The organism is Cupriavidus sp. HE11 (assembly GCF_056097175.1).
In genome coordinates this window covers 2,385,656-2,442,189 of the sequence record NZ_CP184464.1, presented here as the reverse complement: position 1 = coordinate 2,442,189, position 56,534 = coordinate 2,385,656, and the positions used below count along the sequence as shown (strand labels likewise).

Sequence of the window (56,534 nt, the reverse complement as noted above, 5' to 3'; positions counted from 1 at the left end):
CCGCGCCCCCGGATGCCACCCATGCACGAACCGCTTGCCGCCACCGCCGCCTCCGGCCACACCGGGCGCGTCTATCGCTACTACGATCTCGTGATGGTGGCCTTCGTCACGGTGCTGCTGTGCTCGAACCTGATCGGAGCCGCCAAGGCGGCGCAGATGACGCTGCCCGTGATCGGGCCGGTCACGTTCGGCGCGGGCGTGCTGTTCTTCCCGGTCTCGTACATTTTTGGCGACGTGCTCACCGAGGTCTACGGCTACGGCCGTGACCGCCGCGTGGTGTGGGCCGGCTTTGCCGCCCTGGCGTTTGCCACGTTCATGGCCTTCGTGGTGCTGCGCATGCCCGTGGCGCCGTTCATGATCGACTACCAGAAGAGCCTGGAAGATGTGTTCGGCAATACCTGGCGCATTGCGCTGGGGTCCCTGATCGCGTTCTGCTGTGGCAGTTTCGCCAATAGCTACACCCTCGCCAAGATGAAGCTGTGGACTGGCGGCCGCTGGCTCTGGACGCGTACGATCGGCTCGACCCTGGCAGGCGAGCTTGTCGATTCATCGCTGTTCTACGTGATTGCGTTCTACGGCATCTGGCCGCTGGAAAAAGTCATCCAGGTGGCCATCGCGCAGTACATCCTCAAGACCGGCTGGGAGGTCGTGATGACCCCCGTGACCTACAAGGTGGTGGGATTCCTGAAGCGGGCGGAAAACGAGGACTGGTACGACCGGAACACCAACTTCACGCCGTTCCGGCTGCGCGTGTAAGCGCCCGGGGCCTGGCCGCGCGTTACGGCACGCGGCGGTCCACCTCGTCGAGCGTCAGCGCTTCCAGGTGGCTGACATCGGCCCATTGCAGCAGGGTCAGGTTGGCGCTGTCGCAACGCAGCCGGTTGACGCTGGCGTTGAGCAGTTCATGCGAGCGCGGCGCCTCCAGCGTCATGCCCGTGGCCTCGCGATAGAGGCAGTCCAGCACGCCGCCGTGGGCCACCAGCGCGATCCGTTCGCCGGGGTGACGGCGCGACAGCGACAGTGCCACCTCCACCGCCCGCTCGTGGAATTCGCGCAGCGATTCCCCCGCAGGCGGCGCGTAGTCGGGCACGCGCGCCTGCCAGCGCGCAAAGTCGTCCGGCCGCTTTTCCGCCACTTCCGCATAGGTCATGCCTTCCAGCTCGCCATAGCAACGTTCGCGCAGCCGCGGCTCGGCACGCACCGTCAAACCCAGCGCCTGCGACAGCGGCGTGGCCGTCTCGAAGGCACGACCCAGGTCGCTGGAGTACACCGCATCGATCGGCTCGCCGGTCAGGGCTTCGGCCAGCGCGCGCGCCTGGGCCCTGCCCGTGTCATTGAGCGGAATGTCGATCTGGCCCTGGAGCCGCCGTTCGCGGTTCCAGGCCGTCTCGCCATGGCGGATCACGATCAGGTGGGTGAAGGCCAGCGACTGCGGGCCGTTACTTTGCAACATGCCGGTTCCTTGGGGGGCGACGGATTTTGGCGAAGCCTGGCGTGGCGCTCGCCGGCTTACTTCACGAGCTTCGGGTTCAGCGTATAGGTGCCGGTATAGCTGGCCTGTGCCAGCACATGGCCCTCGATGGCGCGGCGCACATCGGCACCGGTGAACTTGCCCTCGACCGGCACGCGGTCGACGTCGAGCGCGTAGACGGTGAACACGTAGCGGTGCACGATGGCGTCGTTCCACGGCGGGCATGGGCCGTCGTAGCCGAAGTAGTCGCCCTTCATGTCCGGGTCGTTGGCAAACCAGCCCGTGTAGTCGTTCAGGCCATGGCGCAGGCCGCCGGCCGTGGCGGTACCCACCAGCGCCTCGGGGCCCGGCTTGCCGCGTGCGATCACGCCATCGCTATGCGTGCCGGCCGAGATCGTATTCAGGCCCGGCGGGATATCCACCAGAACCCAGTGGAAGAAATCCACGCGCGGCAGCGACGCCGGTACCTCGCGGCCTTCCTGGTTCACGTCGTCGCCCTTGCTGGGCACGTCGGGATCATGGACGATCAGCGCAAACGACCGGGTGCCAGCCGGGAAGTCTTCCCAGTGCAGGTCGGGGTTGCGGTTCGACGATAGCGCCACGTGGCTGGCGGCATCGGGCACGCAGAAGGCAAACTCGCCGGGAATCGGCGCGTTGTCGGCAAAAGCCTTGCTCCAGAGTTTCATGAAGATCTCCTTCGATATGTCAGGCAGTTCCGGCCGGCGGCACGCGCAGCCAGAACGTCACGGGACCATCGTTGGTCAGGCTGACCTGCATCATGGCGCCGAACTCGCCGGTCTGGACCGCCGGATGCGCGGCGCGCGCGCGGGTCACGAAATGATCATAGAGGCGGCGACCGTCCTCGGGCGCCGCCGCTGGGGTGAAGCTGGGGCGCGTGCCACTGTTGGTATCGGCAGCCAGGGTGAACTGGGACACCACCAGCAGGCCGCCCGCCGTGCCCTGGCCGTCGATGTTCTGCACGGGCAGGTTCATCTTGCCCTCGGCATCGGAAAACACCCGGTACGACAACAGCTTGGCCAGCAAGCGCTCGGCTTGTGCCTCGGTGTCGCCGCGCTCGGCGCAGACCAGCGCCAGCAGGCCCGCGCCGATCTCGCCGGTAGTGCGGCCGTCCACGGTCACGCGCGCCTGCGATACACGCTGGATCAGGGCGATCATCGCCGCTTCAGATCAGCGTCACGCGCGCAAAGCGGCGCTTGCCCACCTGCACGACGTAAGTGCCGGCTGCCACCTTGACCGCCTTGTCGCCGACGGTCTCGCCATCGATCTTCACGCCACCCTGCTCGATATTGCGGTTGGCCTCCGACGTCGACGGCACCAGGTTGGCCTGCTTGAGCAGCTGGCCGATGCCCAGCGGCGCGCCTTCCAGCGTCACGGCGGGGATGTCGTCGGGAATGCCGCCCTTGGCGCGGTGGTTGAAAGCTTCGAGCGCGGCCTCGGCGGCCGCCTGGCTGTGGAAGCGCGCGACAATTTCCTGCGCCAGCACCACCTTGCAGTCGCGCGGATTACGGCCCGCGGCGATTTCTTCCTTCATCAGATCGATCTCGCTCATCGGGCGGAACGACAGCAGCGTGAAGTACTGCCACATCAGGTCGTCCGAGATGCTCATCAGCTTGCCGAACATATCGTTCGGGGCCTCGGTCACGCCGATGTAGTTGTTCTTGGACTTCGACATCTTCTCGACGCCGTCCAGCCCCACCAGCAGCGGCATGGTCAGGATGCACTGCGACTCCTGGCCATACTCCTTCTGCAGTTCGCGTCCCACCAGCAGGTTGAACTTCTGGTCGGTGCCGCCCAGCTCGAGATCGGACTTCAGCGCCACCGAATCGTAGCCCTGCATGAGTGGATAAAGGAACTCATGGACCGAAATCGGAATCCCAGACCGGAACCGTTTGGTGAAGTCGTCGCGCTCCATCATGCGGGCCACCGTGTATTTGGCTGCCAGCTGGATCATGCCGCGCGCGCCGAGCGGATCGCACCACTCGCTGTTGTAGCGGATTTCGGTCTTCGCCGGATCGAGCACCAGGCTCGCCTGCTTGTAGTAGGTCTGGGCGTTGGCCTCGATCTGCTCGCGGGTGAGCGGCGGGCGGGTCGAGTTGCGGCCGGACGGATCGCCGATCGTCGACGTGAAATCGCCGATCAGGAAGATCACCTGGTGGCCCAGGTCCTGGAGCTGACGCAGCTTGTTCAGCACCACGGTGTGCCCGAGATGGATGTCGGGCGCCGTGGGATCCAGGCCCAGCTTGATGCGCAGCGGCACACCGGTCGCTTCGCTGCGCGCGAGCTTCTGGAGCCACTCGGATTCAACCAGCAGCTCGTCGCAGCCGCGCTTGGTGATCTCCAGGGCGCGCATCACCGACGGCGTAAGTGGATAATTGGGCGCAGCGGCCGAGGACACTTCACTCATGACGTAAGTCTTTGAAATCTATAAGGAAACTGCGACGGACGACCGGAGCCGTTCTGGTATAATCCGCGCTTCGTGCCTGACGGGTCTTCCGTCGGCAAACCGCCACTCCAGGCGGCAATCAGACAATGCCCGCACCGCACCTCGGGGGAGGAAGGCAGACGAGAGATATCGTCGCGGCGGCGGCCTTGGCAATACCGAAAGCTTGAATTCTACGTGATGTGGTCTAGTCTCCGCGAAGTTTTCGCGCGCGAGCTGGTGGTCCTTGTTGACCCTACGAATCCCCAGCATACGCGCCGCCGCAAGCAGTTGACCGTTGCCGTCGGCACGGTCTTTACGCTTGGCATGGCGGCTGCGATGGGCGTTGCCCCCCGCAACGCCTACGATGATCCGCTCGCCCCGCGCGTGCTGCAGCCGCTGCGCATGCCCGACGTGCGCGAACAGCTCGAACAGTTGACCGAGGTCGACGGGAACAGCGTCTACGTGCGCCAGGAACGCATGCAGCGCGGCGACACTATCGCCACGCTGCTGCGCCGTCTTGGCGTGGAAGATCCCGACGCGCAGTCCTTCATCCTGAAGAATCCCACCGCCCGCGGCCTGTTCAACCTGAACCCCGGGCAGACCGTGCAGGCCGAGATCGACGACAGCAACCTGCTGGTGTCGCTGCAGGCCAACCTTGGCGGCGACGCCGGCGCGTCGCGCGAACTGGTGGTCGAGCGCGTGGCGCCGGCCAAGGAAGGTGGCGACTATTCGTACAAGGCCCGCATCGCCACGGTAGACAACGACCTGCACTACGAAATGGCGTCGGGCGCCATCGACGCCAACGGCTTCTTCAAGTCGATGGACGCCGCCAACGTGCCCGACGAAGTGGTCAGCCAGATGATCTCGATCTTCTCGGGCGTGATCGATTTCCATCACGACATTGCACGCGGCGACCGCTTCCGCATCGTCTACGAAGCCGGCTTCCGCGACGGCGCATTCGTGCGCAACGGCCGCGTGGTGGCGATCGAGCTGATCAACCGCAACACGCTGTACCAGGCGCTCTGGTACTCGCCGGACGATGGTGAGCCGGGTGCCTACTACACGTTCGACGGCCGCAGCATGAAGCGCCCGTTCCTGCGTTCGCCGGTGGAATTCTCGCGCGTGTCGTCGGGTTTCGGCGGCCGCGATCATCCGCTGCACCACAAGTGGGCGCAGCACAAGGGCGTGGACTTCGCCGCGCCGCAGGGCACCAAGGTGCTGGCGTCGGGCGAAGGCACGGTCGACTTCGTCGGCCAGCAGAACGGCTATGGCAACATCATCGTGCTGCAGCACGCGGGCGGGTATTCGACGTACTACGCCCACCTGTCCGGCTTTGCGGGCATCCGCGAGGGGCAGCATGTGAGCCAGGGCCAGGTGATCGGCTATGTGGGCTCCACGGGCTGGGCCACCGGGCCGCACCTGCACTACGAATTCCGTTATAACGACGTGCCGCAGAACCCGCTGACCACGACGCTGATGGAAGCGCCGACGCTTACCGGCAAATCGCGCGCGGAATTCCTGACCTACACGAGCGCCATGCTGAGCCGCATCAACTTGCTGCGCACCTACAACGTTCTGACCGCCAGCAACTGATCCATGTCCAAGTCTCCGGTGCCCAGCGACTGCTATATCGGCCTGATGTCGGGCACCAGCATGGACGGCGCCGACGGCGTGCTGGTGGATTTTTCCGGCGCGCATCCCGCGGTGCTGGCCGCCGCGCATGCGCCATTCCCGCCAGCATTGCGCGAGGCGTTCGGCGCGCTGCAGCAGCCCGGTGAAGACGAGATCCATCGCGAAGCCATGGCCGCCAACGGGCTGGCGCGCGTCTATGCCGAGTGCGTGGCCGAGCTGTTGCACCTGGCCGATGTCGGGACCGGGCATGTCACCGCCATTGGCGCGCACGGACAGACCATCCGCCATCGTCCCGGGCAGTATGACGGGACCGGCTATACGCGCCAGACCCAGCATCCGGCCCTGCTGGCCGAGCTGACCGATATCGATGTGGTGGCCGACTTCCGCAGCCGCGATATCGCTGCGGGCGGCCAGGGCGCGCCGCTGGTGCCGGCGGTGCATGCGGCGCTGTTTGGTGCACGCGACGAAACGCGCGTGGTCTGCAATATCGGCGGTATCTCCAATATCAGCATCCTGCCGGCCGCTCATTCGGGCCGACCGGTGACCGGGTTCGACTGCGGCCCCGGCAATGCGCTGCTGGACCACTGGGTACAGCACCATCACGGCCAGCCATTCGACGATCGCGGCGCCTGGGGTGCCAGCGGCAGCATCGACACCGACCTGCTGGCGCGCCTGCTGGCCGAGCCCTACTTCCGCGCCCCGCCGCCCAAGAGCACAGGACGCGACCTGTTCCATCCGGAGTGGCTGCAGGCCGTGCTGGACAGCCTGCCCCGGCAGATTGCGGCGGCGGACGTGCAGGCGACTCTGGCCACGCTGACCGCCACGGCCATTGCCCAGGACGTCCGGACGCATGCCGGTAACGCCCAGCGCCTGATCGTCTGCGGTGGCGGGGCGCGTAACGACTACCTGATGGCGACGCTGGGCCAGTTGCTGCCGGGGATCACGGTGCAGACCAGCGAGGATTTCGGCGTGCCGGTTTCGCAGGTGGAAGCCATCGCCTTTGCGTGGCTGGCGCGTCAGTGCGTACGCCGGGCACCGGGGAACGTGCCGACGGTCACGGGCGCAGCGGGGCCGCGCGTGCTGGGCGCGATCTATCCGCGCTGACTGCCGGGTCTATCCGTTGGGGAAAATAAAAAAGCGCACCGAAGTGCGCTTTTTTTTGCTGGCGAGGCTGGAACGCTCAGACCGAGAACGACGAGCCGCAACCGCAGGTGGTCGAGGCATTCGGGTTCTTGATCACGAACTGTGCGCCGTTGATGTCTTCCTTGTAGTCGATCTCGGCGCCCACCAGGTACTGGTAGCTCATCGAGTCGATCAACAGGGTGACGCCGTTCTTGACCAGCGTCGTGTCGTCTTCATTGACGTCTTCATCGAACGTGAAGCCGTACTGGAAGCCGGAGCAACCGCCGCCCTGCACGAACACGCGCAGCTTCAGCTCGGCATTGCCCTCTTCCTCGATCAGCTGCTTGACCTTGTCGGCGGCGCTGTCGGTAAAGACGAACGGTGCCGGCATTTCCTCGGTAACAGGTGCCTCTGCGACTGCGTTCATGGGGAATTCTCCTGGTTAGATACGCCCGTATTCTAAGCGCTACTCACAAATCGTGCCGAAGCCCTTTGTTTTCAAGGGGCTCTGGGCGGGTGCGTCACCTCAGGCCGGCACGCTGGCGCCATCGGGCGCCTTGTCTTCCACGATATCGGCTTCAGGCTGCACTTCCGCATCCTTGGCCTGCTCTGCCTTGACCTCGGCAGGCAGCACATGGTTCGGCAGGGCGCGAATTTCAGCTTGCACCAGTGGCACCAGCCGGCCTTCCACGATGGCGCCTTGATGCATTTCAAGAGCCGCATAACGCACTTCGCCATAGACGCGTGCGTGTGGTTGCAGTTCGAGCAACTCGGCCGCGTGCACCGGGCCGGTGACGGTGCCGTTCAAGATCAGGTGATCCACGCGCACTTCGCCCTCGACCACACCTTTCTCGCTGATCACGAGCATGCTCGATTTGCCTTCGGCCGCCACGACATTGCCACGCACGCGACCGTCCAGACGCAAGCCCCCGGAAAAGGTCACATCGCCTTCGATGGCGGCATCCTGCCCTACCAGCGTGTCGATGGACAGACCCTTCTTCTTCGAAAACAGCATGTTGTACTCCCTTTTTGCGCGTACTACGGCGTCGCGGTCTGCATCGTCCGGACCTGACCGTTCTGGACAATGCGAACCGATACGGCGCGGACTTCGGCATCCTGCGGAATCGCCAGGTCGCCTTCGATACGTTGATAATGCGTCAGCCGGATGGCCGGCAGCGGCGCATCGCCCGGCTGCGGCAACATCAAGGTTAACGGCTTGCCGTGCCGATTCCCCGAAATTGTGAACTGCACATCACCCTTGAATTCGGGCTGCTCGACAAACGCCTTCGACCCGCCCTGCATGACCAGCAACCGGTAGTGCAAGGCGCGGGGTTGGGTTTCGTCCAGAGCCACACGGAAGCTGCGCACATGGATGCCGGAGGTATCTCCCGACGCCGGCAGCAACGATTCGAAAAATCCCAGGTCTTCCTTCAACTGCGCCACTTCGGCCTCGGCCGCCTTGACCTGTTCGGCCATGCGCTGCTGCGCGGTGCGGGCCATCTGCAACTGCGCCTCGGCGGTGTTGGCACTTTGCCGCAGGCTGTCGCGCTCGGTGGATACTTCGGCAAACTGCTGGCGCAACTGGTCGTGAGCCGCCACCAGATCGGCGTCGATCCCACGTGGCGGCGCGGAACGGTGCCCGGACTCGTACGCCAACACCCCCGCCACGGCCCCGACAACCGCCACGAGTACGGCCACGAACAGCCAGTTCCGCCAGGGGCGGTGCGTCCGGACAATGGCTCGCCCCGCACGCATCTTGCCGCGCGGCCGCAGCGGCCGGTACTTCACCCCCATCGCGGCATCCACCCCGAAATGCTGTGACCCATCGTCTATCCCCCCAATCCGCAGGCCCGTGATTGTATCGCCGGGTGAACATTGCGCGAATGAAAAGTGTAAGAAATGGCAAGCGTGCACCAGGGATGCGACAGTCGTGCGCGCGGGTTACGCAGGCAACAGGCGAAAAAAAACCGCACGACGAATCGTGCGGTTTTTTTGGGCTGCCAGACCTGGCGAGGCCAGATCCAGGCAACAGCGAATTAACGCTTCGAGAACTGCTTGCGGCGACGTGCCTTGTGCAGACCGACCTTCTTACGTTCGACTTCACGAGCGTCACGCGTAACGTAGCCAGCCTTCGACAGGGCCGACTTCAGCGTTGCATCGTAGTCGATCAGGGCGCGGGTGATGCCGTGGCGAACAGCACCGGCCTGGCCGGTTTCACCACCACCGGTCACGTTGACCTTGATGTCGAACGTTTCGGCGTGAGCGGTCAGTTCCAGCGGCTGGCGCACGATCATCAGCGAGGTTTCGCGAGCGAAATACTCTTTGATGGGCTTGCCGTTGACGATGATGTCGCCCTTGCCCGACTTGATGAAGACACGAGCCACAGCGCTCTTGCGGCGGCCAGTACCGTAATTCCAGTTACCGATCATGGATATTGGCCCCTTTAGATTTCCAGCACCTTGGGCTGCTGTGCGCTATGCGGATGCTCGCCTTCGGCATAAACCTTCAGCTTCTTGATCATCGCGTAGCCCAGCGGACCCTTCGGCAGCATGCCCTTGACGGCCTTTTCCAGGGCACGGCCCGGGAAACGCTGCTGCATCTTGCCGAACGTGGTTTCGTAGATACCGCCCGGGTAGCCCGAGTGACGGTAGTACTTCTTGTCCTGTTCCTTGGTACCCGTCACGCGCAGTTTGGCTGCATTGACGATGATGATGAAATCACCGGTGTCGACGTGAGGAGTGAATTCCGGCTTGTGCTTGCCGCGCAGTCGGCGTGCCACTTCGCTGGCAACACGGCCGAGGACCTTGTCCGTCGCGTCAATCACGTACCAGTCGCGCTTTACCTCTGCAGGCTTGGCGGAAAAGGTCTTCATGATTTTTTCCTGATTTTGAAAAATGCCCGAGGTTGACGGTCGCCGTTTTAGCGTCCTGTCAGCGGCCGGCCCTTTGGACCTGGCCTTCCTGCTTGTATTTGCAGGCTCTCCCTGAATCTTTTTCCGGGGGCAATGACCGGAAAGCCGACGATTATACTGGGCGTTCGCGCCATCGCACAAGCAAAGATGTGGCTTTTCGTCAAGCCGGAGCCGATATCGACCACGAAAGTGCCGCGCGCGGCATGCGCGGGATCAGGCCGCCCTTGCAGCCACCCTTGCAATCGGCGAAAAAAAACCCAAGTCGTATTGGACTTGGGTTTGAATCCACCAAAGGAGGAGGGTGGAGGAGACACCGGGCGATCGACGGAGCCGGTCATGGCAGGCGGTGCGGCGAGCGATTCGGGTACGTTACCGGCTTTCGCTTTCGCACTCTGGCGCGCTCATCAGCGCCGTCGTTCGATGGATTGAATTATACATACGCGCTTCTCGGATGCAAGAAAATTTGCACTACGAAATGTGATACCACAATACGAAATGCATGAAACGTTGCCAAGCAAGCGTCATTACATATATAAATCAATAACTTAAGGCGAAATCTGGCATAGTGCATGGACGCCACACTAGAGGAAACCTTCGGATTATTAGGGGTAATCCCGCACCCGAAGCCCACGTGGCGATTGCCCTATACTCGCAGAATGCAAGCAGCACGACGCGCGCCGGCGTGAGCGGAATAACACCATCAGGAAACGAGGAACGAAAAAAATGGAATGCAAAGTGACATGGTCCGGCCCCGAGGGCATGAGCTTTATTGCCCAGACCGGCAGCGGACACCTTGTGGCTATGGACGGCGCGCCGGACGGCGGTGGCAACAACCTGGCGCCGCGTCCGATGGAAATGGTGCTGCTGGGCACTGGCGGCTGCACCGCCTATGACGTGGTGCTGATCCTGAAGCGCGGCCGCCAGGACGTGCGTGGCTGCTCGGTCAAGCTGGAGGCCGAACGCGCCGACACCGACCCGAAGGTCTTCACGAAGATCAATTTCCACTTCACGGTGACCGGCAAGAACCTGGACCCGGCCAAGGTGGAACGCGCCATCGAGCTGTCGCACGAAAAGTACTGCTCGGCGTCGATCATGCTGGCGAAGACGGCAGAGATCACCCACACGACCGAAATCGTCGAAGCCTGAACGGGTTGTGGCCAGGCCTGCATTGCTGGCCCGCCACCCCATCAAGCAAAACGCCCGGCGCAGATTCCCTGCGCCGGGCGTTTTTGTATCCGAAAGAGCAAAGCAGGCCGATAAGCCGGATTCTGTGCACGCCGCGTGCCTTTGCAGGCGCACGACATGTGACAACCATTCCTCTAGGCCGCCCGTTACCGGACGGCTCCAGCTCCCTACCCGCAGACTCGGCGGGCCGCTTCATCGTCTGCCTATTTGGGATTGCTCCAGGTGGAGGTTACCGCGTTTCACCCTTCCCGCCAGCCGAAGCCGGCGGCAAGACTCGTCTCTGTGGCCCTATTCCGCACGTTGCCGTGGATGGCTGTTAGCCAACACCCTGCCCTGTGGAGTCCGGACTTTCCTCCCCTCACCCCCTTGCGAGGGCAAGCAGCGATTGTCTGGCCTGCTTTGCGGGCCGCAGTCTAACACCGAAGTCGGCGACGGTCAGCCCTCTGTGGCAGCAACATCCGCCCGGCGTCCAGGCCGGAACACACCGGTATCGGTATAGAACGCCGGATCGGCATTGTCATCGCACCAGCCCGGAATGCCCAGCACGGGCAACGGCGCGAAGCTGCGGCCGCCTGCCAGGCGCCCGGCCTCCGCGGCGGCGTCGAGCGAGCCTGCCAGCAGCAGATCGAGTTGATCGAGAGGGGTGTCGGGCGCGGCCGCAATCCACCAGGCGTGGGCCGTGACCGACTTGTACGGCTGCACCAGCTTTTCCAGCAGCGCATGGCCGAACGGCATCACGGTACAGCGGGCAGGCCAGGCATCGCGATGCGAGACAAACAGCTCGCGCCACGCAAACCCGCGCAGCGCGTCGAACAGCGAGGCGTCCTGGCTGACGAAGATCACGGCGTTCTCGTCGAACAGCGTTGCCGCATCACGCAGCCCACCCCGCACCCGGCCTACGCCGTCGCGCGCAATGGCCTGCGCCTGCAGCCGGTTCAGCAGACGCTTGGTTTCGGGAAAATGCAGCCAGACGAGTGCGTTGAACGCATCGTGGAGGTTGTCGCGCGTCGGCACTTGGCCAGTGGCGTGGATATGGGCTTCGTAGGCGACGCCCTCGGGCAGGTCGGCCTGCGGCACGAACCGCAGCGGCAAGCCCTGGGCATTGCGCAAACGAGGCAGATACGGCCGGTGCGGCCGATGCAGCTGCTGATGCGGCAATCGCGCGGCGCTCGCGTTGAGCGCCTGGCGCAGGTCTGCGCCAGTCAAGGCAGAGGCCGACGCGGCAAATGGCCGGAACCACGGCCGCGTCCAGTCGATGGCGGACAGCAAGCCGCTCAGCTCGCCTTCCAGCGCAGCGTTTCACCGGCGCGCAGCGGCACCAGCGTGGTATCGCCGTACGGCAGTTCGGCCGGCAGCTCCCAATCTTCGCGTGTCAGCGTCAGCGTGCCGGTATTGCGCGGCAGGCCGTAGAACGCCGGGCCATTGAAGCTGGCAAAGGCTTCCAGCTTGTCCAGCGCGCCCGCCGTATCGAACGCCTCGGCATAAAGCTCCATCGCATGCAGCGCCGTGTAGCAGCCGGCGCAACCGCAGGCGTGCTCTTTCAGGCCGCGTGCATGCGGGGCGCTGTCGGTGCCCAGGAAGAAGCGCTCGCTGCCCGACGTGGCCGCCTTGACCAGCGCGTCGCGGTGGATTTCGCGCTTGAGCACCGGCAGGCAGTAGTAATGGGGACGAATGCCGCCGGTGAAGATCGCGTTGCGGTTGTAGAGCAGATGGTGCGCGGTGATGGTCGCGCCAATCGGGCCCTCGGCTTCGGCCACATACTGGGCCGCGTCACGCGTGGTGATGTGCTCGAACACCACCTTCAGCTCGGGCATGTCGCGGCGCAGCGGCTTCATCACACGGTCGATAAACACGGCCTCGCGGTCGAAGATGTCGATATCGCCATCGGTCACCTCGCCATGTACCAGCAGCGGAATGCCTTCGCGCTGCATGGCCTCCAGCGTCGGGTAGCAGCGGCGGATATCGGTCACGCCGGCGTCGCTGTTGGTGGTGGCGCCTGCCGGGTACAGCTTCAGCGCATGCACGAAGCCGCTGGCCTTGGCCGCGACGATTTCCTCGGGCGGCAGGTTGTCGGTCAGGTACAGCGTCATCAGCGGCTCGAACGCCACTCCGGCCGGCAGCGCGGCCAGGATGCGCTCGCGGTAGGCGCGGGCCAGCTCGACCGTGGTCACGGGCGGCTTCAGGTTCGGCATGATGATGGCGCGCGCGAACTGGCGCGCCGTGTCGGGCAGCACCGCCGACAGCGCGGCGCCGTCGCGGACGTGCAGGTGCCAGTCGTCGGGGCGGGTAATCGTAAGCTTCTGGGTCATGGGGACAAGCACAACTTAGAGAATCAGGATGGCGCGGTAATCGTTCACATTGGTGCGCGTGGGGCCGGTCACCACCAGGTCGCCCACGGCGTCGAAGAAGCCCCACGCATCGTGCGTATCGAGCTTCTGCCGTGCCGAGACACCGGCTGCTCCGGCGCGGGCCAGGGAATCGGGCGCCAGGAGCGCCCCGGCATTGTCCTCGGACCCGTCGATACCGTCGGTATCGGCCGCAATCGCGTGGATCTGCGCCGCGCCGTCCAGTTCGATCGCCAGCGACAGCAGGAATTCCGAACAGCGACCGCCGCGTGCCCGATCCGACGCACCGCTGGGCAATGTGACCGTGCATTCACCGCCCGAAACCAGCACCACCGGCGCGGAGAACGGCGCATTGTACTTGCGAATCTCGCGCACCAGTGCCGCATAGACGCGCGCTACTTCCTGCGCTTCGCCGGTCACGGTATCGCCAAGCAGCACCGGCTGGATGCCCTGGCGGCGGAACAGCGCGGCTGCGGCTTCCAGACTGCCATGGGCCGTTGCAATCATGCGATTGTCTACGCGCGCGAACAATGCATCGCCCGGCTTTGGCGTTTCGGCGATCTCGCCACGGGCGCCACGTTCCAGGTGTGCCTGGACGGTCGCGGGCACCGTCGCGCCGTAGCGCTTGAGGATGGCCAGTGCATCGGCATAGGTGCTGGGGTCGGGCACGGTCGGTCCCGACGCAATGGCGCTGGGGTCATCGCCCGCCACGTCGGACACGATCAGCGTCGTAACCGGGGCACGGCTGGCCTGCGCCAGACGGCCGCCCTGGATGCGCGAAACATGCTTGCGCACGATGTTCATGTCGGTGATCGGCGCGCCGCAGCGCAGCAATTCGCGCGTGGTGGCCTTCAGGTCGGCCATCGGAATGCCTTCGGCCGGCAGCGACAGCAGGCTCGATCCGCCGCCCGACACCAGCACGATCAGCCGGTCATCAGGGCCCAGCGACTGCACCTGGGCCAGGATATCGGCAGCGGCCTGCTCGCCGGCTTCATCGGGCACCGGATGGCCGGCCTCGATCACGCGGATATGTTCGGTCGGCAGGCCATGCGCGTAGCGCGTGACGACCACGCCTTCGAGCGTGGCTTTGCCCTGGTAGGCGCGCTCGACGGCCAGCGCCATCGACGCCGCGGCCTTGCCGGCGCCCACCACCAGCGTGCGTCCGCCGGCATGGGGCGGCGGCAGGTGGCTGGCGACGACTTCGAGCGGATCGGCGGCCGCCACGGCGGCGCGGAAGCTTTCCAGCAACAAGGTACGGGGGCAGCCCTGGAAGTTCACAGTGCCTCCGCGATGGCCTGGCCCAGATCGGCCGTGGAGGCGGTTCCGCCAATATCGCGCGTCAGCGGCGCATGGCCCGGGCCGGCAGCCAGCACCTTCTCGATGGCCTGCAGCACTGCGGCGCCCGCGTCGGCATGGCCCAGGTGTTCCAGCATCATCGCACCGCACCAGATCTGGCCAATCGGGTTGGCGATGCCCTTGCCGGCGATATCGGGCGCCGAGCCGTGCACCGGCTCGAACAGGCTCGGGTAGACCTTGTCAGGATTGATGTTGCCCGACGGCGCCACGCCGATGGTGCCCGTGCAGGCCGGGCCCAGGTCGGACAGGATGTCGCCGAACAGGTTGCTGGCAACCACCACGTCGAACCAGTCCGGGTGCTGCACGAAGTGCGCAGTCAGGATGTCGATGTGGTACTTGTCGACCTTCAGGCCGGGGTAATTGGCGGCCATGGCTTCCACGCGCTCGTCCCAGTACGGCATCGTGATCGAGATGCCGTTGGACTTGGTAGCCGACGTAAGATGCTTCTTCGGCCGTTTTTGCGCCAGTTCGAATGCGAATTTCAGGATGCGGTCCACGCCGTGCCGGCTCATCACCGTTTCCTGAACCACGATCTCGCGGTCGGTATTCGGATACATGCGGCCGCCGATGCTGGAATATTCGCCCTCGGTGTTCTCGCGCACCACGTAGAAATCGATGTCGCCGGGCTTGCGGTCGGCCAGCGGGCTCTTGATCCCCGGCATGAGGCGCACGGGCCGCAGGTTCACGTACTGGTCGAACGAGCGCCGGAACTGCAGCAGCGAGCCCCAGAGCGACACGTGATCGGCAATCTTCGCCGGCCAGCCCACCGCGCCAAAGTAGATGGCGTCGTACTTGACCAGCGTGTCGAACCAGTCGTCCGGCAGCATCTTGCCGTGGCGCTCGTAGTATTCGTAGCTGGAAAAGTCGAAGTGGTCCCACTGGAAATCGATGCCGAAGCGCCGCGCTGCGGCGTCCATGACACGGATGCCTTCCGGCATCACTTCCGTTCCGATTCCGTCTCCGGGAATGACAGCGATCTTGTATTGGCTCATGGCTGGGAAGGGCGAGGTGGCGGGGGCACGGGCGCCCGGCTTGGCAGCATCGGGCACGCGCATGATAATGTCCGCATTCTATTGCAAAGCGGCAGCCCCCCTGCCGCACGGTGCCCTCGCCATGTGCCAGCTGCTAGGCATGAACTGCGCCACGCCCACCGACGTGACGTTTTCCTTTACCGGCTTCGCCGCCCGCGGCGGCGTGACAGACCATCATGCCGACGGGTTCGGTGTGGCGTTCTTCGAGGACAAGGCCTGCCGGCTGTTCATCGACAACCAGTCGGCCGGCACATCGCCGGTGGCCGACCTGATCAAGCGCTACCCGATCAAGTCGAAGAACGTGATCTCCCACATCCGCAAGGCCACGCAGGGCACGGTGCTGCTGGAGAACTGCCATCCGTTCATGCGGGAACTGTGGGGCCGGCACTGGATCTTTGCCCACAACGGCGACCTGAAGGGCTTCACGCCATTCCTGTCCGGGGTCTACCAGCCCGTGGGCGATACCGACAGCGAACTGGCCTTCTGCACGCTGATGCAGGGACTCCGCAAGCGCTTTCCGGGATCGCAACCGCCGCTCAACGAGCTGGGCCATGCGCTGGCCGACATCACCCGCGACATCACGCTACATGGCGTTTTCAACTTTTTGCTATGTAACGGTCAGGCGCTGTTCGCGCACTGCTCCACGCGGCTGTATTACATCATGCGGCAGTGGCCATTCTCCAAGGCACACCTGATCGACGCCGACCTTTCGATCGATTTCTCGCAGGTCACCACGCCGGACGACCGCGTGGCCGTGATTGCCACGGCGCCGCTGACCGACAACGAGACCTGGACCCAGTTTGCCCCGGGCGAGCTGATCATGTTCGAGGACGGCCGGCCCACCATGACGTGGACGGTACCGATTCCGCCCGAGGTGCAGGCGAAGAACGCGGCGAATACGGCGTGTACTTGAGGGAGTGGTGGTAGGCCTGGAGCCCATGGCATAGGCTCAGCGGCGGTCGGGAGGCTGGCGGTGGTTTGACGGCCCGTGCCGCTGAACACGCCCAAGAGTGGACGGATGGCGAGGTCTTGGGTCCCTCTCCTTTCAGGGGGAGAGGGGTGGGCGAGCAACGAGCCACCTGAAGCGAAGCTGCCGGTTTGATCCAGCATCCAAGCCCCAGAAAAGGCTGTTGGTTTTGCACGCCCCCGCCCTCTCCCCCAACCCGTCTCCCGCGCAGCGGGAGAGGGGAGCAAACCAGTGGTCTGCTTTCAGTGATGCAGGATCTTCGACAGGAACTGGCGGGCGCGTTCCGAGCGGGCTTCGATGTTGCCGAAGAACTCTTCCTTCGCGCAGTCCTCGACGATCTTGCCGGCGTCCATGAAGATCACGCGGTTGGCCACCTTGCGGGCGAAGCCCATTTCGTGGGTCACGCACATCATGGTCATGCCTTCCTGCGCCAGCTGCACCATCACGTCCAGCACTTCGTTGACCATTTCCGGGTCAAGCGCCGAGGTCGGCTCGTCGAACAGCATGCAGATCGGATCCATCGACAGTGCACGGGCGATCGCCACGCGCTGCTGCTGGCCGCCCGACAACTGGCCCGGGTATTTCGATGCCTGGCTCTTCAGGCCCACGCGCTCCAGGTACTTCAGGCCCTTGGCGGTCGCCTCTTCCTTCGAGCGGCCCAGCACCTTCATCTGCGCGATGGTCAGGTTCTCGGTGATCGACAGGTGCGGGAACAGTTCGAAGTTCTGGAACACCATGCCCACGCGCGAACGCAGCTTGGGCAGGTTGGTCTTCGGATTGCCCACCGACGTGCCGTCCACCAGGATGTCGCCCTTCTGGAACGGCTCCAGCGCATTCACAGTCTTGATCAGCGTCGACTTGCCCGAACCCGACGGGCCGCACACCACCACCACTTCACCCTTGGCAACCTGGGTCGTGCAATCGGTCAGCACCTGGAAAGCGCCGTACCACTTGGAAACGTTATTAATTTCGATCATACGGCCACCTTTTTCTGATAACGCTTGACCAGCAGCGAAGCGGAGAAACAAATGATGAAGTACACGAGACCGGCGAACAGCAGCATCTCCACGATGCGGCCATCACGCTCGCCAATGCCGTAGGCCTGGCCGAAGAAGTCTGCCAGCGCGCTCACGTAGACCAGCGACGTATCCTGGAACAGGATGATGCCCTGCGTCAGCAGCAGCGGCACCATGTTGCGGAACGCCTGCGGCAGCACCACCAGGCGCATGGTCTGGCCGTAGGTCATGCCCAGCGCCTGCGCAGCAAACATCTGCCCGCGCGACACGCTCTGGATACCGGCGCGGATGATTTCCGAGTAATACGCAGCCTCGAACAGCGAAAACGCGATCAGCGCGGACGTCATGCGCAGGTCCGATGCCGCGTTCAGGTTGAACACCTTCTGCAGCAGCTGCGGGATGATCAGGAAGAACCACAACAGCACCATCACCAGCGGGATGGACCGGAACAGTGTCACGTACGCCTGCGCAAACCAGTTCAGCGGCTTGCTCGACGACAGGCGCATCATCGCCAGGATGGTGCCCCAGACGATGCCCACGATCACCGCGGTCACGGTGATCTTCAGCGACACCATCATGCCCTCGCCGAGCACGTGGATGGTCGACGCGTTGATCGAGCTGAAATCGAATTCGTATGCCATGTTCCAGCTCCTTACTTGCCGCCGATAAAGCCCGGCACGCGGGTACGGCGTTCCACCCAGCGCATCAGGAACATCACCGTGAAGTTGATGAGGGCGTACAGCACCGTGACCGCGATGAACGATTCATACGGGCGCGCGGTGTAGTCCACCAGCTGGCGGCCCTGGGCAGCCAGTTCCAGCAGGCCGATCGTCGACGCCACGGCCGAGTTCTTGAAGATGTTCAGGAATTCGGACGTGATCGGCGGGACGATGACGCGGAACGCCATCGGCAGCAGCACGTGGCGGTACGTCTGCGACAGCGTGAAACCCATGGCCAGGCCGGCGTTCTTCTGACCGCGCGGCAGCGAATTGATACCCGAGCGCACCTGCTCGCAAACCCGGGCGGCGGTAAACGTGCCCAGGCACAGCATGGCGGCCAGGAACTGCTGGGTGAACGGGTTCATCTGCTTGATGGTCTCGCCGCCGGGCAGCAGCTCGGGGCCGACGAAGTACCAGATGAACAACTGCACCAGCAGCGGAATATTCCGGAAGATTTCAACGTAGGTGGCCGCGAACCCCGACAGCCACTTGTTCGGCACGGTGCGCAGCACACCCAGCACGGAGCCGATGACGAGGGCGATCACCCACGACGACAGGCCCAGCGCGATCGTGACCTTGAGACCGGAAATCATCCAGTCCAGGTACGTCTCGTTGGAGGCGGCCTGCTCGAGGAAGACTCCCCAGTGAAAAACGTAATCCATAGTGCGTCCTCAAAAAGAAACGGAAGGACTGCTCCTTCCGTTTCGCACTGCTCCAATCGCGCAGATCAGTCGAGTGCCTTGTCGTTCGGGTTCTTGAAGAGCGCCTTCATGTCTTCGGACAGCGGGAAGTCCAGGTTCAGGCCCTTCGGCGGCACCGGTTGCTGGAACCACTTCGTGTACATCGTGTTGATCGAACCGTCCTTCATCAGGCCGGTGATCACGTGGTCGGACAGCTTCTTGAACGGCACGTCGTCCTTGCGGATCATGCAGCCATACGATTCACGCGATTGCGGCTTGCCCACCACGATCCAGTCGTTCGGGTTCTTGGCCTTGGCGCGCTCGCCGTACAGCAGTGCGTCGTCCATCATGAACGCCACGGCACGGCCCGATTCCAGCGTCAGGAACGACTGGCCATGGTCCTTGGTGCTGATGATGTTCATGCCCAGCTTCTGGTCGTCGTTCATCTTGCGCAGCAGGCGCTCGGACGTCGTACCGGCCGTGGTCACCACGTTCTTGCCCTTCAGGTCGGCCCAGTCCTTGATGCCGCCGTCCTTCTTCACCATGATGCGCGTGCCGATGATGAAGATGCTGGTGGTGAACGATGCCTGCTTCTGGCGCTCGAGGTTGTTCGTCGTCGAGCCGCACTCGATGTCGATCGTGCCGTTCTGCAGCAGCGTGATGCGGTTCTGCGAGGTGATCGGGATTTCCTTGACCTGCAGGTTCGGCAGCTTCAGCTGGTCCTTGATGGCTTCCACGATCTTCATATTGATATCGTAGGAATAGCCTACCTGGCGCACACCGCCCAGGTTGTAGTTGAACGGAATCGAAGAGTCCCGCACACCCAGCGTGATGACACCCGTATCCTTGATCTTCTGCAGCGTACCCGTCAGCGGCTCGGCTGCCTGTGCGCTCGCGCACAGCATGCCTGCCGCAATCATCAGGCCAGCCAACTTGGCAACATTCATAACATCTCCTTGACCATGAAGAGAGAAAGGCGCGACTGTAACAGACAGTCACGCCGGCGAAACAGTATTGCTTAGCTCGTCACCCAAGACAACGGGTTTTTCCCCTAACTGGTGCCATTTCAGGCAGCGTTTCGCGGCAATGCGCCAAAATGAGACACAACTGCGAACGTCGTATTGCAAGTTTCGGGAAGCGGCGCCAATAGAAAAACGGCGACCGGAACAAGTCCGGTCGCCGTTTATCAGTGAATCAGGAAAGAGGTCGTACTTGCTGCGTCGCAGCAGCACCGGCTACCCGTTCCTTGACCCGTCTGCATCAGGGATACAGACCGCGCATCTCGCGCGCCTGCAGGATCCGCGAGCAGGCGACGATGAACGCGGCCGTACGCAGCGTGACCTTGTTGTCCTGGGCAACCTGCCAGATCGCCCGGAAGGCCTCTTGCATGATTCGTACCAGGCGCTCGTTGATTTCCTCTTCGGTCCAGAAGAAGCTCGAGAAGTCCTGCACCCATTCGAAGTAGGACACGGTCACGCCGCCGGCGTTGGCGATCACGTCCGGGCAGACCAGGATATTGCGCTCGCGCAAGATATCGTCGGCCTGCGGCGTGGTCGGGCCGTTGGCGCCCTCGATCACCAGCTTCGCCGTGATCTTCGGCGCGTTCTCGGCCGTGATCTGGCCTTCCAGCGCGGCCGGGATCAGGATGTCGCAGTCGACTTCCCAGAACTGGTCGCCCTTGATGACTTCGGCGCGGTAGCCCTCGATCGTGCCGCTGTGCGATGCGTATTCCATCATTGCGGGCACGTCCAGGCCGGCCGGGTCGAACAGCGTCGTGCGGTGATCCTGCACGGCCACCACCTTCGCGCCGGCCTCATGGAACAGCTTGGCGGCCACGGCACCCACATTGCCGAAGCCCTGCACGGCCACGCGCGCACCCTTGACGTCCATGCCCAGGTTGCGGGCGGCTTCCGAACCGACCACGAACACGCCGCGGCCGGTGGCCTCGTGACGGCCCAGCGAGCCGCCCAGCGAGATCGGCTTGCCGGTCACCACGCCGGTGGCCGTGCTGCCCGAATTCATCGAGTAGGTATCCATCATCCAGGCCATGACCTGGGCGTTGGTATTCACGTCCGGCGCCGGAATGTCCTTGGTCGGGCCGATGATGAGGTTGATTTCGCTGGTGTAACGGCGCGTCAGGCGCTCCAGCTCGCCGTGCGACAGCGTGCGCGGGTCCACGCGGATGCCGCCCTTGGCGCCGCCGTACGGCACGTTCACGGCCGCGTTCTTCACCGACATCCACGCAGACAGGGCCATCACCTCGGACAGCGTCACGTCCTGGTGAAAGCGCACGCCGCCCTTGCCCGGGCCGCGCGACAGGTTGTGCTGCACCCGGTAGCCCTCGAAATGGGCGATGGTGCCGTTGTCCAGTTCGATGGGTACGTCGACGATCAGCGCACGCTTCGGGCGCTTCAGGGTTTCAACCCAGCGTGCCAGCGAACCCAGGTAGGGCGTGACACGGTCGACTTGCTGCAGGTAGATGCCCCACGGGCCGAGATTGTCGGCGTTCAGGTACGAAGGCAGGGCGTGAGCATTGGAGACGTTTTGCGTCGGTGCTGCGGAAGACATCGTTGGTTTCCGAGTGAAGGTGACACGGAGCATATCGGCGCCCCCTTTCCCGAATCCAATGCCGTTTGGTCATCCTCGTCAGCACGGTTATGCAAGACGCGCATAACGTTCACACGCCACCCTGCCCCGTTTCAATCGGCCGTTGACGGGGCAACCAGCGCCGCCCAGACCTTGTCCACCAGCTGGCGCTTGCGCCTGATCTGGCTGCCGCGCCGTTCGCCGCTGTCCGCCGGCCGCTCGCGGTAGAGGCGGATTTCCATATCGATCGATTGCGGCAGGCCGCGCGCGGCCTCCGCCCGTACCAGGCGGCCGGCCGCCACGTCCTCGCGCACCGTGCTCTCCGGCAAAAAGGCCATGCCGTGGCCTGCCAGCGCCATGACCTTGAGCGCCTCTGCCATATCGGTCTCGTAGCATTTGTCGAGCTTGAGGGCGTCGGTGGACTCGGCCAGCAGCATATCCACCATGCGGCCCAGGAACGCATTGGGCGTGTAACTGAGGAATGGCACCGGCTTCTTGTCGGTGCCTGGCAGCCGGAACAGCGGGCGCCCCGTGGCATCGGGCACGCTGTATGGCGACAGCCGCTCCGTGCCAAGCACGAGCATGTCGTAGTGCGCCGGATCGAGCTGGATGGCCTGGCGCGGGTGGTGGTAGACCATGACCAGGTCGCAACCGCCTTCCACCAGCATCAGCACCGCATCGTGGACGTTCAGCGCGCGCAACCGGCATGGCAGGGTGCCCAGCTTGCGCTCCACGCCCTTGAGCCATTCCGGGAAGAACGTCAGCGACAGCGTGTGGGGTACCGCGAATTCCAGCACCTGGGCATTGGCCGAGCGCTGGCCGCGCATCAGCGCCCGCGTTTCGCTGACCTGCGCCAGCATCGCCAGCGCCTGTTCGTAGAACACCTTGCCGGCCTCGGTCAGGCTGGTGGGATAGCTCGACCGATCGATCAGCTCGGTGCCCACCCAGGCCTCCAGCGACTGGATGCGCCGCGAGAACGCCGGTTGAGTGACATGCCGCAGTTCCGCCGAGCGCGAGAAGCTGTGCGTCTCGGCCAGGCTGACGAAGTCTTCAAGCCATTTGATTTCCATGGCGCGGATTATCGCCTGCCGAAGCAATGCCGGCACAACCGGCAAAAAAATTCTCCAAAGTTGTTATTTACTGGAATGCACTTACAATTAAAGGCAACCCTGGACGATATTTCGCATGCTGGTGCTCCAGTCGCGCTTTTAAGATGAATGCTATTGCACATATCGCACATCAAGAAGAACGAGCCCGCCATGGAAGCCGCATCCACTACCCGCTCCACGCCGTCCCCGCTGTCGTCGCTGGCATCGGGCATGGAAGCCACGCTGTCGCAGAACGCCCGAATGGTGGCCGCCCATGTGGAGGCCAGCCTGCCCGACGCCGAAACCCTGCTGGCCAGCCTGCCGCCTGGCGCGCTGGAAGGCAGCCCCGACAACTACACGCGTCATCTGGTCTACGCCGATCCGTACGAGCGATTTTCGGTGATGGTGCTGGTCTGGCGGCCGGGCCAGCACAGCCCGGTGCACGGGCATCGCACATGGTGCGCCTACCGGGTGTTGCACGGCACGCTGTCCGAACGGCATTACCGCTGGAACCCGGACAATCGCACGGCCACCCAGACGGGCGCCGTGACGCGCGAGGCGGGCGACACGTTCAGCGTGCCCGCCGGTCTGCTGCATATCCATGCGCTGGGCAACGACAGCAATGCAGTGGCCGTGTCGCTGCATATCTACGGCGTGGACCAGGACCGCATTGCCACCGGCGTGAACCTGCTGGTGGATACCATCGTCAGCTGACATCCGCCCTGCCAGGGTGGCCGGCGGCTGGCGCCAACCACCCTTTCCGGACCTGACACCGATGGACCGTTATGACCGCCAGATCCTGGGCATCCTGCAGGAAGATGCCTCCGTACCCGTTGCCGACATCGGCGAGCGCGTCGGCCTGACCTCCACGCCCTGCTGGCGCCGCGTGCAGAAGCTGGAAGAATCCGGCGTGATCCGCAAGCGCGTGGCGCTACTCGACGCCGCGAAGCTCAATGTGGGCGTAACCGTCTTCGTTTCCGTCCGCACCAGCCAGCACAACGCGAAATGGCTGAAGACATTCCACGACCTCGTGGCGTCGATTCCGGAAGTCACCGAGTTCTACCGCATGGCCGGCGACATCGACTACCTGCTGCGTGTGGTGGTGCCCGATATCGCCGCCTACGACGCCGTGTACAAGAAGCTGATCCAGGGCGCGGAACTGGCCGATGTCAGTTCCAGCTTCGCCATGGAGCAGATCAAGTACACGACGGCGCTGCCGCTGGACTATGCCTAGCGTTGCCTTGCGTTACTGCTGACTCGGCTGAGTCGGCTGATTCGCCTGGTGCACGATGTCGACACCGAGCCGGAACGTGCCGATCTTTGGCTGCTTCGGCAGATCGGTGCCCATTGCATCGATCACCAGGCGCGTGCCTGGCTTGGTCCGGTATCGCGCGCCGGACTTGAGCCCGGGATTGTCCGCCGGGTCGTACCACACCACCAGCGTGCCGCGACCGACATGCCCGCCGCCAGCCTCCAGCGGCCCCAGGTCGCCCCCCTGCCCCCCGAGCCTGTGACATTGCGTTGCGCACGCAGCCACAACGGAAAGACACGCCCCCCATTTGCATTGCCCTCTACGCTCGCCAGCACCTTGAGCGAGGTGTAACCATCCTGCGGGAATGCGACAACCTGCCTGCGCTGCGTTCCCTTCGCGACGAACTGCACGCGCGTGTCTCGCCACGGTGCCTCGGCGGTGTAGGTGAAGACCGTGGGCTGCGCGGCCGCGTTGGCGGCAACGACCACGTTCAGATCGTCCAGGGTGTTGTCGCCGATCTTGTACCACCGCCGGTCATCGTTCCCGGGGCGCTGCCCTGATTCGGCATGAACGTCGTTGGCCCAGATGTACTTGCCGTAGTACACACAGCTTCCCACCGGGTATTCGCTGTTCGGCAGCCACCGCTCCATGGCGCTGCAATCCCCGGGTTTCTCCGGCGTGCCTGCCATGGCATTCGTCGCGGACGGCAGGAGCAGCACCAGCGCTGCAGACAACGCTGTCGCGCGTCTTGAAGTCAGGCCTTTCCTTAGCATGGGTGAACCACCTTGAGTCTTGAGTTGATGGACAGCCAGGGCAGGTCACCCTGGCGTCCAGAACTCTAGGTATCGGTCCATGCGCCAACAATCGCCATTCGTCCAAAGTCGGTGGTGCCATGACCGTCACCGGGGAGCGAAGGCAGGCATCCCGGTCCGCCGAAATGCGTTCAGCCCCGATGCGCCCAGCCCGTCATCCGCTTTTCCAGCACGGCGAACAGTTCGTACATGACCATCGCCATCACCGCGATCACCACCAGGCCGGCAAACGCCAGCGGCATCTTCATGGCCGAGCCGGCCGATACCAGCAGATAGCCGATGCCTTCATTGGCGGCGTTCATCTCGGACACCGTGGTGCCCACGAACGCCAGCGTGATGGCCACCTTCAGCGACGCGAAGAAGAACGGCAGCGCACGCGGCAGGCCCACCTTGAGCAGCACGTCGCGACGCTTGGCGCCCAGCACACGTAGTACATCCTCCAATTCGGGTTCCAGCGTAGCCAGTCCCGTGGCAATGTTGACCATGATCGGGAAGAACGAGATCAGGAACGCGGTCAGGATGGCCGGGCCGGCGCCCAGGCCGAACCACACCACCAGGATCGGCACGAAGGCCGCCTTGGGCAGCGCGTTGAACGCCGTCATCAGCGGATAGGTGGCCGCGTAGGCAAGCCGCGACGACCCCATCAGCATGCCCAGCACCACGCCCACCACGATCGCCACGCCAAAGCCGACCATGGTGGTCCAGAACGTGCGCCACGCATGCCCGGCGATGACGCCGCCGTACTCCACCATCGACGCCACGATCGATGACGGGCTGGGCAGGATGAAGTCGGACACGTCGAAAACCAGGCACGCGCCCTGCCACAACAGCAGGCACGCGCCAAGCAGGACCCAGGGGGCGACGCGCTGCACGCGCTTCGCCTGGAGAGAGGACATCGTCGTCATGTTCAGTGCCGTCCCGTGTTGTCAGTTTGGGTGCCCGGCGGATTGCCGGGCTTGTGGCCGATCTTCTCGCGCAGCTCGTGTACGCGTTCGGCAAACGGTTCGGTATAGGTGATATCGAGCGGGCGCGGGCGTGGCAGGTCGATCTCGCGACGCAGCACGATCCGCCCCGGGCGCGCGCTCATCACGTAGACGGTATCGGCCAGGAACACCGCCTCGCGCAGGTCGTGCGTGACCAGGATCACGTTGAAGCGTTGTGCCTGCCAGAGGTCGCGCAGCACGCACCAGAGTTCCTCGCGCGTGAACGCGTCGAGCGCGCCGAACGGCTCGTCCAGCAGCAGCATGCGCGGCTCGTGGATCAGCGCGCGGCAGATCGACGCCCGCTGTTGCATACCGCCCGACAGCTGCCACGGATACTTGTCCTCGTAGCCCGACAGGCCCACGGTCTTCAGCAGCGCGCGGGCGCGTTCCACATACTCGCCACGCTTCTTGCGCATGGTCGACCGGTACGGCTCGACGATCTCCAGCGGCAGCATCACGTTGTCGAGCGTGGTGCGCCACGGCAGCAGCGTCGGCGCCTGGAAGGCCATGCCCACCTGCTTGAGCGGCCCCGTGACCTTGGCGCCGTTGATGCTGACCACGCCACGCGTGGCCGGGCGCAACCCCGTTGCCAGCTTCATGAATGTGGACTTGCCGCAGCCAGACGGCCCGACGATGGCGATGAACTCGCCCTCGCGCGCCTGCAGCGAGATATCCTCGACCGCGAATTCGCCGCGGCGTGCCAGTTCGTCGTCGTAAGCCAGCCAGACGCGGTTGAAATCGACGAACGGTTGCGCCGTCTTCTCACCCGCAGGCGCGCCGCCCGAGGCGGGCATCAGAGCTTCACGCGCCATCATCGCAATACGTCCAGTTCGGCGGCCGACGGCAGGTAGGCATCGGTCCAGAGCGCATCGGGGTTGATGCGGCCCTTGGTGGCAAAGGCGTCGGCCACCTGCGAGGCCATCAGCGACAGGCGCGGCTTGCTGACGCGGCCGAAGCCTTCGGCCTTGGCGTCGGGAGACTTCACCACGCTGTCCAGCGCGATCTTCAGGCGACGGACTTCGAGCTTCTCGTCGATGATCCCGTCGCGCGCCTTGACGGCCTTGATGCCGTCCTCCGGCCGCGCGATCACATCCCTGGCCGACTTCGCAAACGCGCGCAGGAAGGCCTTCACGGCCTCGGGGTTGCTCTTCAGGAACTGCTCCGACGCGATGATCGCGTTGCCGTAGAGCTTCACACCGTACTGCGGGTATGGCAGCACCACGATGTCCTCATCCTTCACGCCACGGGCGTTCAGGTTCAGGATCGACGTGAACGAGAAGCCCGTGATGGCGTCGAGGTCGCCGCGCGCCAGCATGGTCTCGCGCAGCGTGGGATCCATCGCCTGCCAGTTGAACGCCCCGGCCTGCAGGCCGTTGGCCTTGGCAAAGATCGGGAAGGCGCGGCGGCCGGCGTCGAACACCGGGGCGCCAAGCTTCTTGCCGGCCAGGTCCTTCGGCGACTTGATGCCCGACTTTTTCAGCGCCAGCACGGCGGCCGGCGTGTTGTTGTAGACCATCATCACGGCCACGGGCCGGTTCTTCGCGTCGGGATTGTTGCCGTAGAACTCCATCACCGACGCCAGGTCGGCAAAGCCCATGTCATACGTGCCCGAGGCCACGCGGTTGACCACGTTGCCCGACCCGTTGCCGGCGTCGATCGCCACGTCGAGCTTCTCGGCCTTGTAGTAGCCCTTCTGCTCGCCGAGCAGGAACAGGGCGGACGGGCCTTCGAAACGCCAGTCGAGCTGGAAGCGGATCTTCGTGGCGGTCTGCGCCTGCACGGTGCCTGCGCAGAGTGTCGACAGCACCATCGTGGTGCCCAATGCGGTGCACAGCTTCAGCAAATGACGGCGCACAGGGGATTGCGGCATGAACCTTCTCCAGTAGTTGATCTCTCTGGAGTGGGCTTTTCGCAAGGGACGTGCCAGCTTTTCACGGCACCGTCATGCACCGGCACGACGCCTGCGCGCGGTGCATTGACGAACCATGATTGTGCGCGGCGCGCTGTCGGCATGCGTTGCCGACAGCCATTGTCGACAATCGTCAGGCGTCCTGCGTGGCGTCGCCGACCTCGATATCGCGGGTATCGGCATCGGGCGTGCCCTGCGCGGCATTGCGGGCCTGGATCTGCCACATCTCGGCATAGCGGCCGTTTGCGCGCATCAGGTCGGCATGGGTGCCGCGCTCGACGATGCGGCCGTGGTCCATCACCAGGATCTGGTCCGCGTGGACGACCGTGGACAGCCGGTGTGCGATCAGCAGCGTGGTGCGGTTCTGGGCCAGCCGCATCAGTTCGGCCTGGATGGCCTGCTCGGTGCGCGAGTCCAGCGCCGAGGTGGCCTCGTCGAACACCAGGATCGGCGGATTCTTCAGCAGCGTGCGGGCAATGGCCACGCGCTGCTTTTCGCCGCCCGACAGCTTCAGCCCCCGCTCACCCACCGGCGTGTCGTAGCCCTGCGGCAGCTCGCGGATGAAATGGTCGATCTGGGCGGCTTGCGCGGCGGCGATGACTTCTTCGCGCGAGGCCTCGGGCCGCCCGTAGGCGATGTTGTAGTAGATGCTGTCGTTGAACAGCACCGTGTCCTGCGGCACGATGCCGATCGATGCGCGCAGCGTCGACTGGCGGACGCGGCGGATATCCTGGCCGTCCACCTCGATGTCGCCCTGTGTCACATCGTAGAAACGGAACAGCAGCCGGGCCAGCGTGGACTTGCCCGATCCGCTGTGGCCGACCACGGCCGTGGTAGTACCGGCGGCAATCGTGAAATCCACATCTTGCAGGATCACGCGATTCGACTCGTAGCCAAAGCCGACGTGGCGGAACCGCACCTCGGCGCCGTTGACGCGCAGCGCCGGGGCGTCGGGGTTGTCGGCCACCTCCTGGTTGGTGCCCAGCAGCACGAACATGCGATCCATGTCGGTGGTGGCCTGCTTGATCTCGCGGTAGATCACGCCCAGGAAATTGAGCGGGATGTAGAGCTGGATCATCAGCGTGTTGACCAGCACCAGGTCGCCCAGCGTAAGCTTGCCCGCCGCCACGCCCACGGTGGCGCGCCACAGGATCAGGATCAGGCCCGTGGCGATGATCGCCTGCTGGCCGAAGTTCAGGAACGACAGCGAGTTCTGCGAGCGGATGGCGGCGGTGCGGTAGGTGCGCAGGTTCTCGTCGTAGCGGCGCGCCTCGTATTCCTCGTTGCCGAAGTACTTGACCGTCTCGAAGTTCAGCAGCGAGTCGATAGCCTTCTGGTTGGCGCGCGAATCCAGCTCGTTCATCTTGCGCCGGAAGTGCGTGCGCCACTCGGTCACGACGATCGTGAACGTGATGTAGCCCACCAGCGCACACAGCGTGATGGCCGCGAACCAGATGTCGTAATGCAGGAAGAAGAAGCCGATGACCAGCGACATCTCCACCAGGGTCGGCAGGATGCTGTACAGCGAGTACGAGATCAGCGACTGGATGCCACGGGTGCCGCGCTCGATGTCGCGGCTCATGCCGCCAGTCTGCCGCTCCAGGTGGAACCGCAGCGACAGCGCATGCAGGTGACGGAAGACCTGCAGGGCGATCTCCCGCACCGCGCTCTGCGTCACCTTCGAAAAGAGGATCTCACGCAACTCGGTGAACAGCGAGCCCGACAGCCGCAGCACCCCGTAGGCGACGATCAGGCCCACCGGCACCACCAGCAGCGCCGTGGCGTCGCCGGGCTTGATGTTCATGGCGTCGACAAGCTTCTTCATCAGCACCGGCACGCCCAGGTTGGCCACCTTGGCGGCCACCAGGCAGGTCAGCGCCAGCATCACGCGCCACTTGTAGTGCCAGACGTAGGGCAGCAGGTTGCGGACGGTCTGCCAGTCGCTGCGGGGCGCACCGGCGCCCTTGAACAATGCATTGGCCGGCTCCGTGGGGGCGGGCTCGGCGGTCGTGGAATAGCGGCGCATACGTTAGAATTCGTGCCAATGCCGCGATTGTCGCAGAGATCGCCAGGTCCGGCAGACTACCGCCTTGATGCCCTATGAATTCCCCGTATTTCCCGCTCTCATCGATCGCCGACATGTCCACTTCCGCCCCCATCTCCGAACTGCCGGCCGGCAAGAACCCGGCCCTGCGCGTGGTACCGATGCCCGCCGACGCCAACGTGCACGGCGACGTGTTCGGCGGCTGGATCATGGCGCAGGTCGACATCGCCGGCTCGATCCCGGCCGTGGAGCGCGCCCAGGGCCGCGTGGCGACGGTGGCGGTGAATTCGTTCCTGTTCAAGCACCCGGTGTTCGTGGGCGACCTGGTCAGCTTCTATGCGGATATCGTCAAGACGGGACGCACGTCGATCACGGTGTCCGTCGAGGTCTACGCGCAACGCATGCGCCACAGCCACGAGATCGTCAAGGTGACGGAAGCCACGCTGACGTACGTGGCGACGGACGAAAGCCGGCAACCGCGGGTGTTGCCGGCCTGATTGGGTTCATTCCCCTCTCGCGCCTGCGGGAGAGGGGAAAAACCCGAGAGACAGCAAATCTCAGTCGAACTTCGAGAAATCCGGCTTGCGCTTCTCGAAGAATGCCGTAAATGCCTCCTTGGCTTCCGGCGCCACCAGCATGCGGCGGAACACCTCGCCCTCCTCGGCCATTTTCTTCTCGACGGCCGCCACATCGTCACCCTTCATCAGCCGCTTGGTCTCGCGCAGCGACGACGCCGGCAGCGCCGCCAGCCTGGCCGCCTGCTTGCGCACGTAGTCCGACAGTTCGGCCAACGGCAGCACCTTCGTCACCAGCCCGATATCAAAGGCCTCCTGCGCGCTGAACGCCTCGCCCAGCAGCAGCTTTTCGGCTGCGCGCTGGTAGCCCACCATGCGCGGCAGCAGCAGGCTCGATGCGGCCTCGGGGCACAGGCCCAACTGCGCGAACGGCAGCGACAGCCTGGCGGTTTCCGACGCGTAGACCAGGTCGCAATGCAGCAGCAGCGTGGTGCCGATCCCCACGGCCGCGCCGCTGACCGACGCCACCACGGGCTTGCTGGCATGGCTGATGGCGTGCAGGAACTGGAACACCGGCGGCTGGGCGCCGTCGTTGCCCTGCGTCGGCGGGCGCTTCATGAAATCTTCCAGGTCGTTGCCGGCCGTGAAGATCTCGGGCTTGCCCTCGATCACGATCACGCGCACGGCCTTGTCGGACTCGGCGGCACGCAGCGCGTCGGCCATGGTCTGGTACATGGCGGCGGTGATGGCGTTCTTCTTGTCGATGCGATCGAAACCAATGGTCAGGATGCCCTGGTCGATGCGGGTGGCAATGCTCATGTCTTCCTCGTCTCGGTCGTGATGCAGACTGCCGCTCACACGAACGGTGGCGGCATGTCGGAAAGATAACTGAGCCCGAACGCGCCCGCGCCCACGTTGAGCGCGACGGTCAGGCTCATCGGCGCGAGCATCAGCTCCACGCCATGCTTGGCGGCGGTCCTGGTCAGCGACTGCCACGCCGGCCACGATTCCACCTCGTCCAGATCGCCTGCATAGGCGGCGGCCACCGCAGGCGTCAGCAGGCACCTGGCCCGGATACAGGCTTCCACATGGCCCAGCAGGCGGCGCACGCCGTCCTCGGCGCCGCGCACCTTGGCAATCGCCTCGGTCTCGCCCCGGTGCATGCGAATCACCGGGCGGATATTGAACGCGCTGCCCAGCATGTAGCGGCTCCACGTGATGCTGTTCTCGCCCTTGTGCTTTGCGCGCGTGTACATGTACAGCAGTTCGTCCGGGATCAGGAACATGTGCGCGGCATCGCGCAGGCGGTTCTCCACCGCGTCGACCACCTCGGCGGCCCTGGCGCCATCGGCCAGCATGCGGGCGGCCTCGCGCACGATCAGCGCCTGGCCAGGCCCGATCGCGCCCGTATCGATCACGGTCAGGTCGAACAGGCCACTGCGGCCGGCGTCCTTGCGCAGCTTGAAGCTGCGCGCGACCGTGCCGACCACGGCGCCGGTGGCATTCGCGTAGAGCTTGCTGCGGCTGCTGGCAATGGTCAGCAGGATGGCCCGGTCGCAACCGGCCACCACGTTCTTCAGAAAATGGTCTTCCAGCTCGCGTTCGAGCAGCGGGATGGATTCGGCGTAGTGGTCCTGCTTGCCCACCAGGTACTGGTGGTAGAGGTCCGGCAGCGCATCCTCGTCGCGCGTGTCGACCACGAAGCGGTCGCCGGCGCGGATGCGGAACGGGATGGTGCGGACGCCCAGCGCGTCCATCATCGAACGCGGCATGTCGCATGCCGCGTCGGCCAGAATGGCGGTCTCCTGCATATTGTTGTTCTCCTCCGGGTCAGTGCGTCAACGTGTTGGCATCTTCGTGTCCATACATTTCTTCATCTGATCGAAGGTTGGGACAGCCCTCCCCCGGGCTGTCCCTGCGGCGCGTTCAGACGCGCTCGAAGATTCCGGCGGCGCCCATGCCCGTGCCCACGCACATGGTGACCATGCCGTACTTCAGGTTGTGGCGACGCAGCGCGTGCACCACCGTGGCCGAACGGATCGCACCGGTCGCACCGAGCGGGTGGCCCAGTGCAATCGCGCCGCCCATGCGGTTCACGCGGGCCGGATCGAGTTCCAGGTCACGCATCACCGCCAGCGACTGCGCGGCAAACGCCTCGTTCAGCTCGATCCACTCGATCTGGTCCTGCGTCAGGCCACCGGCCTTCAGCGCGGCCGGAATCGCGGCCTTCGGGCCGATCCCCATGATCTCCGGCGGCACGCCACGCACCGCGAACGATACGAAGCGGGCCAGCGGCACCAGGTTGAACTGCTTGAGGATCTTTTCGGAAACCAGGATCAGCGCGCCGGCGCCATCCGACGTCTGCGAGCTGTTGCCGGCCGTCACGCTGCCCTTGTTGGCGAACACCGGGCGCAGCTTGCCCAGGCCTTCCACCGAGGTGTCCGGGCGCGGACCTTCGTCCAGCGAGATAGTACGCGTCTTGACGCTGACCTGACCAGTAGCGAGATCCGGAAACTTCTCGACTACCTCAATCGGGGTAATCTCGTCGTTGAACTCGCCGGCCTGCTGCGCGGCGATGGCCTTCTGGTGCGAAGCCAGCGAGAAAGCGTCCTGGTCTTCGCGGCTCACCTTCCATTGCGTGGCAACCTTCTCGGCGGTCAGGCCCATGCCGTACGCAATGCCCACGTTCTCGTCGCGCTCGAAGATCGACGGCGACATCGACGGCGAGTTGCCCATCATCGGCACCATGCTCATCGATTCCACGCCGGCGGCAATCATCACGTCGGACTCGCCCACGCGGATGCGGTCCGCCGCCATGGCCACGGCCGACAGGCCCGAGGCGCAGAAACGGTTCACCGTGATGCCGCCCACGGTATTGGGCAGGCCGGCCAGCAGCGCGCCGATACGCGCCACGTTCAGGCCCTGCTGGGCTTCGGGAATCGCACAGCCAACGATCGCATCCTCGATCAGCGCCGGGTCCAGGCCCGGCACCTGGGCCACGGCGGCCTTCAGGATCGACGCCAGCAGGTCGTCGGGACGGGTGTTCTTGAACGCGCCCTTGGGGGCCTTGCCAATCGGCGAACGGGTAGCCGCAACGATGTAGGCGTCTTGCAGTTGTTTCATGATGTCGGTTCCTCGTTGGCGGATTAGTTGCGCACCGGCTTGCCCGACTGCAGCATGCCCATGATGCGCTCCTGCGTCTTGCCGTTGCCCAGCAGGTCGATGAACGCCTTGCGTTCCAGCGCCAGCAGCCAGTCTTCGCTGACCAGCGAGCCCGCCTCCACGTCGCCGCCGCACACTACCTCGGCAATGCGCGACGCGATCAGGAAGTCGTGCGCCGAGATGAAGTTGCCGTCGCGCATGTTCACCAGCGACGCCTTGATCGTGGCGATGCCCGAGCGGCCAGCCACCGGAATCAGCTGGCCCGGCAGCGGCGCACGATAGCCGGCGTTAGCCAGCGCGCGCACTTCGCTCTGCGCCACGTACAGCAGTTCGTGGACGTTGTAGACGATGGTGTCGGTCGGCTGCACGTAGCCGATCTTCTGCGCATCCAGCGCGGACGTCGACACCTTCGCCATGGCTGCCGCCTGGAAGCGGTTGGTGACGAAGTTCAGGTAGTTCGTGCTGCCGGCAGCCTGCGCGGCCCTGGCCGCGGCAATCGCGGCTTCCTTCAGCCCGCCGCCGGCCGGCACCAGGCCCACACCCACTTCGACCAGGCCCACGTAGCTTTCCATTGCCACCACGCGCTTCGCCGAATGCAGCATCAGCTCGCAGCCACCGCCCAGTGCGATACCCGACACGGCCGGCACCACCGGCACCGCCGCGTACTTCACGCGCATCATGGTGTCCTGGAACTTCTTCACGAACGGCTCGATGCCCTTGGCACCGCCCATCATGAAGGCCGGCATGGCGGCTTCCAGGTTGGCACCGGCCGAGAACGGACCACCCGGCGCACCCAGTTGCAGCGAAGTCGGCTGCCATACCACCAGGCCCTTGTATCCGGCTTCGGCCAGGTCCACGGCGCGCACGATGGTGTCGAGCACATCCGGGCCGATGGTGTTCATCTTGCTCTTGAACGAGATGACCAGCACATCGTCGGCGCCTTCGCTGGTCCAGATGCGCGCACCGTCGTTTTCTTCGATGGTCTTGCCTGCGCGGCGCGGATCGGCGGCATCGGTGCCCTTGATGGCGGCCCGGAACACCTGGCGCCCGTACACCGGCAACGCGGCACGCCTGACGAAGCTGCTGGTCGCGGGCGACCAGGAGCCTTGCGCCGAATGCACGCCACCGTTGTCGGCCACGGGGCCCTGCAGCACCCAGGCCGGCAGCGGCACGTTGGCCAGCGTCTTGCCCGCCTCGATATCTTCCTTGACCCACTGCGCCACCTGCGTCCAGCCGGCGGCCTGCCAGTCCTCGAACGGGCCCGAGTTCCAGCCAAAGCCCCAGCGGATCGCCAGGTCGATATCGGCAGCCGAGCCGGCGATCTGCTCCAGGTACACGGCGATGTACTGGAACACGTCGCGGAACACGGCCCACAGGAACTGTGCCTGCGGGTTGGTCGATTCACGCAGCAACTTGATGCGCTCGGCCGGGTCCTTCTTGAGCATGCGCACGACGATCTCGTCGGCCTTCTTGCCCGAATCCACGTACTGGCCGGTCTTGGCATCCAGCACCTTGATGACCTTGCCTTCCTTCCTGTAGAAGCCGGCGCCGGTCTTCTGGCCCAGCGCGCCCGCATCCACCAGCCCCTTCAGCACGGCCGGCGTCTTGTAGACCGCCGCGAACGGGTCGCCGCCCAGGCCGTCCTGCATGGTCTTGATCACATGCGCCATCGTGTCCAGGCCCACCACGTCGGCGGTGCGGAACGTGGCCGACTTGGCGCGACCCAGCCTGGTGCCGGTCAGGTCGTCGACGATATCGAACGGAATGCCGAACTTCTCGGCCTCGGCGAACACGGCCAGGATCGAGAAGATGCCAACGCGGTTGGCGATGAAGTTCGGCGTGTCCTTGGCACGCACCACGCCCTTGCCGAGCGTGGTGGTCAGGAAGGCTTCCAGGCGATCCAGGATCTCCGGCTTCGTCGTGGCGGTCGGGATCAGCTCCACCAGGTGCATGTAGCGCGGCGGATTGAAGAAGTGCACGCCGCAGAAGCGCGCCTTCAGGTCGGCGTCGAAGCCGTCGGACAGTGACGTGATCGACAGGCCCGAGGTGTTGGTCGCGAAGATCGCGTTGGGCGCCAGGTGCGGCGCCACCTTCTTGTAGAGGTCGTGCTTCCAGTCCATGCGTTCGGCGATCGCCTCGATCACCACGTCGCATTCCTTGAGCAGTTCGATGTCGTCCTCGTAGTTGGCCGCGCGGATCAGGCCCGCTTCGTCCTTGATGCCCAGCGGCGCCGGCGACAGCTTCTTGAGGTTTTCGATGGCACGCGTGGCGATGCCGTTCTTGAGGCCTTCCTTGGCCGGCAGGTCGAACAGCACCACGGGCACGCGGGCGTTGACCAGGTGGGCGGCAATCTGCGCGCCCATGACGCCGGCACCCAGCACGGCGACCTTCTTGACGATGAAATTGGACATGCGCGCTCCTAGAGTCGTGAGCGTTTGAGAAGAGAGTCTGAGAGGCCGGAGGCGGTCAGACGACCGCCTCCGCATTACCTGACGATCAGAACAGGTCGGCGTCCAGCGCCATCAGCGTGGCCGAACCAGCACGAGCCTTGCGGATCTCGGCAGCGGTTTCCGGCAGCAGCTTGGCGAAGTAGAAACGCGCCGTGGCCAGCTTGCTGACGTAGAACTTGTCGCCGCTGTCCTGCTTCTCGAGCGCGATCTTCGCCATGCGGGCCCAGAAGTACGAGAACACCAGGTGACCCACCACGCGCAGGTACGGCACGGCGGCGGCACCCACCTCGTCGGGGTTGCCCATCGCCTTCATGCCGATTTCCATCGTGAGCTTCTGCACCTTGTCGCCGATGTCGGCCAGCGGGTTCACGAACTCCTGCATGGCTTCGTTGGTACCCTCTTCCTCGACGAACTGCTGCACGATCTTGCCGAATGCCTTCAGCTTGGCACCCATGTCGCCCAGGATCTTGCGGCCCAGCAGGTCCAGCGACTGGATCGTGTTGGTGCCTTCGTAGATCATGTTGATGCGGGCGTCGCGCACGTACTGCTCCATGCCCCATTCAGAGATGTAGCCGTGGCCGCCAAACACCTGCATGCCTTCGTTGGTCGACGTGAACGCGTTGTCGGTCAGGAAAGCCTTGATCACCGGAGTCAGCAGGGCCACCAGGTCGGCAGCCTCCTTGCGCACGGACTCGTCCGGGTGCGACAGTTCGCGGTCGATCTGCAGCGCGGTCCAGTAGCTGAATGCGCGGCCGCCTTCGACGTAGGCCTTCTGCGTCAGCAGCATACGGCGCACGTCCGGATGCACGATGATCGGGTCGGCTGCCTTCTCGGGCGCCTTGGGGCCGGTCAGCGCGCGCATCTGCAGGCGGTCCTTGGCGTAGGCCAGCGAGTTCTGGTAGGCCACTTCGGTCAGGCCCAGGCCCTGCGCGCCCACGCCCAGGCGGGCCGCGTTCATCATCACGAACATCGCGTTCAGGCCCTTGTTGGCCTCGCCCACCAGCCAGCCACGGGCGCCGTCCAGGTTCATCACGCAGGTAGCGTTGCCGTGGATGCCCATCTTGTGCTCGATCGAGCCGCACTTGATGCCGTTGCGCTCGCCCGGGTTGCCACTGGCATCGGGAATGAACTTCGGTACGACGAACAGCGAGATGCCCTTGGTGCCTTGCGGGGCGTCCGGCAGGCGTGCCAGTACCAGGTGGATGATGTTCTCGGCCAGGTCGTGTTCGCCCGCCGAGATGAAGATCTTGGTGCCGGTGATGGCGTACGAGCCGTCGGCCTGCGGTTCGGCCTTCGAGCGCAGGATGCCCAGGTCGGTGCCGCAGTGAGGCTCGGTCAGGCACATCGTGCCGGTCCACACGCCCGACACCAGCTTGGGCAGGTAGGCCTGCTTCAGTTCCGGCGTGCCGTGCGCGTGCAGCGCCTCGTAGGCACCGTGCGACAGGCCCGGGTACATCGTCCAGGCCTGGCCGGCCGAGTTCAGCATCTCGTACAGCGCGTTGTTGACGATGATGGGCAGGCCTTGGCCGCCGAATTCGGGATCACACGCCAGCGCAGGCCAGCCGGCCTCGACGTACTGCTGGTAGGCTTCCTTGAAGCCCTTCGGGGCGCGCACCACGCCGTCGCCGACGTAGGTGCAGCCTTCGCGGTCGCCGGGCTGGTTCAGCGGGAACACCACGTCCGCGCAGAACTTGCCGGCTTCTTCGATAACCTGGTTGATGGTGTCCGCGTCGATGTCCGCGTGTTGCGGCATCGCCTTGAGTTCGGCTTCTGCGCCGAGCAGTTCATGGAGCACGAACTGCATGTCGCGCAACGGTGCGGTGTACTGGCCCATCAAAGACTCCTTGGAGGTTTGCTTAGTGCCGCCACACGCGCATGCCGCACGCCCTGGAGGGGACGCGTGCGACCGTTGCCCGGGGGCGGCTCAGGTACGGTAAGACTGAATCAGTTTGTTGAGCGCGACCATGGCAAGTTCGGCACTGTCCGGCAGGCGCAGAAATCGGGCGTCGTGATGCAAGCCTAGTTCAAGGCTGTACATTTCGAACAGCATCAGGCGCGGATCGCAATCCGCGCGCAGGTGCCCCTCTTCCCTGGCCTGGTCGATCGCGCGCAACAGCGCGGCCCGCCAGATCGTGACGCTCTTTACCAGCTCGTCACGCACCGGGCTTTCCGCGCGGTCGTCGTACTCGACTGCCCCGCTGATGTAGATGCAGCCCGTGGTCACTTCCTGGATGCGCTTTTCCATCCAGCGTCGCACCATCGACCACAGGCGAGGCAGACCGCGCGGCTCCTGCAGCGAGGGGTAGAACACCTCCTGCTCGAACCGCCGGTGATACTCGCGCACCACTTCCACCTGCAGGTCTTCGCGCGAACCAAAATGCGCGAACACGCCGCTCTTGCTCATCTGCATGCGTTCCGCGAGCAGGCCGATGGTCAGCCCTTCCAGCCCGTCGCGGGACGACAGTTCCAGTGCGGCATCGAGAATCGCCACGCGCGTCATCTCACCCTTTCGCAAGGGCGTGGGCGCGGCGGCGGATTCAAGACGAACTGACTGGTGTCGCATGGTTTTCTCTCCGTTCTCTGCAGCATCCCGCGGATGCTGTTTCCTGGCTTGACGCTGCTTTCGGCAGGCGCCGCGACAGCTGACTGCCATCGCAAATGCACGAAGTCTAAGCCAAAAAAGAACGGTCGTTCAGATTATTCTGGCGAGGCCGACTGGCATCAAGTATTTAATTAGACCCGTGTTTCTAAACACGCGGTGCCGGTGGGGCCGGCATGGGGGCGCGTTGCAGCGCATTGCAGCAACGGCTTAAAAACCGCATCGGATCGCCGGATGCGCGCAACCGGCTGGGGTCGTCCTGCGGCAAGGCACCATGTTACCGTGTGACGCCCTGGCGGCGCCTCAGTAGCGTCCCGTCACCCCGGCGATGACGACGCCGAGACGCAACACGTAGTAGGCGGCCCAATTGGCAAAGCGCCGCAAACGCGGCAGCCGGGCGTGCACCTCCGGCATCACACGTGCGCTGCGGTGGTCCATGGCCCGCTCCAGCCGGGCGCGCAGCGTATCGGTAAATGTGGCGTCATAGACCGCCACGTTGGCCTCGCGCGCCAGCAGCAGGCTGAAGGGGTCCATGTTGCTGGACCCCACCGTGGCCCACGTATCGTCGACCACCGCCACCTTGGCATGCAGGAAGCTTTCCTCGTACTCGTAGATCTCCACGCCCGCCTCCAGCAGCCGCGCGTAGAGGGCGTGGGTGGCGTAATGCTGAAGCCGGTATTCCACCATGCCCTGTAGCAGCAGCCGCACGCGTACGCCGCGCTCGCGGCAGGCCAGCAGGGCCCGGCGCATCTTGTGGCCGGGCAGGAAGTAGGCGTTCGCCAGGATCACGTCGCGGCGGGCGGAGCCCAGCGCGTAGAGGTATTCCCGTTCGATGGTGCGGCGATTGCGCAGGTTGTCGCGCAGCAGCAAGGCGGCGGGCACACCGTGGGGCTGGACGTCGCCACGTGCCTGCCGTGCGCCACGCGTCAGCAGTTCCACCTCGGCAAACGCATTCGCGGTTTCGCGCAGGCCGCGCCGTTGTGCGATGCGGAACCAGAGCCGGGCCGACGCCAGCGCAATCTGCGCCACCAGCGGCCCGCGCACGCGCACCGCGAAGTCGTAGCGCGGCCCCAGTTCCGGCAGGTCCATCGGGCCGTGATTGTGGTCGTCGATGATATTGATGCCGCCCACGAAGGCCACCTTGCCGTCGACCACGGCAATCTTGCGATGGAGCCGCCGCAGGTGGCGCCGCGCAAACTTGAAGCCGCGCAGCGGCCGGTAGATCTCCACATTGACGCCACCGGCACGCAGGCGGTCCAGCAGCGCTGCGGGCATGTCGCCGGCACCAAACCCGTCGACCACCATCCGGACATCGACACCGCGCCGGGCGGCGGCGACGAGCGCATCGCCAACCCGCGCGCCCACGTCATCGTCGGCGTAGATATAGGTCTCGACCACCACGTGCCCCTGCGCCGCGTCGATGGCCGAGATCAGCGCCGGAAAGAACTCCTGGCCGTTGCGCAGCAGGTCGACGAGGTTGCCGGGTACCGGACTGCCGCGCCGGCGCACCCAGTGCATCAGCCTGGCCTTTGCCTGGGCCCCGGCGGTGCGCAATTCATGGACGGACCCGGGCAGGCCGGGCGCAGACGCCTGCGGCGCGGACGGTGCCGATGGCGCGGCATCGGCCGGGCCGGCATCGGGCGCATCGGGGGTGCGTGGCAATTCGGGTTCGGCGCGATCGTAGATCCGTGACATGGCTCGATTATCGACCAACGGGCGGCTCCTGCACATGGCCCGGCCGAACTCTGCTATTGTCGGGACATTGTGACGCCCAACAGGGAAAGCATTGTGAAGGTATTCGGTATCGCCGGTTCTTCGGGCAGCGGCAAGACGACGTTGCTGGACCAGTTGATCCCCCGCTTCGTGGCCGACGGCCTGCGCGTCGCCGGCATCAAGCACACGCACCACGGTTTCGATCCGGATACACCTGGCAAGGATTCGTGGCGCATGCGCCAGGGCGGTTGCGAAAACGTGGTGCTGGTGGGCGCCCGGCATCTGACGCTGATGCGTCATTACCCGGAAGACAAGCCGTCTCCGGAAATTGGCGAAGCCCTGGCCGTACTGCCGCCCGACACCGATCTGGTGATGGTCGAGGGCTACAAATGGAGCGATTTCCCCAAGCTGGAAATCTACCGGCCCGCCAACGGCAAGGCGCCGCTCTGGACCGAAGTGCCGGGCGTGGTGGCCGTAGCCACCGATGCGATGGGCGAGGTGGCCGGGCAGACCACGCTGCCTGTGATCGACCTGGCCGACGCGGACGCGATCTACCGCTGGATCCGCGACTATCTGGCGTCGCACTGACACCAGACCCGGAGGGCCCCGGGCGGGCCCTTCGCCGCCTTTCCCCTTGCCGCCTTACGCTTCCGGAATTGCCACGCGATGGGCCAGTTCGGCCATCAGCGGCACGTGATCCGAGCGCTGGGCCCACTCGCGGCCGGTCAGCGCCTGCGTCCGTTCGATATCGAAGCCGCGCACATAAATGCGGTCGAGCTGCCACCACGGCATATGGCTCGGAAAGGTATGGATGCGCCCGTTCTTGGCGTGCGCCGATTCCACGGCATTGAGCGTGTTGCAGATGCGGGTATCGAGCTTGTGGTTCCAGTCGTTGAAGTCGCCGGCGATGACCAGCGGCGCATGGTCGGGCACCACCGACCGCACGCGCTCCACCAGCGCGCTGGCCTGCCGCACCCGGCTGCGCGCGAACAGCCCGAAATGCACGCAGATCAGGTGCGCCTCAACGCCGTTGATATCCGCCACCGCATGCAGCAGGCCGCGCTGCTCGAAGCGGTGATCCGAAATATCAAGATTTTCCGACATCAGGATTGGATGCCGCGACAGGATCGCATTGCCATGGTGCCCGTGCTCATACACCGCGTTGCGCCCGTAGACCGAATGCGGATAGGCGTCGGTGGCCAGGTAGTTGAGCTGGGTGTGATCGGGGTCGAACAGCTCGGCGGCGATCAGGCGGTCGTTGCGGTCCTGCACTTCCTGCAGGAACACGATATCGGCATCCATCGACTGCAGGCCCGTGCGCACGCTCTGGATACGCGGCTTGCCCGTGAAACCCTTCACGCCCTTGTGGATGTTGTAGGTCACGACGCGCAGCCTCATCGCGCCTCTCCCCGTGCGGCCCCGGCCTCCACGCGCTGCGCGCCGGCCATGCGCCACGCCAGCTGGCGCACCGCCTCGGCATTGCTGCTCGAAAAGCAGCTCTCGGCAGCCGCCTGCCAGGGCAGCCATTCGAACTGCAGGTGTTCACGCGGCGCCAGCGTCACCGGCAAGGGCTCGGGCACGCACAGGCCGAACCAGTGCTCGGTGTTCCGGGTGATGCCGGGGGCATAGCGATGACGCCACTGGGGGTAGATTTCGTAGTCGATCGTATGCCGCCAGTCGGTCAACTGGTAGCGGCTGGCAACGATGCCGGTTTCCTCGGCGACCTCGCGGGCGGCGGTGGCCGCCAGCGGCTCGTCTTCGGCATCGAGGCTGCCCGTCACCGATTGCCAGAAACCTGGCCGGTCGGCGCGCTCGATCAACAGGACTTGCAGGTCTGGCGTATGAATGACGACCAGCACCGATTCGGGAATCTTGTAGCGCATGGGGCGGTGGAAGCAACAGACCCCAAGCATAGCGCAGCGGCGCCAGCTTCGGCGTCCTCCGCTGTCTGAATACCGCGATGTGGAATCAGGCGGCAGTCTGCTCGCCCTGCCCGCGAGGCGTCAGGTAGTGCCCGCCGGGAACCGGGCTGGCAACGCCGTCCGGCCCCGTGCCGGGCATGCCGCCCAGCCATGTATCGAAAACCTCGGGCGAATCGCCATGGCCCCAGGCGGCGCGCAGTTGCTGCATCAGCGGCGCCAGCGCCTGGGTGTAGCGCTGCGCTGCCACATGGGCGTGTTCGGCCAGCGCATCGGTGCTTTCACGCACCTGTGCGGCCAGTTGCGCGCGTTCCTGGCCGATTTCCTTCTCGCGCATGCCAAGCTGGTTGTATTTCTGGATCAGGAAGCGCTGGTAGTCGCCCGCCTCCACACCCTGCGCGGCCTGCGCATTGACCTGTTCGAAGCGCAGCACGATGCTGGCCGTTTCCTGCTCGACATGGGCTGCCTCGGCGGTCACCTGCTGCAACGCTTCCTGCAGCCGGAGCGCCTCGCGCCGATGGGTCTGCAGGCGTGTTGCCTCGTCGTCAAACGTGCGCTGGGCGGTCAGGTAGGCCTGCACCACGGGCTGGGGCGCCACCACGAGCAGCGGGTCGGCGCCACCGGCGCGCCGGCCAGAAAGCAGCGCATCTTCGGCCAGCCGCAGGTTGCCAAGGTCCTCAAGCCAGCGGCCGCGGGCCATGACGGTTGCCACGGTATCGAGCGCCAGCTTGCGCAGGGCCTCGGCACGCTGCGCTGCCACGGGGCCCTCGCCCTGGACGGGCTGGGAGTAGTCCGACAGCGGCTGCGCGTTCTGCACGGCATGGGCGATATCGGGCACGCAGGCAGCCACCGTGGTCGCCACCGATTCCGACATGGCCTGGGCCGACTTGCGCACCGCGCGGCGCAGTTCGAAGCGCGCCAGCAGCATCATGAGCAGCCCGGCCACCAGCCAGGTCAGGATGGTTTCCGCGTGGGCCAGTACGAAGGCCCGGATTGTTTCCGTATCGAGTTGCAGCATCTGGTGTTGTCCTCCCACGTCACGACCGGCCTTTCGGGTGGGCCAGCTTCGCGCGCATCAGGCAGAAAGACAGCGTCCGGGGTGCCTTCGTTCCGGGTGGTAACAAATGGAAACGCATCCTTGCGCCGGAAACAAAAAAGCCGCGCTTGCGCGCGGCTTTTTGTGCCGTAACCGGAATGATCCGGCGGCAGGTCGGGGCGATCAGGCCGTGGTCTTCGGCTCTTGCGCGCGCAGGCGGATATGCAGTTCGCGCAGTTGCTTCTCGTCGACCGAGCTCGGAGCCTGGGTCAGCAGATCCTGGGCACGCTGGGTCTTCGGGAACGCGATCACGTCGCGGATCGAATCGGCACCGGCCATCATCGTCACGATACGGTCCAGACCGAAGGCCAGGCCACCGTGCGGCGGCGCACCATATTGCAGTGCGTCGAGCAGGTAACCGAACTTGGCGCGTGCCTCCTCGTCGCCGATCTTCAGCGCGCGGAACACCTTGCTCTGCACATCCTCGCGGTAGATACGGACCGAGCCGCCACCCATTTCCCAGCCGTTCAGCACCATGTCGTAGGCCTTGGCGATGCACTTGCCCGGATCCGTTTCCAGATACTGCAGGTGCTCGTCCTTCGGGCTCGTGAACGGGTGGTGCATGGCGACCCAGCGGGCATCTTCCTCGTCGTACTCGAACATCGGGAAGTCGATCACCCACAGCGGCTTCCAGGTGTCCTCGAACAGGCCGGTGCTCTTGCCGAATTCCGAATGGCCGATCTTCAGGCGCAGCGCGCCGATGGCGTCGTTCACCACCTTGGCCTTGTCGGCGCCAAAGAAGATGATGTCGCCGTCCTTGGCTTCGGTGCGCTTCAGGATCTCGGCAATCGAGGCGTCGTGCAGGTTCTTCACGATCGGCGACTGCAGGCCGTCACGGCCCTTTGCCACTTCGTTGACCTTGATCCAGGCCAGGCCCTTGGCGCCGTAGATCGCCACGAACTGCGTGTAGGCATCGATTTCGCCGCGCGAGATGGCGCTGCCGCCCGGTACGCGCAGGCCCACCACACGACCGTTGTCGCTGTTGGCCGGACCCGAGAACACCTTGAAGTCGACGTCCTTCATGACGTCGGTCAGTTCGGTGAATTCCAGCTTGACGCGCAGGTCGGGCTTGTCCGAGCCAAAGCGGGCCATGGCTTCGCGGAATTCCATCACCGGGAACTTGGAGACCAGGTCCACGTCGATCGCGTTCTTGAACACGGTGCGCATCATGTCCTCGAACAGGTCACGGATCTCCTGTTCGGTCAGGAACGACGTTTCGCAGTCGATCTGGGTGAATTCGGGCTGGCGGTCGGCGCGCAGGTCCTCGTCACGGAAGCACTTGGTGATCTGGTAGTAGCGGTCGAAGCCCGACACCATCAGCATCTGCTTGAAGATCTGCGGCGACTGCGGCAGCGCGAAGAAGTGGCCCGGGTTCACGCGCGACGGCACCAGGTAGTCGCGTGCGCCTTCCGGCGTGCTCTTGCCCAGCATCGGGGTCTCGATGTCGATGAAGCCCTGTGCGTCCAGGTACTTGCGCACTTCCATGGCCACCTTGTAGCGCAGGCGCAGGTTGTATTGCATCTGCGGACGGCGCAGGTCCAGCACGCGGTGCGTGAGGCGCGTGGTTTCCGACAGGTTGTCGTCGTCCAGCTGGAACGGAGGCGTGACCGACGGGTTCAGCACGGTCAGCTCATGGCACAGCACCTCGATCTTGCCCGAGGTCAGGTTGCTGTTCTCGGTGCCGGCCGGACGCGGGCGCACCTTGCCCACCACGCGGATGCAGAATTCGTTGCGGATCTCTTCCGCCGCCTTGAACATCTCCGGGCGATCCGGATCGCACACCACCTGCACCAGGCCTTCACGGTCGCGCAGGTCGACGAAGATCACGCCGCCATGGTCGCGACGGCGCTGCACCCAGCCCGTCAGGGCCACTTCCTGGCCGATCAGTTGTTCGGTCACCAGACCGCAGTAATGTGTACGCATGGAAGACATAGGAGAGAGTCCCTGTAATGCGCGGCCGCCAGGCAGCCGCGCGCAAATCAGTTGGTATGGGTGTCGGCGACTTCGTCGGCAACCAGCACGGCTTCGTCCGCGCGGGCATCGCCGTGGGCGCGGCGCGGCAGGTCGGTCGGCGCCACCACGCCCATCGACACGATGTACTTCAGCGCCGCGTCGACAGTCATGTCGAGCTCGATGGTGTCCGCCTTCGGCATCATCAGGAAGAAGCCGGAAGTCGGGTTCGGCGTCGTCGGCACGTACACGCTCACGTATTCGCCTTGCAGGTGATTCTGCACGTCTCCGCCCGGACGCCCGGTCAGAAACGCGATCGTCCACGACCCTTCACGCGGATACTGCACCAGCAGCGCCTTGCGGAACGCGTTGCCCGACGACGACAGCAGCGTGTCCGACACCTGCTTGACGCTGGTATAGATCGGGCCCACCACCGGGATATGGCCCAGCAGCGCTTCCCACCAGCGCACCAGGCGCTGGCCGATGAAGTTGTGCGTCAGCACGCCCACCAGCAGGATGAACAACAGGGTCAGGATGGCGCCCAGCCCCGGGATGCGGCGCCCGAAGATGTTCTCGGGCTGCCACGCCAGCGGCAGCAGCGCCATGCTCTGGTCCATCGTGCCGATGATCAGGTTGAGCACCCACAGCGTGATGCCCAGCGGCACGAGCACAAGCAGACCGGTCAGGAACCAGGTCTTGATGGCGGACGTTTTCTTGGTAGCCACGGCTTGCCTGGCGCTCAGTTGCTGCTGGCGGCCGGCGTGGCCGGTGCCGCCGGCGCGGCGGCCGGAGCAGCCGGGGCGCTATCGCCTGCCGGGGCAGCCGATGCAGCCGAAGAGGCCGGCGCGCTGGTGCCGCCGCTGCCACCACGGAAATCGGTCACGTACCAGCCCGAACCCTTGAGCTGGAAGCCGGCTGCGGTCAGCTGCTTCTTGAAGGTTCCGGCGGTGCCGCAGGATGGGCAGTCCGTGAGCGGGGCGTCGCTCATCTTCTGCAGCACATCGCGCCCGTGGCCGCAGGCGTCGCAACGGTAGGCATAGATCGGCATGGTTCTTTTGTGGAATCTGAAACGTAAAGCGGGTAGATGGCAGCGCCCCGTCCGATCGACAAGGGCCGGCGCACGAAAATATACCCGCGCGGCGATGCAAAGCCTTGGATTATAAACCGTCGGCGAGGCGTCTACCGGCGGGAAATGGGGGCTTTCGGGGGCGTAATCGTCACGATTTCGCCCTGGCGCTCAAAAGTTAAGCAATATGCACTTCACGGACAGGCGGCCGGTCGCTGATCCATTGCGGCAGCAGCGACCCGAACACCATGCCACTGATCGAGAACATCAGACCCACCATCTGTGGCGGCACGGTGGCCCCGGCAAAGGCTACCTCGCAGGTCAGCCACGAGGCCAGGCCAAGCACGATGGCCAGCAGGCCGCCCTGGCGCGTGGCCGGCTTCCAGAACAGGCCGAAGGCCAGCGGCACGAACGCCGACACCAGCGTCACCTTGTAGGCGTTTTCCACCATATGGAAGATCGACAGGTGCGAATTCAGCGCGAACAGGGTCACCAGCGTGGTGAAGACCAGCACCACGGCCTGCATCACGCGCAGGAACTGCTTGTCGCTCAAATGGCGGAAATACGGACGCAGGATGTTCTCCGCGAAGGTCACCGACGGCGCCAGCAGCGTGGCCGATGCGCAGCTCTTGATGGCCGACAGCAGCGCGCCGAAGAACATCACCTGCGCGAACATCGGCGCGTGGTTCAGGATCAGTTGCGGCAGGATCAGTTGCGAATCCGAATTGATGTACTTCTCGACCATCTGCGGATCGATCAGCGTGGCCGAGTAGGCCAGGAACATCGGGATGAACGCGAAGAAGAAGTACAGCACGCCGCCCAGCACCGACGCGCGGCCGGCGATCTGTTCGGTCCTGGACGACGTCACGCGCTGGAACACGTCCTGCTGCGGAATCGAGCCAAGCATCATCGTAAACAGCGCCGCCGCAAACCCGATGATCTGCACGAAGTCCAGCGACGGCAGGAACTCGAACTTGCCGGCCGCCGCGGCATGCGACACCACGGCGGTCACGCCGCCAGCCTGGCCGCTGACCTCGTAGCCGATATAGAGCATGCCGATCACGATGATGATCATCTGGATGAAGTCGGTCACGGCCACCGACCACATGCCGCCGAACAGCGTATAGACCAGCACGCTGGCCGCGCCGATCATCATGCCGGCCTCCTGCGACAGCGCGCCGTCCGACACCGTATAGAACACCAGGCCCAGCGCCTTGATCTGCGCCGCCACCCAGCCCAGGTACGACACGACGATGCACAGCGTGGTCAGCACTTCGGCCAGCCGGCCGTAGCGGTTGTGGTAGTAGTCGCCGATCGTCAGCAGGTTCATCCGGTACAGCGGCCGGGCGAAAAACAGGCCTACGAGGATCAGGCAGAGCGACGAACCGAAGGGATCGGACACCACGCCCGACAGGCCTTCCTTGAGGAACACGGCGGGGATGCCGAGCACGGTTTCGGAGCCGAACCATGTGGCGAAAACCGTGGCGGTGACGATGTAGAACGGCAGGCTGCGGCCCGCGACGGCGAAGTCGGCGGTGCCCTTGACGCGCAGTGCCGCCCACAGGCCGATGCCGACCGAGATAACCCAATAGATGATGACGAACCAGATCAGCATGCCGCTGCCCTATCCCAAATAGCCAGAAATGCCCTGGTGGCGAAAAACCGAATGCCGGCCGGATGCCTGGAGCGCCAGGCTGACTCCGCCCGGAGTCCAATTCATCGGTCGGGGCCGCGGGCGCCCGGGACGGGCATAGGCGGTCGTAGCCGAATCAAACCGCGGATTATAGCGACGCAGACTCCCCGGGACGAAAAAAATTCCCCGGGGCGCGGTCAAATCCCCACACTCGCACCGGCACGGTGCAGCGTGGGGCGCACGGTTCCTGGCGCAGGGTTACCAGTAGCCCGCCCAGGCCAGCGCCTGGACGATCACGATGCCCGCCAGGAAGCCGCCCATCAGCATCAGCGCGGTGGAGAGCCGGCGGTTGGTACGGCGCTGTTCGTGCACCAGTTGGGTCAGCAGGCGCTCCTGCTCGCCGTTGTTCAGCAGCGCGCGGCGCTCCAGGAACTGATGCGCCAGGCGCGGGAAGTCGGGCAGCATCTTGGCCCATAGCGGGGCTTCGACCTTGACGCGCTCCCAGGCACCCTGCCAGCCGACCTGCTCGTACATCCAGCGCTCCAGGAACGGCTTGGCGGTCTTCCAGAGGTCCAGATCGGGGTCGAGCTGGCGGCCCAGGCCTTCGATATTGAGCAGGGTCTTCTGCAGCAGCACCAGTTGCGGCTGGATTTCGACGTTGAACCGGCGCGACGTCTGGAACAGGCGCATCAGCACCATGCCCAGCGAGATTTCGCGCAGCGGCTTGTCGAAATAGGGCTCGCAGCACGCGCGCACGGCCGATTCCAGCTCCTCGACACGTGTCTCGGGCGGCACCCAGCCCGATTCCACGTGCAGCAGCGCCACGCGGTGGTAGTCGCGGCGGAAGAAGGCAATGAAGTTCTGCGCCAGGTAGTTCTTGTCGAACTCGGACAGCGCGCCGACGATGCCGAAGTCCAGCGCGATATACCGGCCAAACGTCTCGGGCTGCACCGACACCAGGATGTTGCCCGGGTGCATGTCGGCATGGAAGAAGCCGTCGCGGAACACCTGCGTGAAGAAGATTTCCACGCCTTCCTCGGCCAGCTTGTGCATGTCGACGCCGGCGGCCTTCAGCGATTCGGTACGCGAGATCGGGATGCCGTGCATGCGCTCCATCGTGAAGACGCTGCTGGTACACCAGTCCCAGAACACCTCCGGCACGCAGAGCAGGTCGCTGTCGGCAAAGTTGCGGCGCAGCTGGCTGGCATTGGCCGCCTCGATCATCAGGTCCAGTTCGTCATGCAGGTACTTGTCGAACTCGGCCACCACCTCGCGCGGCTTCAGGCGGCGGCCATCGACCCACACGCGCTCCAGCCATGTGGCCATGTCGCGCATCAGCGCCAGGTCGCTGTCGATCACGGGCAGCATGCCCGGGCGCAGCACCTTCACGGCCACCTCGCGGCCATGGTTCGGGCCGCCGCGCAGCGTGGCGAAGTGCACCTGCGCAATCGACGCACTGGCTACAGGCTGGTGCTCGAAGTTCTCGAACAGCGTCGTCAGCGGCCGGCCCAGCGATTTCTCGACGATCTTCACCGCCACTGCGGAGTCAAACGGGGGCACCTGGTCCTGCAGCTTCGCCAGTTCGTCGGCGATATCGGGCGGCATCAGGTCGCGGCGGGTGGACAGCACCTGGCCAAACTTGACGAAGATCGGCCCCAGGGCCGTCAGCGCCAGGCGCAGCCGTTCGCCGCGGGGCTGTTCCAGCTTGCGGCCAATGGTGATCACGCGCACCAGGAACTTGATGCGCCGGCTCTTGAAGCCGGACAGCACTAGCTCGTCGAGCCCGTAATACAGGATGACGAAGACAATCTTGCAGAGACGCAGCAGGCGGGTCATGCGGGGATTTTCAGAAGACTGCGCCGCGCGATGCGGCAGCGGAGAGTGACATGGCGATCAACGATGGGCCGACGGAAGCTGGCCCGAAGCCCCCTCCCCCTGTCGACCCGAGCGTTCCAGGCGTTCCAGGCGCTTTTCCAGCCGCGCCAGGTCATCCCGCACACGCGCCACGTCGGTGCCAAACCCCTCCAGCGCGGCATGGCGCACCAGGGTCGGCTGTTCGTCGAGCAGGTATTCGGTCACATTGTCGAGCAGCGCCCGGCCCACGCGCGTGGCGCTTTCATGCACCTGGCGCGCACCGTCCACCATGCGCTGGGCCACGCTGTCGCTGACCGGGCCACCCATCACGCCACGCAGGGCACGCGACAGGTCTTCGGCCGCATCCCAGCGCAGGTTGCGCGCCAGCGTCGACACCGCATTGGCCAGTTCCGCATCGCCATCGATCCGCACATGGCGCATGGCGGCGGCCTGGCCGCCCTCGGCCACGTCGGCCACCACCAGCGGCCATTGCTGCAACGGCACAAGCAGCGTCACGGCGGGCGTATCGGCTTCGGCCGCCTGCTCGATACCGCCCTGCTCCGTGATCCGCAGGGACAGCGCGAACGCCGCGGCGTCGAACCGGATGACGCGGCTGGCAAACGGCGCCAGCAGGCCGCAGGCCCAGGGCTCCTGTTCGATCAGGTGATTCAGTGCGGCGACGATCGGCGCGGCCAGGGGTGTCGGCAAGGCGTTCATGGCGTCCGGTTCCGGGCAGGTCTGCCCAACAAAAAAAGGCCCACGCGTACGTGGGCCTCTATTCTAAGCTACTCGGCCGCCGCTTCATGTCATCCATGCGGCGGCGGACACGGCGCTCAGGATTCCTGCTGGATACCGGCCAGCAGCCAGCCGCCGCCGGACGTCGACTTGGCCAGGTTCCAGACCTCGCCGAACGGCTGCGCCGCGTCGCCGGTGTTCTCGCGGATCATGCCCGAGAAGCGCACGCTGGCAATGTGCTGGGCCGGCGTGTTCTCGATGCCGAGCAGCTGGGCATCCAGCGTAACCACGTCGGTCTTGTTGACCGACTCGCCGCGCTCGGACAGGTCCATCTTGATCTCGGCGAACATTTCCGGCGTGGTGAATTCGCGGATGTCGTCCAGGTTGCCGGCGTCCCACGCGGCCTGCAGGCGCACGTAGTGGACCTTGGCGTTGCGCAGGAAGGCTTCGGTGTCGAAGTCGGCCGGCACGCCCCACGGCTGCTGCACTGCCGCAGCGGCTGCACCGGCAGCCGCGCCGCCCATGACCGGATTGGCTGCCGCGCCGTTGTAGCTGGCCGGCTGCACCGGTTCGGCCTGGCGCAGCGTCGGCTCGGCGTTGCGGGCCGCGCCGCCGAACGGCGAGCTGTTGCCGTTGCCGCCCATGCCGGCGTAAGCCGGCGTCTGCGAACGGGCCGAACCGCCACGGAACTTCCGGAACAGCCACAGGGCGATCATCGCGATCACGGCGATCATGATCACGTTGGCCAGGAAGCTGGCCGCCGCGCCACCAAGGCCGAAGTGCGACAGCAGGTAGCCCAGGCCCAGACCGGCCGCCAGGCCGCCGAGCATGCCACCCCAGTTACGCTTCGGCGCCGCAGCCGCTGCGCCACCTGCAGCGCCGGCCGTTGCCGGGGCTGCCTGCTGCTGCGCGGGCTGTTGCTGGGCCGGCGCATTCTGTTGCGGCGGCGTGGCCTGACGTTGCTGCGTCACGCTGGACGATTGTTTGCCCACGCTGCGCGAACCGCCGAGGCGTTTTGCGTTGGCGTCGAGCGCTGCCCCCATGGCTACCGTCACCATCAGCGCGGCCGCCAGGAATTTTCCACGAAAAGAAGACATTTGAGCTTTTCCCCTGTCATTTTCGGCCATTAGCGGCCGAACATGGCGAATTAGTACTTTCTCCCGACGTGGAGCGCCACGACTCCGGCCGTCAGGTTGAAGTATTCGACTTGTTCGAGCCCAACTTGTTCCATCAAGCGTACAAGTGAACCCTGGTCTGGATGCATTCTGATCGATTCTGCGAGATAGCGATAGCTCGGGGCATCCCCAGCCACGCGTTCGCCCAGCCAGGGGAGCACCTTGAAAGAATAGACGTCGTACATTTTCTCGAGCGGCTTCCAGACCTTGGAGAACTCCAGCACCATCACCTTGCCGCCCGGCTTGACCACGCGGCGCATCTCGGCCAGGGCGCGGTCCTTGTGCGTCATGTTGCGCAGGCCGAAGGCCACCGTCACCAGGTCGAAGTAATTGTCCGGGAACGGGATCTTCTCGGCGTCGCACAGCGCCACCGGCGTGACGATGCCCTTGTCCAGCAGGCGGTCGCGGCCCACGCGCAGCATCGACTCGTTGATATCGGTCAGCCAGACTTCGCCCTTCGGGCCGGCCTGTTTCGCGAAGGCCTTGGAAAGGTCGCCCGTGCCGCCGGCGATGTCCAGCACCTTGTGGCCCGGCCGCACATTGGCCTGGGCGATCGTGAACATCTTCCAGACGCGGTGCATGCCACCGGACATCAGGTCGTTCATCACATCGTATTTGCTGGCCACCGAGTGGAACACGCCGGCAACCTTGCCGGCCTTTTCCGATTCGTCGACCTTGTCGAACCCGAAGTGGGTTTCGCTCATTCTCAGACTCCAGGTACTTGATTCAGTGATGATGGCCGCATGCGTGGCCGCCGGCCGCCGGCATCGGCGCATCGCGGTCCAGCCCGGCGGCTTCCAGCCGCTTCAGGTAGCCGTCCCACAGCGTGTCCTGCTGGTCGCCCAGGCGATACAGCAGTTCCCACGTGTAGATGCCCGTGTCGTGACCATCGTCGAAACGGATCTGGATCGCGTAGTTGCCAACCGGCTCCACTGCGGCGATGCCCACATGGCGCTTGCCGGTCTGCAGCGTTTCCTGGCCAGGGCCGTGGCCCTGGACTTCGGCGGAAGGCGAGTATACGCGCAGCAGCTCGAACGGCAGCCGCCAGGTTCGGCCGTTGTCGAAGCCGATTTCCAGCACACGCGACTGCGTGTGGACCGTCAGCGCGGTGGGGTGGGGAGTGTCTTTGTCCAGGCCAGCCATGATGTAAGGTCGCGGCGCCCGCACCGGCCCGGTGGGCCGTTACAGCGGCGCCGTCATGCGTCTTGTACGACCCGATAGCTTACTCCACCCCCCTCGCCTTGCCCATCCCGCGGGCCGCCGCCGCTCTCGTCGCCGCCCCGGGCCACCGGCACGTAGCGCAGGCGCCGGCCGTGGAAGGCGGCCACGGTGCTGCGGTGCGCGATGCTGACGATGGCGGCGCCGGGCAGTTCGTCCACCATCAGCTGGTACATCGCGCGCTCGGTTTCCTCGTCCAGCGCGCTGGTGGCCTCGTCCAGGAACAGGTAGTCGGGCTTCTGCAGCAAGGCCCGGGCAAAGGCCAGGCGCTGCTGCTCGCCGGGCGACAGCCGCAGCGACCAGTTGTCGAATACGTCCAGGTGCCTGGTCAGCATGCCCAGCCGCGCCTTGCGCAGCACGGCCGCCAGTGTTTCGCGCGAATGGCTGTTACCGGCGTCGGGGTACGACAGCGCGTCGGCCAGCGTGCCGATCGGCAGGTAGCTGCGCTGCGGCAGGAACAGCATGCGGCGGTGCGGCACCGTGATGCGCCCGCTGCCATACGGCCAGATGCCGGCCAGCGCGCGGAACAGCACGCTCTTGCCGCAGCCTGACGGGCCATGTACCAGCCAGCGTTCGCCCGGCGCGATCGACAGCGAGAACGGCGCCACCAGCGGACGCTGGCCCGGATGGCTGTCGGGATCGACCCCTTCCGCGTCCACATCGAGCCCGCCGCGCACCGGCAGCGCCAGAGCCAGCCCGCTGACCGAGATATCGCCCTCGGACGGGTTGGCGGACTGCACCACCTCGATATCGCCCGGGCCTTCATGCGTCAGGTCCTGGCGCTCGGCCACGCGCATGGCGTCCTGGAAATCGATCAGACGGTTGGCGGCGGCCTTCCAGCCCACCAGCGTCGAATAGCTGTCGACAAACCACGACAGCGCGCCCTGCACCTGGCCGAACGCCGAATTGATCTGCATCAGGCCGCCCAGCGTGAGCTTGCCCGAGAAGTAGCGCGGCGCGGCCACCAGCAACGGGAAGATGATCGCGAACTGGCCGTAGCCGGAGTTCACGAAGGTCAGGCGCCGCGTGTAGCGCATGAGCTGGTTCCAGTTCGCCCGGATCCGCTCGAAACGCGCCCGCAGGCCGGCCTGCTCGGTCGGCTCGCCGCGATACAGCGCCACCGGTTCGCTGTTTTCGCGCAGTCGCACCAGCATGAAACGGAAGTTTGCCTCGTACTGTTCCTGCTGGAACGACAGGCCGATCAGCGGCCGCCCCACGAAGTGGGCAATCAGCGAGCCCACCACCGCATAGCCGATGGCAAACCAGACCATATAGCCGGGGATCGTCAGGTCGGTACCGCCCAATGCCAGCGTGATCGGACCGGACACCACCCACAGGATGCCGATGAACGACACCAGCGTCACCGCCGAATTGAGCAGGCCCATCGACAGCGTCAGCGCGCCGTCGGTGAACTGGCGCAGGTCATCGGCCAGCCGCTGGTCGGGGTTGTCGGTCGAATGGGTCTGCTCGATGCGGTAGTACGCCTGGTGCCCAAGCCAGCGCTGCATGAAGGTGCCGGTCATCCACGTGCGCCAGCGCATCTGCAGCATCATCTGGTAGTACTGGCGCGAGATCGCCAGCACGATGAAGCAGGCGGCGATCCACGAAAAACGCAGCAGCAGGGCCTTGAACGAGACGAAATCGCGCTGCTCGATGGCGTTGTAGAACACGCGGTTCCACTCGTTGAGCAGCACGTTGATATAGACGATGCCGAGGTTCAGCGCCACGACCAGCGTCAGCAGCCCCAGGCCGGCCTTGCGGTCTTCCGAACCCCAGTACGGCTTGATCAGGGCCCAGGTGGCCGCCAGGCGCAGCCGGCTCTGGTTCTTGAGGGCCTCGGCGGGTACGGCAGGACCGGGCACGATAACGGACGACGGTGTGGAAGACATGGCGCCAGCGGTTGGCCCGCCGCGAATGGCCGGCGGGCATGTTGTTGTTCGACCGGAGTCAGACGCACCGCCATGCGGGCGGGTTCCGTACCAGACTGCTACGGCACTTTACAAGGGGACGGGAAGAATTGCAGCGGATGCGATGGATGACGGTCGGCCGGCCGGTTGCCGGCCAGCCTTCGTCTGCTCAGTCCGAATCGGCCAGCACCGAAAGTGCCGTGCGCAACGCCGGCAACCGGCTGCCCAGTTCGGCGATGCGCGCCGCGTCGGCGGCCCGTTGCGGCGCGGCCCAGACGGCTTCCGGGAAATGGGTATCCCAGCGGTAGCGCGGAATGATGTGCCAGTGCAGGTGCGGCACCATGTTGCCGAACGCGGCCAGGTTGACCTTGTCCGGCGCCATGACCTCGCGCACCACACGCTCGACGCGCGCCACCAGCCGCATCAGCCAGGCCTGGTCGGCGTCGTCCAGATCGGTCAGCTCTGCCGCATGGTCGTTCCAGACCACGCGGCAGAATCCCGGAAACCGGTCATGCTCGACCAGGATCACGCGCGCGCGGTCGCCCATCCAGAGCAGTTCGCCGCCGTCGGCTTCGCAGAGGGGGCAGTTGGCAACCCGGGGCATGGCGATGGCTTACACCAGCACGCGCTCGATGCCACCGGCGTTGGCGCGGGCCACGTACTCGGGCATCCAGTTCTCGCCCAGCAGGTGCTTCGCCATTTCCACGACGATGTAGTCGGCCGTGACCGACGCATCCTCGTTGTAGCGCGACAGCCCCTGCAGGCACGACGGGCAGCTGGTCAGGATCTTGACGTCGCCGTTGAAGTCGTCGGTGCGCAGCTTGTCGGCGCCCTTGCGCATTTCCTCTTCCTTGCGGAAACGGATCTGCGTCGACACGTCCGGACGCGTCACGGCCAGCGTGCCAGATTCCCCGCAGCAGCGCTCGTTCTTCTCGATCTTGCCGCCGCCCTGGTTGCCGCCCATCAGGTCGTTCACCAGTTTGGTCGGATCCATCGTCTTGATCGGGGTGTGGCAGGGATCGTGGTACATGTAGCGCGTACCGGTCACGCCTTCCAGCTTCACACCCTTTTCGAGCAGGTACTCGTGGATGTCGATGATGCGGCAGCCCGGGAAGATCTTGTCGAATTCATACCCGGCCAGCTGGTCGTAGCAGGTGCCACAGCTGACCACCACGGTCTTGATGTCGAGGTAGTTCAGCGTATTCGCCACGCGATGGAACAGCACGCGGTTGTCGCTGACCATCTTCTCGGCGCGGTCGTACTGGCCGGCGCCGCGCTGCGGATAGCCGCAGCACAGGTAGCCCGGCGGCAGCACCGTCTGCACGCCCACGTGCCAGAGCATGGCCTGCGTGGCCAGCCCCACCTGCGAGAACAGGCGTTCGGACCCGCAGCCCGGGAAGTAGAACACGGCTTCGGTCTCGGCCGTGGTCGTCTTCGGGTTGCGGATGATCGGCACGATCTCGTTGTCTTCGATATCGAGCAGCGCGCGCGCCGTCTTCTTGGGCAGGTTGCCCGGCATCTTCTTGTTGATGAAGTGGATCACCTGCTCCTGCACCGGCGGCTTGCCGACCGTGGCGGGCGGATGCTGGGTCTGCTTCTTCGCGAACTTCTTGAGCACCTCGTTGCCCAGGCGCTGCGCCTTGTAGCCCCAGCCGATCATGGCCGCGCGGGTCATGTTGATCGTCTGCGGGTTGGTCGCGTTCAGGAAGAACATCGACGCGGCGGTGCCCGGGTTGAACTTCTTCTGGCCCATCTTCCGCAGCAGGTTGCGCATGTTCATCGACACGTCGCCGAAGTCGATCTTGACCGGGCACGGCGTCACGCACTTGTGGCAGACCGTGCAGTGGTCGGCCACGTCCGAGAACTCGTCCCAGTGCTTGATCGACACGCCGCGGCGCGTCTGTTCCTCGTACAGGAACGCCTCCACCAGCAGTGACGTCGCCAGGATCTTGTTGCGCGGGCTGTACAGCAGGTTGGCGCGCGGCACGTG

55 protein-coding genes and 1 other RNA gene (1 of these 56 cut by a window edge) are annotated in these 56,534 nt (G+C 65.0%); 9 read left to right on the top strand and 47 right to left on the bottom strand.

The window, feature by feature from the left end:
* The first annotated feature begins 21 nt into the window (after positions 1-21).
* Positions 22-756, top strand: coding sequence for a queuosine precursor transporter (locus tag ACOABP_RS11345; RefSeq protein ID WP_066739482.1), 735 nt, complete (start codon positions 22-24; stop codon positions 754-756).
* Between the two features lie 22 nt (positions 757-778).
* Here the strand turns inward: ACOABP_RS11345 and ACOABP_RS11340 are convergent, their stop codons facing one another.
* From ACOABP_RS11340 to tyrS, 4 genes are read right to left on the bottom strand one after another with little or no spacing between them, the layout of a single operon-like run.
* Positions 779-1,453 carry a histidine phosphatase family protein gene (locus ACOABP_RS11340; protein WP_474225071.1) on the bottom strand — a complete coding sequence of 225 codons (675 nt, stop codon included), beginning with the start codon at positions 1,451-1,453 and terminating at the stop codon, positions 779-781.
* A gap of 56 nt (positions 1,454-1,509) precedes the next feature.
* Positions 1,510-2,157, bottom strand: a complete 648-nt coding sequence (locus ACOABP_RS11335) for a YbhB/YbcL family Raf kinase inhibitor-like protein (protein ID WP_474225069.1) — start codon at positions 2,155-2,157, stop codon at positions 1,510-1,512.
* 19 nt (positions 2,158-2,176) lie between these two features.
* On the bottom strand, positions 2,177-2,647 hold the full coding sequence (dtd, locus tag ACOABP_RS11330; protein WP_474225068.1) for a D-aminoacyl-tRNA deacylase: 471 nt from the start codon (positions 2,645-2,647) through the stop codon (positions 2,177-2,179).
* A gap of 7 nt (positions 2,648-2,654) precedes the next feature.
* Positions 2,655-3,896, bottom strand: coding sequence for a tyrosine--tRNA ligase (gene tyrS / locus ACOABP_RS11325; RefSeq protein ID WP_474225067.1), 1,242 nt, complete (start codon positions 3,894-3,896; stop codon positions 2,655-2,657).
* A gap of 216 nt (positions 3,897-4,112) precedes the next feature.
* Between tyrS and ACOABP_RS11320 the strand changes: the two genes are divergently transcribed.
* Together ACOABP_RS11320 and ACOABP_RS11315 are read left to right on the top strand one after the other, a co-directional pair.
* Complete coding sequence (locus ACOABP_RS11320) at positions 4,113-5,507, top strand: peptidoglycan DD-metalloendopeptidase family protein (protein ID WP_474225066.1); 1,395 nt, start codon at positions 4,113-4,115, stop codon at positions 5,505-5,507.
* A 3-nt stretch (positions 5,508-5,510) separates the two neighbouring features.
* Positions 5,511-6,650, top strand: coding sequence for an anhydro-N-acetylmuramic acid kinase (locus tag ACOABP_RS11315; protein WP_474225065.1), 1,140 nt, complete (start codon positions 5,511-5,513; stop codon positions 6,648-6,650).
* Between the two features lie 76 nt (positions 6,651-6,726).
* Here the strand turns inward: ACOABP_RS11315 and erpA are convergent, their stop codons facing one another.
* The 5 genes from erpA to rplM form a co-directional block, all read right to left on the bottom strand.
* Entirely contained in the window at positions 6,727-7,095 is a 369-nt protein-coding gene (erpA, locus tag ACOABP_RS11310; protein ID WP_066739489.1) for an iron-sulfur cluster insertion protein ErpA, read from the bottom strand.
* 99 nt (positions 7,096-7,194) lie between these two features.
* Positions 7,195-7,683, bottom strand: coding sequence for a bactofilin family protein (locus ACOABP_RS11305; protein ID WP_474225064.1), 489 nt, complete (start codon positions 7,681-7,683; stop codon positions 7,195-7,197).
* Between the two features lie 23 nt (positions 7,684-7,706).
* Positions 7,707-8,474, bottom strand: coding sequence for a DUF6776 family protein (locus tag ACOABP_RS11300; protein ID WP_474225063.1), 768 nt, complete (start codon positions 8,472-8,474; stop codon positions 7,707-7,709).
* 230 nt (positions 8,475-8,704) lie between these two features.
* The gene (gene rpsI, locus ACOABP_RS11295) at positions 8,705-9,097 is read right to left on the bottom strand and encodes a 30S ribosomal protein S9 (RefSeq protein WP_066739492.1); all 393 of its coding nucleotides are present in this window, start codon (positions 9,095-9,097) and stop codon (positions 8,705-8,707) included.
* A 14-nt stretch (positions 9,098-9,111) separates the two neighbouring features.
* Positions 9,112-9,540 (bottom strand): 50S ribosomal protein L13, encoded by a 429-nt coding sequence (rplM, locus tag ACOABP_RS11290; RefSeq protein WP_019447062.1) that lies wholly within the window; start codon positions 9,538-9,540, stop codon positions 9,112-9,114.
* 762 nt (positions 9,541-10,302) lie between these two features.
* Here rplM and ACOABP_RS11285 point away from each other — a divergent pair.
* Positions 10,303-10,725 (top strand): OsmC family protein, encoded by a 423-nt coding sequence (locus ACOABP_RS11285; protein ID WP_474225062.1) that lies wholly within the window; start codon positions 10,303-10,305, stop codon positions 10,723-10,725.
* Between the two features lie 95 nt (positions 10,726-10,820).
* Here the strand turns inward: ACOABP_RS11285 and rnpB are convergent.
* The 5 genes from rnpB to ACOABP_RS11260 form a co-directional block, all read right to left on the bottom strand.
* Positions 10,821-11,165, bottom strand: an RNA gene (rnpB, locus tag ACOABP_RS11280) — RNase P RNA component class A.
* A gap of 34 nt (positions 11,166-11,199) precedes the next feature.
* Positions 11,200-12,033, bottom strand: a complete 834-nt coding sequence (locus ACOABP_RS11275) for a DUF3025 domain-containing protein (RefSeq protein WP_474225061.1) — start codon at positions 12,031-12,033, stop codon at positions 11,200-11,202.
* Between the two features lie 5 nt (positions 12,034-12,038).
* The gene (pyrC, locus tag ACOABP_RS11270) at positions 12,039-13,073 is read right to left on the bottom strand and encodes a dihydroorotase (RefSeq protein ID WP_474225059.1); all 1,035 of its coding nucleotides are present in this window, start codon (positions 13,071-13,073) and stop codon (positions 12,039-12,041) included.
* Between the two features lie 15 nt (positions 13,074-13,088).
* Entirely contained in the window at positions 13,089-14,387 is a 1,299-nt protein-coding gene (locus ACOABP_RS11265; protein ID WP_474225057.1) for a glycerate kinase type-2 family protein, read from the bottom strand.
* Positions 14,384-15,457: a tartrate dehydrogenase gene (locus tag ACOABP_RS11260; RefSeq protein WP_474227817.1), complete on the bottom strand. Its 1,074-nt coding sequence runs from the start codon at positions 15,455-15,457 to the stop codon at positions 14,384-14,386. Before ACOABP_RS11260 ends, ACOABP_RS11265 begins: the two co-directional genes overlap by 4 nt.
* Before the next feature lie 121 nt (positions 15,458-15,578).
* On the opposite strand from ACOABP_RS11260, the gene ACOABP_RS11255 reads away from it, so the two are divergent.
* Positions 15,579-16,409, top strand: a complete 831-nt coding sequence (locus ACOABP_RS11255; protein WP_474225056.1) for a class II glutamine amidotransferase — start codon at positions 15,579-15,581, stop codon at positions 16,407-16,409.
* 296 nt (positions 16,410-16,705) lie between these two features.
* Here the strand turns inward: ACOABP_RS11255 and ACOABP_RS11250 are convergent, their stop codons facing one another.
* The 6 genes from ACOABP_RS11250 to ACOABP_RS11225 form a co-directional block, all read right to left on the bottom strand.
* Entirely contained in the window at positions 16,706-17,440 is a 735-nt protein-coding gene (locus ACOABP_RS11250) for an amino acid ABC transporter ATP-binding protein (RefSeq protein ID WP_066739498.1), read from the bottom strand.
* Positions 17,437-18,120: a glutamate/aspartate ABC transporter permease GltK gene (gene gltK, locus ACOABP_RS11245; RefSeq protein WP_474225055.1), complete on the bottom strand. Its 684-nt coding sequence runs from the start codon at positions 18,118-18,120 to the stop codon at positions 17,437-17,439. Before gltK ends, ACOABP_RS11250 begins: the two co-directional genes overlap by 4 nt.
* Before the next feature lie 11 nt (positions 18,121-18,131).
* Positions 18,132-18,860 (bottom strand): amino acid ABC transporter permease, encoded by a 729-nt coding sequence (locus ACOABP_RS11240; RefSeq protein ID WP_474225053.1) that lies wholly within the window; start codon positions 18,858-18,860, stop codon positions 18,132-18,134.
* A 65-nt stretch (positions 18,861-18,925) separates the two neighbouring features.
* Complete coding sequence (locus ACOABP_RS11235; RefSeq protein ID WP_474225051.1) at positions 18,926-19,825, bottom strand: glutamate/aspartate ABC transporter substrate-binding protein; 900 nt, start codon at positions 19,823-19,825, stop codon at positions 18,926-18,928.
* Between the two features lie 313 nt (positions 19,826-20,138).
* On the bottom strand, positions 20,139-21,446 hold the full coding sequence (locus tag ACOABP_RS11230) for a Glu/Leu/Phe/Val family dehydrogenase (protein ID WP_066739501.1): 1,308 nt from the start codon (positions 21,444-21,446) through the stop codon (positions 20,139-20,141).
* 131 nt (positions 21,447-21,577) lie between these two features.
* Positions 21,578-22,534, bottom strand: a complete 957-nt coding sequence (locus ACOABP_RS11225; protein ID WP_066739502.1) for a LysR family transcriptional regulator — start codon at positions 22,532-22,534, stop codon at positions 21,578-21,580.
* Between the two features lie 189 nt (positions 22,535-22,723).
* Here ACOABP_RS11225 and ACOABP_RS11220 point away from each other — a divergent pair, with 189 nt between their 5' ends.
* Positions 22,724-23,266, top strand: coding sequence for a cysteine dioxygenase family protein (locus tag ACOABP_RS11220; RefSeq protein WP_474225050.1), 543 nt, complete (start codon positions 22,724-22,726; stop codon positions 23,264-23,266).
* A 61-nt stretch (positions 23,267-23,327) separates the two neighbouring features.
* Positions 23,328-23,786 (top strand): Lrp/AsnC family transcriptional regulator, encoded by a 459-nt coding sequence (locus ACOABP_RS11215; protein WP_066739503.1) that lies wholly within the window; start codon positions 23,328-23,330, stop codon positions 23,784-23,786.
* 122 nt (positions 23,787-23,908) lie between these two features.
* On the opposite strand, the gene ACOABP_RS11210 is transcribed toward ACOABP_RS11215, so the two are convergent.
* From ACOABP_RS11210 to ACOABP_RS11190, 5 genes are all read right to left on the bottom strand, one after another.
* Entirely contained in the window at positions 23,909-24,523 is a 615-nt protein-coding gene (locus ACOABP_RS11210; protein WP_474225048.1) for a hypothetical protein, read from the bottom strand.
* Positions 24,524-24,747: 224 nt separating this feature from the next.
* Positions 24,748-25,521, bottom strand: a complete 774-nt coding sequence (locus ACOABP_RS11205) for an ABC transporter permease (RefSeq protein ID WP_215529241.1) — start codon at positions 25,519-25,521, stop codon at positions 24,748-24,750.
* A gap of 2 nt (positions 25,522-25,523) precedes the next feature.
* On the bottom strand, positions 25,524-26,414 hold the full coding sequence (locus ACOABP_RS11200; protein WP_474225047.1) for an ABC transporter ATP-binding protein: 891 nt from the start codon (positions 26,412-26,414) through the stop codon (positions 25,524-25,526).
* Entirely contained in the window at positions 26,411-27,469 is a 1,059-nt protein-coding gene (locus tag ACOABP_RS11195; protein WP_474225046.1) for an ABC transporter substrate-binding protein, read from the bottom strand. Before ACOABP_RS11195 ends, ACOABP_RS11200 begins: the two co-directional genes overlap by 4 nt.
* A gap of 172 nt (positions 27,470-27,641) precedes the next feature.
* Positions 27,642-29,534 (bottom strand): ABCB family ABC transporter ATP-binding protein/permease, encoded by a 1,893-nt coding sequence (locus ACOABP_RS11190; RefSeq protein ID WP_474225045.1) that lies wholly within the window; start codon positions 29,532-29,534, stop codon positions 27,642-27,644.
* A 113-nt stretch (positions 29,535-29,647) separates the two neighbouring features.
* Between ACOABP_RS11190 and ACOABP_RS11185 the strand changes: the two genes are divergently transcribed.
* Positions 29,648-30,049: an acyl-CoA thioesterase gene (locus ACOABP_RS11185; protein WP_066739509.1), complete on the top strand. Its 402-nt coding sequence runs from the start codon at positions 29,648-29,650 to the stop codon at positions 30,047-30,049.
* 60 nt (positions 30,050-30,109) lie between these two features.
* Here ACOABP_RS11185 and ACOABP_RS11180 read toward each other — a convergent pair whose 3' ends face one another.
* The 7 genes from ACOABP_RS11180 to clsB all read right to left on the bottom strand — a co-directional run bounded on the left by ACOABP_RS11180 (position 30,110) and on the right by clsB (position 39,973).
* Positions 30,110-30,886 carry an enoyl-CoA hydratase gene (locus ACOABP_RS11180; protein WP_474225044.1) on the bottom strand — a complete coding sequence of 259 codons (777 nt, stop codon included), beginning with the start codon at positions 30,884-30,886 and terminating at the stop codon, positions 30,110-30,112.
* 35 nt (positions 30,887-30,921) lie between these two features.
* Positions 30,922-31,878, bottom strand: coding sequence for a DegV family protein (locus tag ACOABP_RS11175; RefSeq protein WP_474225043.1), 957 nt, complete (start codon positions 31,876-31,878; stop codon positions 30,922-30,924).
* A 115-nt stretch (positions 31,879-31,993) separates the two neighbouring features.
* Entirely contained in the window at positions 31,994-33,193 is a 1,200-nt protein-coding gene (locus ACOABP_RS11170) for an acetyl-CoA C-acyltransferase (protein ID WP_474227816.1), read from the bottom strand.
* 20 nt (positions 33,194-33,213) lie between these two features.
* Positions 33,214-35,640, bottom strand: a complete 2,427-nt coding sequence (locus ACOABP_RS11165; RefSeq protein WP_474225042.1) for a 3-hydroxyacyl-CoA dehydrogenase/enoyl-CoA hydratase family protein — start codon at positions 35,638-35,640, stop codon at positions 33,214-33,216.
* A gap of 85 nt (positions 35,641-35,725) precedes the next feature.
* A complete protein-coding gene (locus tag ACOABP_RS11160; RefSeq protein ID WP_066739513.1) occupies positions 35,726-37,513 on the bottom strand; it encodes an acyl-CoA dehydrogenase C-terminal domain-containing protein in 1,788 nt (595 codons plus the stop codon).
* 90 nt (positions 37,514-37,603) lie between these two features.
* A complete protein-coding gene (locus ACOABP_RS11155; RefSeq protein WP_066739514.1) occupies positions 37,604-38,194 on the bottom strand; it encodes a TetR/AcrR family transcriptional regulator in 591 nt (196 codons plus the stop codon).
* 387 nt (positions 38,195-38,581) lie between these two features.
* Positions 38,582-39,973, bottom strand: a complete 1,392-nt coding sequence (gene clsB, locus ACOABP_RS11150) for a cardiolipin synthase ClsB (protein WP_474225041.1) — start codon at positions 39,971-39,973, stop codon at positions 38,582-38,584.
* Positions 39,974-40,066: 93 nt separating this feature from the next.
* On the opposite strand from clsB, the gene mobB reads away from it, so the two are divergent.
* Positions 40,067-40,579, top strand: a complete 513-nt coding sequence (gene mobB / locus ACOABP_RS11145; protein ID WP_474225039.1) for a molybdopterin-guanine dinucleotide biosynthesis protein B — start codon at positions 40,067-40,069, stop codon at positions 40,577-40,579.
* 54 nt (positions 40,580-40,633) lie between these two features.
* On the opposite strand, the gene ACOABP_RS11140 is transcribed toward mobB, so the two are convergent.
* From ACOABP_RS11140 to ACOABP_RS11070, 15 genes are all read right to left on the bottom strand, one after another.
* Positions 40,634-41,389, bottom strand: a complete 756-nt coding sequence (locus ACOABP_RS11140) for an endonuclease/exonuclease/phosphatase family protein (RefSeq protein ID WP_474225037.1) — start codon at positions 41,387-41,389, stop codon at positions 40,634-40,636.
* Positions 41,386-41,874, bottom strand: a complete 489-nt coding sequence (gene nudB, locus ACOABP_RS11135; protein ID WP_474225036.1) for a dihydroneopterin triphosphate diphosphatase — start codon at positions 41,872-41,874, stop codon at positions 41,386-41,388. The genes ACOABP_RS11140 and nudB overlap by 4 nt, the downstream gene beginning before the upstream one ends.
* A gap of 85 nt (positions 41,875-41,959) precedes the next feature.
* Positions 41,960-42,925 carry a hypothetical protein gene (locus ACOABP_RS11130; protein ID WP_474227815.1) on the bottom strand — a complete coding sequence of 322 codons (966 nt, stop codon included), beginning with the start codon at positions 42,923-42,925 and terminating at the stop codon, positions 41,960-41,962.
* Positions 42,926-43,129: 204 nt separating this feature from the next.
* Complete coding sequence (gene aspS, locus ACOABP_RS11125; protein WP_474225035.1) at positions 43,130-44,938, bottom strand: aspartate--tRNA ligase; 1,809 nt, start codon at positions 44,936-44,938, stop codon at positions 43,130-43,132.
* A 47-nt stretch (positions 44,939-44,985) separates the two neighbouring features.
* Positions 44,986-45,681 carry a DUF502 domain-containing protein gene (locus ACOABP_RS11120; RefSeq protein WP_474225034.1) on the bottom strand — a complete coding sequence of 232 codons (696 nt, stop codon included), beginning with the start codon at positions 45,679-45,681 and terminating at the stop codon, positions 44,986-44,988.
* 14 nt (positions 45,682-45,695) lie between these two features.
* Positions 45,696-46,004: an FmdB family zinc ribbon protein gene (locus ACOABP_RS11115; protein WP_474225033.1), complete on the bottom strand. Its 309-nt coding sequence runs from the start codon at positions 46,002-46,004 to the stop codon at positions 45,696-45,698.
* 196 nt (positions 46,005-46,200) lie between these two features.
* Positions 46,201-47,637: a high affinity choline transporter 1 gene (locus tag ACOABP_RS11110; protein ID WP_474225032.1), complete on the bottom strand. Its 1,437-nt coding sequence runs from the start codon at positions 47,635-47,637 to the stop codon at positions 46,201-46,203.
* Positions 47,638-47,913: 276 nt separating this feature from the next.
* Positions 47,914-49,491, bottom strand: a complete 1,578-nt coding sequence (gene ubiB / locus ACOABP_RS11105) for a ubiquinone biosynthesis regulatory protein kinase UbiB (protein WP_474225031.1) — start codon at positions 49,489-49,491, stop codon at positions 47,914-47,916.
* Positions 49,492-49,548: 57 nt separating this feature from the next.
* On the bottom strand, positions 49,549-50,226 hold the full coding sequence (locus ACOABP_RS11100) for a ubiquinone biosynthesis accessory factor UbiJ (protein WP_474225030.1): 678 nt from the start codon (positions 50,224-50,226) through the stop codon (positions 49,549-49,551).
* Positions 50,227-50,342: 116 nt separating this feature from the next.
* Positions 50,343-51,341 carry a Tim44 domain-containing protein gene (locus tag ACOABP_RS11095; protein ID WP_474225029.1) on the bottom strand — a complete coding sequence of 333 codons (999 nt, stop codon included), beginning with the start codon at positions 51,339-51,341 and terminating at the stop codon, positions 50,343-50,345.
* A 50-nt stretch (positions 51,342-51,391) separates the two neighbouring features.
* The gene (gene ubiE / locus ACOABP_RS11090; RefSeq protein WP_474225028.1) at positions 51,392-52,123 is read right to left on the bottom strand and encodes a bifunctional demethylmenaquinone methyltransferase/2-methoxy-6-polyprenyl-1,4-benzoquinol methylase UbiE; all 732 of its coding nucleotides are present in this window, start codon (positions 52,121-52,123) and stop codon (positions 51,392-51,394) included.
* A 22-nt stretch (positions 52,124-52,145) separates the two neighbouring features.
* On the bottom strand, positions 52,146-52,562 hold the full coding sequence (locus tag ACOABP_RS11085; protein ID WP_066739527.1) for a gamma-butyrobetaine hydroxylase family protein: 417 nt from the start codon (positions 52,560-52,562) through the stop codon (positions 52,146-52,148).
* A 53-nt stretch (positions 52,563-52,615) separates the two neighbouring features.
* Entirely contained in the window at positions 52,616-54,526 is a 1,911-nt protein-coding gene (locus tag ACOABP_RS11080; RefSeq protein ID WP_474225027.1) for an ABC transporter ATP-binding protein/permease, read from the bottom strand.
* Positions 54,527-54,713: 187 nt separating this feature from the next.
* Entirely contained in the window at positions 54,714-55,148 is a 435-nt protein-coding gene (locus ACOABP_RS11075; RefSeq protein WP_474225026.1) for an HIT family protein, read from the bottom strand.
* 9 nt (positions 55,149-55,157) lie between these two features.
* A protein-coding gene (locus tag ACOABP_RS11070) for a DUF3683 domain-containing protein (protein WP_474225024.1) crosses the window boundary here: on the bottom strand, positions 55,158-56,534 show its final stretch. The gene runs 2,598 nt beyond the window's last position; the window shows 1,377 of its 3,975 coding nt (coding positions 2,599-3,975); the start codon falls outside the window, past its right edge; the stop codon is at positions 55,158-55,160.

Coding starts and splice junctions, on each gene's coding strand:
- ACOABP_RS11335 (WP_474225069.1), bottom strand. CDS start 2,157: ATGAAACTCTGGAGCAAGGCTTTTGCCGACAACGCGCCGATTCCCGGC.
- clsB (WP_474225041.1), bottom strand. CDS start 39,973: ATGTCACGGATCTACGATCGCGCCGAACCCGAATTGCCACGCACCCCC.
- ACOABP_RS11140 (WP_474225037.1), bottom strand. CDS start 41,389: ATGAGGCTGCGCGTCGTGACCTACAACATCCACAAGGGCGTGAAGGGT.
- ACOABP_RS11260 (WP_474227817.1), bottom strand. CDS start 15,457: ATGAGCCAATACAAGATCGCTGTCATTCCCGGAGACGGAATCGGAACG.
- ACOABP_RS11160 (WP_066739513.1), bottom strand. CDS start 37,513: ATGGGCCAGTACACCGCACCGTTGCGCGACATGCAGTTCGTGCTCCAT.
- ACOABP_RS11305 (WP_474225064.1), bottom strand. CDS start 7,683: ATGCTGTTTTCGAAGAAGAAGGGTCTGTCCATCGACACGCTGGTAGGG.
- ACOABP_RS11340 (WP_474225071.1), bottom strand. CDS start 1,453: ATGTTGCAAAGTAACGGCCCGCAGTCGCTGGCCTTCACCCACCTGATC.
- ubiB (WP_474225031.1), bottom strand. CDS start 49,491: ATGACCCGCCTGCTGCGTCTCTGCAAGATTGTCTTCGTCATCCTGTAT.
- ACOABP_RS11180 (WP_474225044.1), bottom strand. CDS start 30,886: ATGAGCATTGCCACCCGCATCGACCAGGGCATCCTGACCATTGGTTTC.
- ACOABP_RS11285 (WP_474225062.1), top strand. CDS start 10,303: ATGGAATGCAAAGTGACATGGTCCGGCCCCGAGGGCATGAGCTTTATT.
- ACOABP_RS11320 (WP_474225066.1), top strand. CDS start 4,113: ATGTGGTCTAGTCTCCGCGAAGTTTTCGCGCGCGAGCTGGTGGTCCTT.
- ubiE (WP_474225028.1), bottom strand. CDS start 52,123: ATGAGCGAAACCCACTTCGGGTTCGACAAGGTCGACGAATCGGAAAAG.
- rpsI (WP_066739492.1), bottom strand. CDS start 9,097: ATGATCGGTAACTGGAATTACGGTACTGGCCGCCGCAAGAGCGCTGTG.
- ACOABP_RS11100 (WP_474225030.1), bottom strand. CDS start 50,226: ATGAACGCCTTGCCGACACCCCTGGCCGCGCCGATCGTCGCCGCACTG.
- ACOABP_RS11080 (WP_474225027.1), bottom strand. CDS start 54,526: ATGTCTTCCACACCGTCGTCCGTTATCGTGCCCGGTCCTGCCGTACCC.
- gltK (WP_474225055.1), bottom strand. CDS start 18,120: ATGGCATACGAATTCGATTTCAGCTCGATCAACGCGTCGACCATCCAC.
- rplM (WP_019447062.1), bottom strand. CDS start 9,540: ATGAAGACCTTTTCCGCCAAGCCTGCAGAGGTAAAGCGCGACTGGTAC.
- ACOABP_RS11195 (WP_474225046.1), bottom strand. CDS start 27,469: ATGCCGCAATCCCCTGTGCGCCGTCATTTGCTGAAGCTGTGCACCGCA.
- aspS (WP_474225035.1), bottom strand. CDS start 44,938: ATGTCTTCCATGCGTACACATTACTGCGGTCTGGTGACCGAACAACTG.
- ACOABP_RS11345 (WP_066739482.1), top strand. CDS start 22: ATGCACGAACCGCTTGCCGCCACCGCCGCCTCCGGCCACACCGGGCGC.
- ACOABP_RS11255 (WP_474225056.1), top strand. CDS start 15,579: ATGTGCCAGCTGCTAGGCATGAACTGCGCCACGCCCACCGACGTGACG.
- ACOABP_RS11215 (WP_066739503.1), top strand. CDS start 23,328: ATGGACCGTTATGACCGCCAGATCCTGGGCATCCTGCAGGAAGATGCC.
- ACOABP_RS11110 (WP_474225032.1), bottom strand. CDS start 47,637: ATGCTGATCTGGTTCGTCATCATCTATTGGGTTATCTCGGTCGGCATC.
- nudB (WP_474225036.1), bottom strand. CDS start 41,874: ATGCGCTACAAGATTCCCGAATCGGTGCTGGTCGTCATTCATACGCCA.
- ACOABP_RS11205 (WP_215529241.1), bottom strand. CDS start 25,521: ATGACGACGATGTCCTCTCTCCAGGCGAAGCGCGTGCAGCGCGTCGCC.
- ACOABP_RS11175 (WP_474225043.1), bottom strand. CDS start 31,878: ATGCAGGAGACCGCCATTCTGGCCGACGCGGCATGCGACATGCCGCGT.
- ACOABP_RS11220 (WP_474225050.1), top strand. CDS start 22,724: ATGGAAGCCGCATCCACTACCCGCTCCACGCCGTCCCCGCTGTCGTCG.
- ACOABP_RS11085 (WP_066739527.1), bottom strand. CDS start 52,562: ATGGCTGGCCTGGACAAAGACACTCCCCACCCCACCGCGCTGACGGTC.
- ACOABP_RS11115 (WP_474225033.1), bottom strand. CDS start 46,004: ATGCCGATCTATGCCTACCGTTGCGACGCCTGCGGCCACGGGCGCGAT.
- ACOABP_RS11200 (WP_474225047.1), bottom strand. CDS start 26,414: ATGATGGCGCGTGAAGCTCTGATGCCCGCCTCGGGCGGCGCGCCTGCG.
- ACOABP_RS11240 (WP_474225053.1), bottom strand. CDS start 18,860: ATGGATTACGTTTTTCACTGGGGAGTCTTCCTCGAGCAGGCCGCCTCC.
- ACOABP_RS11185 (WP_066739509.1), top strand. CDS start 29,648: ATGTCCACTTCCGCCCCCATCTCCGAACTGCCGGCCGGCAAGAACCCG.
- ACOABP_RS11230 (WP_066739501.1), bottom strand. CDS start 21,446: ATGTCTTCCGCAGCACCGACGCAAAACGTCTCCAATGCTCACGCCCTG.
- pyrC (WP_474225059.1), bottom strand. CDS start 13,073: ATGACCCAGAAGCTTACGATTACCCGCCCCGACGACTGGCACCTGCAC.
- ACOABP_RS11190 (WP_474225045.1), bottom strand. CDS start 29,534: ATGCGCCGCTATTCCACGACCGCCGAGCCCGCCCCCACGGAGCCGGCC.
- ACOABP_RS11315 (WP_474225065.1), top strand. CDS start 5,511: ATGTCCAAGTCTCCGGTGCCCAGCGACTGCTATATCGGCCTGATGTCG.
- erpA (WP_066739489.1), bottom strand. CDS start 7,095: ATGAACGCAGTCGCAGAGGCACCTGTTACCGAGGAAATGCCGGCACCG.
- tyrS (WP_474225067.1), bottom strand. CDS start 3,896: ATGAGTGAAGTGTCCTCGGCCGCTGCGCCCAATTATCCACTTACGCCG.
- ACOABP_RS11095 (WP_474225029.1), bottom strand. CDS start 51,341: ATGTCTTCTTTTCGTGGAAAATTCCTGGCGGCCGCGCTGATGGTGACG.
- ACOABP_RS11225 (WP_066739502.1), bottom strand. CDS start 22,534: ATGGAAATCAAATGGCTTGAAGACTTCGTCAGCCTGGCCGAGACGCAC.
- ACOABP_RS11165 (WP_474225042.1), bottom strand. CDS start 35,640: ATGTCCAATTTCATCGTCAAGAAGGTCGCCGTGCTGGGTGCCGGCGTC.
- ACOABP_RS11250 (WP_066739498.1), bottom strand. CDS start 17,440: ATGATCGAAATTAATAACGTTTCCAAGTGGTACGGCGCTTTCCAGGTG.
- dtd (WP_474225068.1), bottom strand. CDS start 2,647: ATGATCGCCCTGATCCAGCGTGTATCGCAGGCGCGCGTGACCGTGGAC.
- ACOABP_RS11075 (WP_474225026.1), bottom strand. CDS start 55,148: ATGCCCCGGGTTGCCAACTGCCCCCTCTGCGAAGCCGACGGCGGCGAA.
- ACOABP_RS11235 (WP_474225051.1), bottom strand. CDS start 19,825: ATGAATGTTGCCAAGTTGGCTGGCCTGATGATTGCGGCAGGCATGCTG.